General features: G+C 41.0%; 46 protein-coding genes (2 of these 46 running past the window's edge). 37 read left to right on the forward strand and 9 right to left on the reverse strand.

What is annotated here, in order from left to right; translation table 11 throughout:
- The 7 genes from BM176_RS22610 to BM176_RS22640 all read left to right on the forward strand — a co-directional run.
- Positions 1 to 166 carry the final stretch of a leucine-rich repeat domain-containing protein gene (locus BM176_RS22610; RefSeq protein WP_090106613.1) on the forward strand. Its footprint begins 1,610 nt before the window's first position, so 166 of the gene's 1,776 nt are visible here — the last part of the coding sequence; the start codon falls outside the window, past its left edge; its stop codon occupies positions 164 to 166.
- A gap of 1 nt (position 167) precedes the next feature.
- Positions 168 to 1,313 (forward strand): SMI1/KNR4 family protein, encoded by a 1,146-nt coding sequence (locus BM176_RS22615; RefSeq protein ID WP_090106614.1) that lies wholly within the window; start codon positions 168 to 170, stop codon positions 1,311 to 1,313.
- Positions 1,314 to 1,352: 39 nt separating this feature from the next.
- Positions 1,353 to 2,180, forward strand: a complete 828-nt coding sequence (locus tag BM176_RS22620; RefSeq protein ID WP_177230499.1) for a YwqG family protein — start codon at positions 1,353 to 1,355, stop codon at positions 2,178 to 2,180.
- Between the two features lie 51 nt (positions 2,181 to 2,231).
- Positions 2,232 to 2,936: a hypothetical protein gene (locus tag BM176_RS22625; RefSeq protein WP_090106616.1), complete on the forward strand. Its 705-nt coding sequence runs from the start codon at positions 2,232 to 2,234 to the stop codon at positions 2,934 to 2,936.
- A gap of 8 nt (positions 2,937 to 2,944) precedes the next feature.
- Positions 2,945 to 5,131, forward strand: a complete 2,187-nt coding sequence (locus BM176_RS22630) for a tetratricopeptide repeat protein (protein ID WP_090106617.1) — start codon at positions 2,945 to 2,947, stop codon at positions 5,129 to 5,131.
- A gap of 104 nt (positions 5,132 to 5,235) precedes the next feature.
- Positions 5,236 to 5,853: an SMI1/KNR4 family protein gene (locus BM176_RS22635; RefSeq protein ID WP_090106618.1), complete on the forward strand. Its 618-nt coding sequence runs from the start codon at positions 5,236 to 5,238 to the stop codon at positions 5,851 to 5,853.
- A gap of 19 nt (positions 5,854 to 5,872) precedes the next feature.
- Complete coding sequence (locus tag BM176_RS22640) at positions 5,873 to 6,274, forward strand: hypothetical protein (protein WP_143097883.1); 402 nt, start codon at positions 5,873 to 5,875, stop codon at positions 6,272 to 6,274.
- Positions 6,275 to 6,359: 85 nt separating this feature from the next.
- Here BM176_RS22640 and BM176_RS22645 read toward each other — a convergent pair whose 3' ends face one another.
- From BM176_RS22645 to BM176_RS22655, 3 genes are all read right to left on the reverse strand, one after another.
- Complete coding sequence (locus BM176_RS22645) at positions 6,360 to 7,034, reverse strand: hypothetical protein (protein WP_090106620.1); 675 nt, start codon at positions 7,032 to 7,034, stop codon at positions 6,360 to 6,362.
- A gap of 7 nt (positions 7,035 to 7,041) precedes the next feature.
- Positions 7,042 to 7,452 (reverse strand): radical SAM protein, encoded by a 411-nt coding sequence (locus BM176_RS22650; RefSeq protein WP_090106621.1) that lies wholly within the window; start codon positions 7,450 to 7,452, stop codon positions 7,042 to 7,044.
- 253 nt (positions 7,453 to 7,705) lie between these two features.
- Positions 7,706 to 8,116 (reverse strand): hypothetical protein, encoded by a 411-nt coding sequence (locus BM176_RS22655; protein WP_090106622.1) that lies wholly within the window; start codon positions 8,114 to 8,116, stop codon positions 7,706 to 7,708.
- A gap of 264 nt (positions 8,117 to 8,380) precedes the next feature.
- On the opposite strand from BM176_RS22655, the gene BM176_RS22660 reads away from it, so the two are divergent.
- The 16 genes from BM176_RS22660 (at position 8,381) to BM176_RS22735 (ending at position 27,661) form a co-directional block, all read left to right on the forward strand.
- The gene (locus BM176_RS22660) at positions 8,381 to 9,304 is read left to right on the forward strand and encodes a beta propeller repeat protein (RefSeq protein ID WP_090106623.1); all 924 of its coding nucleotides are present in this window, start codon (positions 8,381 to 8,383) and stop codon (positions 9,302 to 9,304) included.
- 14 nt (positions 9,305 to 9,318) lie between these two features.
- Complete coding sequence (locus BM176_RS22665; protein ID WP_090106624.1) at positions 9,319 to 9,888, forward strand: hypothetical protein; 570 nt, start codon at positions 9,319 to 9,321, stop codon at positions 9,886 to 9,888.
- A gap of 152 nt (positions 9,889 to 10,040) precedes the next feature.
- Positions 10,041 to 10,703, forward strand: coding sequence for a tetratricopeptide repeat protein (locus tag BM176_RS22670; RefSeq protein ID WP_090106625.1), 663 nt, complete (start codon positions 10,041 to 10,043; stop codon positions 10,701 to 10,703).
- Positions 10,690 to 11,457 carry a hypothetical protein gene (locus BM176_RS22675; protein ID WP_090106626.1) on the forward strand — a complete coding sequence of 256 codons (768 nt, stop codon included), beginning with the start codon at positions 10,690 to 10,692 and terminating at the stop codon, positions 11,455 to 11,457. Before BM176_RS22670 ends, BM176_RS22675 begins: the two co-directional genes overlap by 14 nt.
- A complete protein-coding gene (locus tag BM176_RS22680; RefSeq protein ID WP_090106752.1) occupies positions 11,444 to 12,322 on the forward strand; it encodes a DUF4349 domain-containing protein in 879 nt (292 codons plus the stop codon). Before BM176_RS22675 ends, BM176_RS22680 begins: the two co-directional genes overlap by 14 nt.
- A gap of 54 nt (positions 12,323 to 12,376) precedes the next feature.
- Positions 12,377 to 13,594: a hypothetical protein gene (locus BM176_RS22685; RefSeq protein WP_143097884.1), complete on the forward strand. Its 1,218-nt coding sequence runs from the start codon at positions 12,377 to 12,379 to the stop codon at positions 13,592 to 13,594.
- Positions 13,595 to 13,667: 73 nt separating this feature from the next.
- The gene (locus tag BM176_RS22690) at positions 13,668 to 14,558 is read left to right on the forward strand and encodes an AraC family transcriptional regulator (protein WP_090106628.1); all 891 of its coding nucleotides are present in this window, start codon (positions 13,668 to 13,670) and stop codon (positions 14,556 to 14,558) included.
- 145 nt (positions 14,559 to 14,703) lie between these two features.
- Positions 14,704 to 17,940: a SusC/RagA family TonB-linked outer membrane protein gene (locus BM176_RS22695; RefSeq protein WP_090106629.1), complete on the forward strand. Its 3,237-nt coding sequence runs from the start codon at positions 14,704 to 14,706 to the stop codon at positions 17,938 to 17,940.
- A 10-nt stretch (positions 17,941 to 17,950) separates the two neighbouring features.
- Positions 17,951 to 19,849, forward strand: coding sequence for a RagB/SusD family nutrient uptake outer membrane protein (locus BM176_RS22700; protein ID WP_090106753.1), 1,899 nt, complete (start codon positions 17,951 to 17,953; stop codon positions 19,847 to 19,849).
- Between the two features lie 18 nt (positions 19,850 to 19,867).
- On the forward strand, positions 19,868 to 21,076 hold the full coding sequence (locus BM176_RS22705) for a DUF5000 domain-containing lipoprotein (protein WP_090106630.1): 1,209 nt from the start codon (positions 19,868 to 19,870) through the stop codon (positions 21,074 to 21,076).
- An 11-nt stretch (positions 21,077 to 21,087) separates the two neighbouring features.
- A complete protein-coding gene (locus BM176_RS22710) occupies positions 21,088 to 22,284 on the forward strand; it encodes a DUF4998 domain-containing protein (protein ID WP_090106631.1) in 1,197 nt (398 codons plus the stop codon).
- A gap of 33 nt (positions 22,285 to 22,317) precedes the next feature.
- Positions 22,318 to 23,616 (forward strand): alpha-L-fucosidase, encoded by a 1,299-nt coding sequence (locus BM176_RS22715; RefSeq protein WP_090106632.1) that lies wholly within the window; start codon positions 22,318 to 22,320, stop codon positions 23,614 to 23,616.
- The gene (locus BM176_RS22720) at positions 23,613 to 24,836 is read left to right on the forward strand and encodes an enolase C-terminal domain-like protein (protein ID WP_090106633.1); all 1,224 of its coding nucleotides are present in this window, start codon (positions 23,613 to 23,615) and stop codon (positions 24,834 to 24,836) included. Before BM176_RS22715 ends, BM176_RS22720 begins: the two co-directional genes overlap by 4 nt.
- A 2-nt stretch (positions 24,837 to 24,838) precedes the next feature.
- Positions 24,839 to 26,476, forward strand: a complete 1,638-nt coding sequence (locus tag BM176_RS22725; RefSeq protein ID WP_090106634.1) for a sodium:solute symporter — start codon at positions 24,839 to 24,841, stop codon at positions 26,474 to 26,476.
- 10 nt (positions 26,477 to 26,486) lie between these two features.
- Complete coding sequence (locus BM176_RS22730) at positions 26,487 to 26,876, forward strand: L-rhamnose mutarotase (protein WP_090106754.1); 390 nt, start codon at positions 26,487 to 26,489, stop codon at positions 26,874 to 26,876.
- 14 nt (positions 26,877 to 26,890) lie between these two features.
- Positions 26,891 to 27,661 (forward strand): SDR family NAD(P)-dependent oxidoreductase, encoded by a 771-nt coding sequence (locus tag BM176_RS22735; RefSeq protein ID WP_090106635.1) that lies wholly within the window; start codon positions 26,891 to 26,893, stop codon positions 27,659 to 27,661.
- Here the strand turns inward: BM176_RS22735 and BM176_RS22740 are convergent.
- Positions 27,658 to 28,557 carry an AraC family transcriptional regulator gene (locus tag BM176_RS22740; RefSeq protein ID WP_090106636.1) on the reverse strand — a complete coding sequence of 300 codons (900 nt, stop codon included), beginning with the start codon at positions 28,555 to 28,557 and terminating at the stop codon, positions 27,658 to 27,660. The genes BM176_RS22735 and BM176_RS22740 overlap by 4 nt on opposite strands.
- Before the next feature lie 121 nt (positions 28,558 to 28,678).
- On the opposite strand from BM176_RS22740, the gene BM176_RS22745 reads away from it, so the two are divergent.
- From BM176_RS22745 to BM176_RS22775, 7 genes are read left to right on the forward strand one after another with little or no spacing between them, the layout of a single operon-like run.
- Positions 28,679 to 31,684, forward strand: coding sequence for a SusC/RagA family TonB-linked outer membrane protein (locus BM176_RS22745; RefSeq protein ID WP_177230500.1), 3,006 nt, complete (start codon positions 28,679 to 28,681; stop codon positions 31,682 to 31,684).
- An 18-nt stretch (positions 31,685 to 31,702) separates the two neighbouring features.
- Positions 31,703 to 33,187, forward strand: coding sequence for a RagB/SusD family nutrient uptake outer membrane protein (locus tag BM176_RS22750; protein ID WP_090106638.1), 1,485 nt, complete (start codon positions 31,703 to 31,705; stop codon positions 33,185 to 33,187).
- On the forward strand, positions 33,188 to 35,326 hold the full coding sequence (locus BM176_RS22755; RefSeq protein ID WP_143097885.1) for an alpha-amylase family protein: 2,139 nt from the start codon (positions 33,188 to 33,190) through the stop codon (positions 35,324 to 35,326).
- A gap of 32 nt (positions 35,327 to 35,358) precedes the next feature.
- Positions 35,359 to 38,625, forward strand: coding sequence for a DUF5107 domain-containing protein (locus BM176_RS22760; protein WP_090106640.1), 3,267 nt, complete (start codon positions 35,359 to 35,361; stop codon positions 38,623 to 38,625).
- 2 nt (positions 38,626 to 38,627) lie between these two features.
- Positions 38,628 to 39,656 carry an aldose epimerase family protein gene (locus tag BM176_RS22765; protein WP_090106641.1) on the forward strand — a complete coding sequence of 343 codons (1,029 nt, stop codon included), beginning with the start codon at positions 38,628 to 38,630 and terminating at the stop codon, positions 39,654 to 39,656.
- A 50-nt stretch (positions 39,657 to 39,706) separates the two neighbouring features.
- Positions 39,707 to 41,026, forward strand: a complete 1,320-nt coding sequence (locus BM176_RS22770) for a sugar porter family MFS transporter (RefSeq protein WP_090106642.1) — start codon at positions 39,707 to 39,709, stop codon at positions 41,024 to 41,026.
- A 45-nt stretch (positions 41,027 to 41,071) separates the two neighbouring features.
- Positions 41,072 to 41,692 carry an HAD family hydrolase gene (locus BM176_RS22775; protein ID WP_090106643.1) on the forward strand — a complete coding sequence of 207 codons (621 nt, stop codon included), beginning with the start codon at positions 41,072 to 41,074 and terminating at the stop codon, positions 41,690 to 41,692.
- A 210-nt stretch (positions 41,693 to 41,902) separates the two neighbouring features.
- On the opposite strand, the gene BM176_RS22780 is transcribed toward BM176_RS22775, so the two are convergent.
- Both BM176_RS22780 and BM176_RS22785 read right to left on the reverse strand, forming a co-directional pair.
- Positions 41,903 to 42,352, reverse strand: coding sequence for a ribonuclease H family protein (locus BM176_RS22780; protein WP_090106644.1), 450 nt, complete (start codon positions 42,350 to 42,352; stop codon positions 41,903 to 41,905).
- Positions 42,353 to 42,361: 9 nt separating this feature from the next.
- Entirely contained in the window at positions 42,362 to 42,808 is a 447-nt protein-coding gene (locus BM176_RS22785; RefSeq protein WP_090106645.1) for a KTSC domain-containing protein, read from the reverse strand.
- Between the two features lie 127 nt (positions 42,809 to 42,935).
- Between BM176_RS22785 and BM176_RS22790 the strand changes: the two genes are divergently transcribed.
- The 3 genes from BM176_RS22790 to BM176_RS22800 all read left to right on the forward strand — a co-directional run bounded on the left by BM176_RS22790 (position 42,936) and on the right by BM176_RS22800 (position 48,836).
- Complete coding sequence (locus BM176_RS22790; protein ID WP_090106646.1) at positions 42,936 to 44,270, forward strand: cytochrome ubiquinol oxidase subunit I; 1,335 nt, start codon at positions 42,936 to 42,938, stop codon at positions 44,268 to 44,270.
- On the forward strand, positions 44,267 to 45,277 hold the full coding sequence (locus BM176_RS22795; RefSeq protein ID WP_090106647.1) for a cytochrome d ubiquinol oxidase subunit II: 1,011 nt from the start codon (positions 44,267 to 44,269) through the stop codon (positions 45,275 to 45,277). Before BM176_RS22790 ends, BM176_RS22795 begins: the two co-directional genes overlap by 4 nt.
- Before the next feature lie 427 nt (positions 45,278 to 45,704).
- A complete protein-coding gene (locus BM176_RS22800; RefSeq protein ID WP_090106648.1) occupies positions 45,705 to 48,836 on the forward strand; it encodes a PQQ-dependent sugar dehydrogenase in 3,132 nt (1,043 codons plus the stop codon).
- Positions 48,837 to 49,057: 221 nt separating this feature from the next.
- Here BM176_RS22800 and BM176_RS22805 read toward each other — a convergent pair whose 3' ends face one another.
- On the reverse strand, positions 49,058 to 49,261 hold the full coding sequence (locus BM176_RS22805) for a cold-shock protein (RefSeq protein ID WP_090106649.1): 204 nt from the start codon (positions 49,259 to 49,261) through the stop codon (positions 49,058 to 49,060).
- Between the two features lie 472 nt (positions 49,262 to 49,733).
- Here BM176_RS22805 and BM176_RS22810 point away from each other — a divergent pair, with 472 nt between their 5' ends.
- The 4 genes from BM176_RS22810 to BM176_RS22825 all read left to right on the forward strand — a co-directional run bounded on the left by BM176_RS22810 (position 49,734) and on the right by BM176_RS22825 (position 56,325).
- Positions 49,734 to 50,639 carry a helix-turn-helix domain-containing protein gene (locus BM176_RS22810; RefSeq protein ID WP_090106650.1) on the forward strand — a complete coding sequence of 302 codons (906 nt, stop codon included), beginning with the start codon at positions 49,734 to 49,736 and terminating at the stop codon, positions 50,637 to 50,639.
- Between the two features lie 212 nt (positions 50,640 to 50,851).
- The gene (locus BM176_RS22815; RefSeq protein WP_090106651.1) at positions 50,852 to 51,880 is read left to right on the forward strand and encodes an efflux RND transporter periplasmic adaptor subunit; all 1,029 of its coding nucleotides are present in this window, start codon (positions 50,852 to 50,854) and stop codon (positions 51,878 to 51,880) included.
- A 34-nt stretch (positions 51,881 to 51,914) separates the two neighbouring features.
- Positions 51,915 to 55,037 (forward strand): efflux RND transporter permease subunit, encoded by a 3,123-nt coding sequence (locus tag BM176_RS22820; RefSeq protein ID WP_218162267.1) that lies wholly within the window; start codon positions 51,915 to 51,917, stop codon positions 55,035 to 55,037.
- Between the two features lie 10 nt (positions 55,038 to 55,047).
- On the forward strand, positions 55,048 to 56,325 hold the full coding sequence (locus tag BM176_RS22825; RefSeq protein ID WP_090106652.1) for a TolC family protein: 1,278 nt from the start codon (positions 55,048 to 55,050) through the stop codon (positions 56,323 to 56,325).
- 54 nt (positions 56,326 to 56,379) lie between these two features.
- On the opposite strand, the gene BM176_RS22830 is transcribed toward BM176_RS22825, so the two are convergent.
- On the reverse strand, positions 56,380 to 56,883 hold the full coding sequence (locus BM176_RS22830; RefSeq protein WP_090106653.1) for a 2'-5' RNA ligase family protein: 504 nt from the start codon (positions 56,881 to 56,883) through the stop codon (positions 56,380 to 56,382).
- Positions 56,880 to 57,671 carry the 3' portion of a ThuA domain-containing protein gene (locus BM176_RS22835; protein WP_090106654.1) on the reverse strand. It continues 21 nt past the right edge of the window, so only the last 792 of its 813 coding nucleotides appear in the window; its start codon lies off the right edge, out of view — the gene reads right to left on this strand; it ends in the stop codon at positions 56,880 to 56,882. Before BM176_RS22835 ends, BM176_RS22830 begins: the two co-directional genes overlap by 4 nt.

Here is a 57,671-nt window from a genome sequence, read left to right on the forward strand (position 1 = left end):
ATTTTTTCAACTTAAAAACCTGAAACATCTGGATTTGGGAGGCAATCAATTTCCGGAGGATGTACAGGCGAAGATCACTCAGGCATTCCCGGATACCCGGATAATTTGGATGAGTGAAATAGAAAGAAGAATGCAGGAATTACGTAATACTATTACTGAAGAATAAAATGGAGAAAATAATCGATATTATCCGCCGTCTGGAACCGGAAATCAACAACCAGGGTATCCTTATTGAATTTACAGATCCTATAGAAATGCAGGAAGTAAGGGACTTTGAAGCAGATTTTGGCTTTACATTTCCGGAGGACTATACCGAATTCATTACCACACATGGATTAATGGGTTTTAAGATTTTAAAATCAGATAAGCAAATGTGTGACATGTATGATCCGGTAATTATTGCTGAAGAACTGGAGGATGTGCGTGACCTTGAAGGCGAATGGAGTGGACAAATATTTATATTTCAGAAATTTTCCTCCCCTGATAGCTTCGACTTTTATGCTTTTCGAAGAACCGGGACAGTAATAGATGTAGTTTCCTATTTAGATGATGGAGGAGTCAGTTTTATTGCCGCAACGTTTACTGAGCATATTGAGTTACTGCTAAAGAGTATGACAGATGGATCGTATCGCAATAAGTACAACAATTATATCCAATATGATAAAGCAGCTTTTGACGCTAAAGAACAGGAAGTTGAATATCGGTATGCCATGCAGCGCACTTTCCAGGAAGCGGGCACCTACCTTAATAACACAAAGGATAAAGTAAGACTTCAGAAAGCACTGGAATTATACGACGAGGTAATTGAATATTTCCGCACAGGAAAAGTAGTAGATGATCATTTTTTATTGAGTGCTAATGAGCTGAAGGTATGGACGTACTCTTATTTGTTAGGCTATTGTCGGCAGGACTTTATAGCAGCAGAGATCTTTGCCTTGCAACAGGCAGTTATTGAGCAATCTCAGCATACCCTTACATTGATCCCGGCTAATTCAAATCATCATTACCATAAGAATGTAATGCGGGTAGTCTGTAACACCTTGGCCTGGTACATGGCAGAGAGTACGGAACAAAAAGAGGTGTTGGAGAATGCACTTGGGATTATACAACAAGGAATAGATCATATTGAAACAGAACAACATTATTTTCTTTATGATACACAGGTAAGGATTTTACTCAGACTTGAGAGAACAGAAGAAGCATATAAAATCGTGCATGACATATTAAACTTGTTACCAGGGTTTGCTGATTTTCAGGACTTTAAAACTGATGAAAGGTATAATGAATGGTTGAAAAAGAATGGGAATGTATAACGTAAGCAGCGCTTTTAAATGGATGATAAAAATATTCCAATGGAGAAAAATATTTTTCCTGAATCACTTCAGCAATATCAAAAGCGTATTGAATCAACAGTTATGCCGTCTGTACTTTTATCATTAAAGGAAGAAAAGACAGAATTGTATCAGAGTAAAATAGGGGGAGAACCTTATTTTCCTTACGATTATCCATCAGATATATTTTATCTTCCTTACCCTAATACTGTAAATCTTTCGCCCTGGCCTAAGCACAGGAAAACAGGAAGGGAACTCATGTTGCTCCTGCAGATCAATTTTGAAGAGATGCCATCCTTACCATCTTTCCCGGAAAAAGGAATATTACAGATCTTTGTGAATCATTATGATTGGCATAACCTGAACGTTGATTTGCAGGTTATTTATCATCCCGAAGTGTTCCATGATAAGGAACTCCTGTTTTCAGATTTTAATGCTCCATTGGAATCATTCAGAGTTAGGGAACATTCCCTTTCCTTTCGAAAAGAAACAGAATTTATCACTCCTTCTGATTTTCGTTTTGAAGAGGTACTGCCGTATGAGACTGTATTTAAAAACAATCATCACGTATGGGTGGATTACTTAAAACTTACCGACCATCGTTATTCCAAACAAGATATAGAATTGGGATATGGAAAGAACAAAATAGGTGGATATCATTATTCCCAGAATTGCCAGGACCCCAGGAGATTGCGCCCAGACTGGCAGGATAGTTTTTTATTAGTTCAGTTTCAGAATTATGAAGACCTGAGTTGGGGAGATGGAGGAAGTGCACAATTTTTTATCAGGAAAGAAGATCTGGAAAATCTTAATTTTCAAGACCTGCTTTTTCATTGGGACTCTACCTGAACCCGGATAATATATTGAGCAGAAATAATTGTCAGAAAAAAACAAAAACCTATGGAACTGAACTACATGCCTCCACCCCATATTGCCGCCGCTGATTTACCGCGCATTCCGGTTACCTATCGTTGGGATAACACGACAGAGGAGGAGATGATGTTCTTTCAGATGAACATCGCGCACCGTATGGCAGAGATGTCCGCCAGGGCTGCATTGGCGTTTTCGCTGGGTGCTTTGGAATGGACGTTATGGCGGCTGCGTCCTGAACTTCCGGGAGATGACGTGTTCCAGTTCCTTGACGCAGCCTGGGCTGGGCTCGTGGATTGGAGCTACCTCAAGTCTTTTGACCTGCCTGAATGGGAGCCGGCCTTTGAACGGCCAGTGGGGGGACCACTCTGGGAGTCGTTCAATGTGCTGCAGATGTCCTTCGTAGAGGCGCGCGACAGCAAGCCGTTTATGCATAATCCGGTGATCATCTCGAAGATTGCATTATACGTGTGTGGACGACCAGATGCTTTCAAGACCTGGCGGCGCTCAATCATCAAGCGTCTGATCACTATGTATCCGATGGACCTTACAGCACCTACTGGTTGTCCGGTACCACGCAACCTGCTCGATCCTGGCTATGTCCCCTCTCCGGAGATGAACAACAAACACATCGCTGATTATCTGGCTGGCCTCAACTGGCAAACCAACCGATTCCTCCATTCGCCTGATGAAATGCTGGAGAATGGCTTTGATGGCGTTCCTTACACCTTTTAACTAATTTTATGAATAGCTATTTTAAAACGCATGAAGAAATCAGCCATCTATTTCAGATCGCCTTTGAGGATTTGAATAGGAATGGATATGATACTGCTGCTGCCTTTTTTAAAGATGCTTTTCGTCATGACCCTTATCGACTGGAAGCTCATTATAAATTAGCTATTTATTTCGCTTCTATAAAAGATGTACATCGTTTTAGGAATCATTTCTTCAGGTGCTGGAATATTGATGTGGCATACAAAGAAAGAATAGCAACCGATGAAGTTGTAGTGAATGCATTGGGTGATGCATCTATTGCAGAAGTTATTGCAGCAAAAGATGAACCGGGTTTATTGATGGAAAAGGATTTTATAGCCATAGATCCGGCAGGATATGACGTCATTTTGAAATTTAGACCCACACATAAAAATGAGATAAAGAGAATTTATCACTCACTGGATTATAAAATTGCCAATTGGTTTATAATTGACCAGTCAGATAGCCTTACTCCTTTTGCGGAGTATCTCAATAGTGAAGAGGATTATGATTTTGATAAGATCGACTATTTCACGTTGTCTTCTAACAGGAAATACATGGAAGGTACACCCGAAGGATTGTTTGCTGCGTTGCAGCAAATAAGTCCTTATATAGAAGATGTACGTTTCCTTACAACATCGGAGTGGGATGAATATATGGAAGAAGTGGTAATTGAAGGGGGAAAGATACATATTTACCTTCATTCGCTGGGACTGGATAGTTATGATGAGCAGTTGAAATGTTTTCAGGGAGTTGTTGATTCGTATCCGGAAGATAGTATGTTATGGAGCTGGTTGTACATACAATGCCAGGATATGGTTGAGGTTGCACTCGCAAATGATTGGCTGGATAAAGCAGCAGAATCTTTGGATAGAGCCTTCGCAGTGTCTAAATCGGATGATCCCAGATTACTTTACCTGAAGGGGAAGTTAGTACTTGGCAGAGGAGATATTAACGCAGCAATCATTTGTTTCAAAGAAGCTGTAGCAAAAAACTATCGTGTATTTGAGATATACAGAGATTTAGGTGAGTTGCTGTTATTTAATACAGATGAGTACAGGGAAAGCGCTGCGCTTTTTTCAGCGGCACTGGAGATCCGTAAGAATATCCCTATTCGACTTAAAAGAGCACTGGCGTATTATAAAACAGGGGAGATAGAAAAAGCAAATATTGATATTGAGTGCTACATCCCCAATATAGAGACATATAATAACTCAATGCTTGTGTATGGAGGGTGGTTGTTTTCAAACGCCGGTTTTAGCATTCCCGCAAATATGTTTTTTGAAGCAGCGCTGGGGAAAAATAGGTTGTTTGAAGAGTATCTGACTGAAAAATTAAATGGATCTGCAACGCCAGATGATCCATTCTATATAAGGCTGCTGACCGAAAATACCCACCTTAAATTACGCGCCTATATTGGATTAATGCTAAATGCAGCATCACCTGCATCTGAACGGAAGTATGAGATGGAAGCGCTGGTGATTGCAGAAAAGGATGCAGAGCTTTTATTCAATATCGGTGTTTGGTTTCGGGATAAAAAGAAAGTAGAGGAGGAGGAGAAATATTATGACCTGTCCATTGCACAGGATCCGCATTTTATCAAATCCCTGAATAATAAAAGTATCATCCGGTTACGGAATGGGGATTATGAAACAGTATTGAAATTAGCGGAACAGATGGAAGCTGCAGATCCGAATTATCCAGGCACCTGTATCACGAAAGGGAATGCGCATTATCACCTGAAAGATTATGAAAATGCACTGATCGCCTATGAAAAACATATTGTACTGATGCCTGCATCAGAACTTGGTTATTTTGGTGTGGGATTTACTTATGTTCATATGAGACAAGATGAAAAGGCGATTCCTTATCTGCTGAAAGCTATTGAAATAGCTCCGGAAGGGGCGCAGGTAAATGAAATATATAGCAACCTGGCATGCTGTTATAACAACACCGGACGGTTAGAAGAAGGGATTGCAGCGGCGGAGACATCAATCGCTATCAACCCCCGTTTTTACCATCCGTATTATATGCTGGCGTGTATTTATGCAAAGCAGGATCATTTGGATGATGCTTTGAAAATGGTGCAACAGGCACTATCACTGGATGCATCCCAGCGGGATTTAATTTTATATGAAACTGATCTTTTGAAGCTGAATCTAAAGGATAGAATATAGGCCAATTATTTCGAAGTAAAAGAACGTATTGAAAAATGAAGCGGAAACAATGCCTTCCCCCGGCAGCGGCACTTTAAATTTAAGTATAAAGCAGAATAAAAAACATGAAACAGACGTGGAAAACAGTAGAAGATAAACTAAAAGAAATGGCTCCAATGGTATATGAAGATTTAAATGAAGGCGCAACACAGGAACAAATTGATGAATTGGAGCGTTTGATAGGTGTAAAATTGCCTATGGATTTTGTTGAATTCTATAAGATTCATAATGGACAAACCCCCATAAAGTTTGATCCGAATATTTCTTTGTTTGATCATACCAAATTAATGTCTATAGAGGAAATAATTGAAGTGTGGACAAGGTGGAAAGAACAAGTTGATGCGGGAGAATTTATTGATGATAAAAATATGCCCTGGAAAACAAATCCAGATACTGGCATTAAAAATGATTGGTGGAATCCATTATGGATACCCTTTTTTGATGATGCGGATTGTAATCATTATTGTATTGATTTAGACCCTGCCAAAGATGGAAACTATGGTCAGGTAATAAAAACATGGCATGATGATAAGGAAAGAAGGGTGGTTACGAAGTCATTTAAAGATTGGTTCATTCAATTTAAAGAAGATTTATTAAATGGAGAATTAGTGAAGGTGGAATTTAGTAGTGAGGGAAACCTGACTTATTTTGGGATTGACTACAAAAAATTATACGATAAATAAGATAAAGACTATAGATGATATGGCACTGAAGATACCATCTCATATTGCCAGCACCGGCTTTGCAGGGAAGCGGATCACTTATTCCTGGAACCTTAAGGTAGGACTCAGGCTTATTGAGTATGATGATACCCCTAAGGAGCTTCAGACGTATTTTGCTATTGATGAAGCTGATTTTCGCACTAAGATGGGCCTTGGTATTGCACTTACTGAATGGGTTGTCTGGCGTCTGTCTGGTTTGACTGACATAACAGATGCACTTCTCCGTATTGAAGCTGCCTGGGCCACTATTGTGCGGCCAGAACTAGCACCCGGATTGGATTACTTACTACCAGATGACCATAAGCTGGATCCGGTACTTCGACCACTTGAACACGCGATGCTGCATCATCGATATGGTACGGGAAAGAGACATCCCGGATAAGCAGAAACAGTATTTTATAAGATTTTACAGTTTGGACAAAGATTGTCCGGACTGGTATTCAGTTAATAAAAAATATAAGCTTAACTTATAATACGGACATAAGCAAATTGGTTAACTTTTCAGTAGAGATTTCAGCAGCCTCAATATTCTCAAATGGAAAATATATCTCTACCAAATCATTCACTCCCTTTACTTCAAGAGAATCATTATTGATAAAGGCTATCTTATTATAGCGAGCTTTCCAACCGCTAAGAGCATCCTCCTCTTTCAGCAGATCAATAATGACCTGTTGTATTTTTTGCGTAAGCTTTAATACCCTGTTTAATTGCAGACCATCTGTAGGAAGCTCCATAGCCGGTACTCCAACATTTATAGCATGCGCATTAAAAATAGCTTCTGAAAAAAGTTGAAAACCTCTTTGAACTGCTAACTTTCCTGAGATTTCGTAAGTCTCATTTTTTGTAAGCTTACCCAAAGACAGTATACTAAGCAGATCAGCAGGATTAATCAATTCAATGGACTCGATTTTCCCAACTGTAAGATGTAAAAACCTGGTTGTTAATGCATTTCTGTCATCGGCAACTTGTAATACCAGAAAGACTTCATCGTTTCTTACTTTACCAATCGTTACTATTACACCTGTATAGGAACGTCCGGCATCAGTAGTGAGGCATAATATTGTAGCAGGAAAATGTTCTGCTATATGAAATAAAAGTTCCTGCTTATTAATAGCAGGAACTGATTTTAGTAATTTGTTCATTGGATTTCTATAAATTTTTCATTAAAAGTTCTCCGAGTTCTGTAGCCCGTTCAGTAATATTATTTATATTATTGAATGGTTGATGATCTATTGTTAAAACACCGTCCTTGAATGAGTATGCGCCGGATGCATAATAGAAGCCCCCTTCATTTTTAATAACTACTTTTTTCAAGGCTTCCTGAAGTGCTTGTTTCCCCATATCATCGGCTGTAATTTCTTTTAATGCTTCGATTATAGGTGTGAAATATACCTTGGTAAAGCCTTCATCATACATCTCTGCATATTCATCTTCTGCTATACTATCCCAGTTTATCTCAAATTCGATTGTGTAACCGGCAAGTGCATTGATTTCATCTGTTAACTTTTTGTAGCTGCCATCCTGAAATGCTTTCAACGCTCTTTTTTCTAATAATCCCATGATTTTAATTTTAAGTTTTTTAAGAAATTTAGTAGAAGCCCGAAAGTAAGTGCAGGATGGAGTATGTAGAAATATTGGTCAACTACAAATACTCTACGCTTATTATATATATATACTACAAATGCTCTACAACTGTAGTGTGTTTTTTATAGTTAATTGATTTATATTGTGTTTGGTAAGCGAGGTCTGTTAAAATAAAAGTTCCTGCTTATCAATAGCAGGAACCGGGTTTAATAATTTGCTCATTGGATTTCTATAAATTTTTCATTAAAAGTGCTCCCAACTCAGTAGAACGCTCAGTAATATTGTCTACGTTACTAAATGGTACATGGTCTATTGTTAAAACACCATTACTGAATGAATAGGCATTGGATCCATAAACGAACCCTCCTTCATTTTTAATAACCACTTTCTTCAAAGCCTCCTTAAGTGCTTCTTTTCCCATATCATCAGCTGTTATTTCTTTTAAGGCTGCTATAAGAGGAGTAAAATATACCTTGGTAAAGGAATCATCATATATAGCTGCATATTCATCTAGTGCCAGGGTATCCCAGTTGATCTCAAATTCGATCGTGTAACCGGCAATTGCAGTGATTTCATCTGTTAAGGTTTTGTAGCTGCCGTCCTGAAATGCTTTCAATGCTCTTTTTTCTAATAATCCCATGATGTTAATTTTAAGGTTTTTAAGAAATTTAGTAGAAGACCAAAACTAAGTAGCGGGGGGAGTATGTACAAATATTGGTCGACTACAAATAGTCTACACCTATTCTACAGATGTTTTAAGATTATGATAATCAATTTATTGTAATTGATTATATAATTGACGATGTAGATGTTTTTAATGCATGTAGATCATTTGTAGTAGTACGATAGTTATGTAATCTCTTTCAGTAATGTATTTTTGACAGAACGATAAGAAGTTGATCAAATGAGTAAACTGCCACCAGAGATTGGATACATCACGGGGATAATTACAGAAACAGGTGTTATTGCCATTATAGCCGCATCTGAAGAACTGGAGAATAAAGACATACCCCATAGCTTACTGGCCATCTTAAAAGATAAAACCTGGAAGATATTCCAGGAAGATATGGACATTGTTTCATTAACATCCGGTAAAGGGAATTTCGCAAGACATGTAAGCTACATGGGAATCGATGGACAACTAACCATCAATGAACCCAGTGCTGTCCATAATGAACACGTCCACAAAGGCAAAAATGGCCCTAACAATCTGAGGACCATGAGTGAGGTCCGTGCCATTGGGGATTACTTCGTTGCTGTGGGTATGAGAAGGCAGGTTTACAGTAGAAAGATCATGAATGGGAAATGGGCGCGGCTGGATGCTGGTGTTATTCTGGAAGAAGATTCCCTGGAGATCGCAGGTTTTTTAAGCGTTGATGGGATATATGATAATGAAATCTACGCTGTTGGCTATCGCGGAGAAATCTGGATGCGTAAAACAAAACAATGGCAACAAATTGATAGCCCTGTAAAGACTCGCCTGGAATGTGTTCGCTGTGGGGCTGATGGTACCGTGTTAATCTGTGGCGAAAATGGGGTAGTGCTGAAAGGGAGAGGTACACAATGGAAGGTGATTCAGACAAATGAAACAGGGACATTCAAAAGCGCGACACAATTCAAGGGCCAATGGTATATAGCAGATGAAGAAGGGCATCTGTATATAGTCATGGACGATGGACTTCATCCTGAACCCGGTTTTGAGAAACTGGGCGCCACCAGTGGTACCATAGACTCAAATGAAAACACCCTACTCTCAGTTGGAGAAGAAGACATCGTGTTATTCGATGGCAAAAAATGGCAGCGACTGAAGCATCCACCTTTTAAATAAAAAATCTACAAATAATGAATGAACATACTAAGTCTGAAAAATTCGCCAGTAATTTTCATGGTAATAAACTCCCTGAAGAGTTATCAGCGCTGTTTGAATTCGAACAGGAATATGGTACTGAAAGCTATTCGCAATGTTTTTACCTTGATAGCGATGGTGAATCAGCCATTTCTTCCTGGTCAACAGATAAAGATTTTTTAAAGATGCTGATGCCATTTGCTGTTGCAAATGGTTCCGGTTCTATTTATGTATTTTGGGATGATGGGAAAGGCAAGTCTTTAAAAGAAATGCCCGTTGTTGTATTCGGTGATGAAGGTGGTGTTCATATTGTGGCAAAGAATATCCTTGAGTTAATGCAGTTGCTGACATTCGATCATGAAATATCGGTATATCACGATGAAGCCTATTTTTATAAAAGTGAAGATGATGATGAGGAAAGCGAGTACGCACAAGTCTATAAAGACTGGTTGAAGGAAACATTTAATATAGACGCTATAGATAAACCCGATGTAATAATAAAAACCGCACAGGATGAGTTTAAAGCTTCATTTGGTGCGTGGTTCGCACAATACTATAATGAATAATAAATGACCAACTCAGAGAAAATACCTGCATTTAAGCGCTGCTTATACATCGTTTAACATTACAGAAAAACTTATTTCAGAAAATAAACTGGATATAACATAGGCCTCCCCTCACGGGACACGCAAATATTAATATTCAAAAATAACAAAGGATGATGGATGAATGGTACAGAAACAAAACATGGAGTATTGAAATAAAGACCGCTTTTTTCGACAAGCTGCAGCAAGTTGAACATAACATGCGGGTAACAGCGTTACAGATTCAGGGAGATACTTTATCCAGAAGTAAAGATGAAGGAACGCAACAAGCAGGTATTGAATTGCTTCAAATGATAATGACCGGATATCCTGATGAAATATATATCATTGCTGTTGTACAGGGTATTCTGGGAGACTACTATTACCAGAGAAGTGATTTTGAAAGTGCAGAGACATATTTGCAATCAGTAGTTGATTTTCATAAAAAATTCAAGCGGGTTGGTGTTATTCGTAGAGAAGATCTGCTGCTTGCTGAAATCATCATACTGCGCAAACAGACAGACAGGTTAGAAGAAGCCTTGCAGTTGGTCATTAATTATCCGGATTCGGGAGGTAGCTTAAGTGAAGATCATGAACAACATCACTATTATGAACTGCTGGCACATTTATGCTACCAGTTGGATAGAAAAACCGAAGCCGCTGGCTACGCCATGAAAGCAATTGAAATAGCACAAAACATGGAGTTGGATTTCATGATCTCGAAAAGTGCTACGATGGAAAAATACTATCAGCAGTTGCCAGATTTGCAACAAATAGCGGATTATGAATCCATTTGAGAATATAGCTGTTGAGGATTGGTTCAGGCATAATCGGGATAGTCCCTGGTATGGCCGTTATTCGTTGGTCTTTCACCAGGTTGTTCCATTCCCGAAATTTAAGTATGACAGGATGGTCCTGAAGTTGAAAGATGATAAGGATGCACTTGAAATGGCATTATTCATCTATAACGAGCTTCCGGATCAGGTTCGTCAGCTCATCAGGCTTCAGAGACAAAAAGATGTTCGCGGGCAATATGACTTTCTTGAAGCGGATGAATATTTCTTTGATGTTTACATGGCAACTGATAAAGTTTATCTTCCCATTGAAAATATTTATTTTGCTGTTCAGGTGTTAGCGGATGTTATTGAAGATTGCCATTTCTTTATGTATTGTTCAGATGGTGATTGTAGTTGGATCGATGAATATAAAATAACAGATGGAAGATTTTCTTTTAACAGGGATATATATGAGGAAATACCTACGTATGCATGGTATTTGGATTATTATATAGCAAGAGCCAGGGAACATCCGGATGATGTTGTGTTCATGCGGTTTACACTATATCGGATCTATAAAACAATTCTTTACCTGATAAAGAAATATAAGACGGGGATGGAGATACTGGCGACAATTGATCTGGTACAAAAAACAGACATGACAGAGGAAGAAAAGAAATATTTTGTTAGCTTTTATAATTTAGACAGAGATTGTGGGGATTGGTATTTATTGAATGAAAAATACAAACTTGAGGAAAAATATGAAAACATTTAAACAACGATTCTGGAAATGCGCTAAATGGTTTGGCGGATTATTTATTTTAATGTTCTTATTCAGACTGATGTACGGTTACATTGGTAATGACGTTGCTTATGGAAGCGAATATTCAGATGACTTCTTTAGTAGTGTAGGTAGCTTAAGGAAGAACTACGCTTCTGAAAAATTGCAGATTAAACAGGGAAGTATGCAACCTGCTAATATGCCCGTTTCTCAGAAATATGAGAAAACGGCTACTGTTAAATCAAAGACTTCACAGTTTGAAAAAGACATCAACAATATTAAAAAAGAAGCGACTCTTTTTGAAGGAGTTATTCAATACGAACAAAATACAGGGAATAAAGGAAGCCGGCAGATTCACCTGCTGATTGGTATTAATCCTGAGAAATTCGATAGCTTCTACGCCACCATTCAGCACATCGGGCTGGTGAGATCCACGGAGATTACAAAGATTGATAAAACTAATGAATATCGCCAGCTGAATGCAAAGAAGGCGTCTCTTGAAAAGAACCTGACTTCATTAAATGAGTTGAAATCCAGAGGAGGTGCTATTGGCGATTATATTCAATTGCATGATAAGATACTGGAGATAGAAACACAAATGCAGGAATTGGGAGTTGAACTGGGTAATTTCGATACGGAGAATGAATTCTGTACCGTTAGATTCTCTCTGTATGAAGGTGCTCCTGAAAAGAAAGTAAGTGTTGCCAGAAGAGTTAAAGTAGCATTAGAATGGACAATAAAATATTATGCCGTTTTAACATTTACATTATTAGGACTGGTAGCCACCATATTTATTTTGTTATTAGTTATTGATAAGCTGAGAATAGTGAAATTAGTAACAGACAAAATGAAGAGTTGATTCGTAATTTCTCTGAAGAATGCTTGCAATATGACCGGGCAAAATCAGCATGTAATGGAATTAGCTTTCCCTATTGAATCTTTCCTTCAGATAAAGGAGGATGTAATTTCAAATCGCGAGAATCTTGAGAAAGAGAAATCTGTCTGGCTATCTGTAAGGAAACTTGCTACTGAAGAAGATTTAAATCTGCTTGACGAACAGTTTAAAACGGAATTCGAAAAACTGGGAAGTCTTTTCCTGAATCCTCCTTCAACCGAACTTCAGAATGTCCTGGTATCTCTTCAGGTACTTGTTCAAAAAGGAGCATCTGCTAAACGTTTGGGGAATGATGAATTAGGCAATTACAATCTTGCAATGGCAATTAAGAACATTCCTATAATAACAAGTAAAGCCAGTTTGGAAATAGCTTGTGAAATTATTAGAATAACTATAATAGCAGAGGCAGATCTAAACTCGCAAAAGGCTTACGCAGGTAATGGAGGATCTAACAGTATAGAATGGATTTGTTTGTACCTGGCAGCTGGGGTTGGAAACGAAAGCTATATTCATAATATGGATCATTATGAATATTGTTATAAAATATTTTGCTGGATAATTGAAAGCGAAATTCTAAAAAATACAAGTATCTATAAGTTTAACCCCTTTTCGATTTTTATTATAAACTTAAGAAATTCTCCCGAAGCTTTGGATTTACAGGAGAAGATAATATTAAGGATGATTTGTTTAGGAATCTCTCCATTTCCTCATGAAGAGATATATCAATCACTTTCATTTTTCAATCGTATTGCTCCTGTAAATTTAAAATGGATTGGTATTCTTTTTCCATATGAAAATGACTACATAAAGCCTTATTTAAAGGCTATGAAAATGAGTATTAATGAGGAAATTGTTACGGGTTTGATTAATAGTTGTACAAGTAGCAATACAGGCAGGAAGTATTTTAAAGTATTCTTTTCCCTTCATGCTCACTGGCTGCTGGAATTTATCATCGAATCTGTACCAGAAACAATTTTTAGCCTGGTAAGAAGAAATGAGAAAGATCTTCTGGTTCCGTTCCTGAAAAATTTCCAGCCTGCAATGAGAAATCTGAGAGATAAAAAAGGAAATACTCTATTGCATCAGGCAATGCTTTGCAGAGGTTTAATTGAGAACACAATTCAGCTTTTACTACAGGCAAAGTTTTCTTTTCATGTAATTAATAAAGATGGGATCACTCCATTAGAACTTGCATTGAAAAATAACAGAACAGATTTAACCCGGTTGTTAAAATAAATCCGTTATAGCCTCCACTGAAGTACTCGGATATCCGATACAGCCTTTTTTTCTTATATTTTCCGAAAAAAAGATGGTGAAAAACAAAAGGCGTGACGGATTTGAAGGTGAAAAACTTATCAGTTTGCCAGAGGCTGTCTGTACCAACCTGGTAAAGAACTACCCTGCTACCAGCCAGATCTACATTACGCATATCGGGTATTTCCCTAAGGCCACCTTCCACCACCGTCAGCGAAGAAATGGTTGCAGGGATAACATCCTGGTCTATTGCATGAGAGGCAAAGGATGGTATAAGATAGGCAGTAACCATTATGTGGTAGCCCCTAATCAGTTTGTAATCATACCTGCTACCAGCGAATACCTGCGTTATGGGGCTGATGAAGATGATCCCTGGACGATTTACTGGGTGCATTTCAGCGGAAAGGATATGAATGGGTTTAATAAATCATTTGGTATAGGAGTTAATGACGGTCCCCGTCAGATCCCTTTAAATGAAAAGGGACTGGAAATCTGGGATACTATGTACCAGAGTTTAGCAATGGGATATAGTACGGAGAATCTATGTAATGCCAATTTATGCCTGTATCATTTTCTGGCTACGTTTTTATATCCTGATAAATACCAGCATGTGCAGCAGTTGGAAGAGAACTGTATTACCCAGGCTATCTTACATATGCGTAGAGAGCTGCACGCTAAGCTAACGGTAGAAGAGATGGCCGCGAAGCATCATCTGTCTGCATCTTATTTTTCCACGTTATTCCGCAAGGCTACAGGCATGCCGCCAATAGATTATTTCATTCACCTTAAAATACAGAAAGCCTGTCAGTTATTATACAAGGATAATATAAAAGTAAAAGAGGTGGCAGAAGCGGTAGGTTATGATGATCCTTATTATTTCTCCCGGCTCTTTAAGAAATATATGAATGTATCGCCGGAGCAGTATAAGGCAATGAGAGAAAAATAATAGGATAATCCATTATAATGAAAGAATAGACCATTTTGAATATACCCACCTACACCTAATTTTATACCGTTATGAAGAAACAATTCCCGAACGGTTAGAACCAATCAAAATCTAATATTTTTTACTGATTCAAACTTCCACGAGTATGAGAAGCAGCAACCTATGTTGTAATGCGTTATGCATTACTATATTGCTCTTATTCACCTGTATCCGCATCTATGCACAAACACCATCCAAAATTACTGTTGTCGGTAGGGTTACTGATTCTATTGGTAATGTAATTCCGGGTGCCAGCGTTGTCGTTGAAAATAAACGGAATATAGGTGCTTCCACAAATGAAAACGGACAATTTATCTTAGACGTATCTCCCGGTACCAGGCTGGTAATAACAGCCATAGGGTTTCAATCTAACAGCGTATTGATAAAGTCCGCAGACACAAAGATCAGTGTTGTACTGAAAGAGAAAAACTCAAAGTTGGAAGAGGTGGTTATTACCGCTTATGGTAAAAAACAACGAAAGGAAGCCGTAGTAGGTTCCGTTACCAGCGTACAACCTGAGAATTTAAAGATCCCTTCCAGTAACCTGACCACCGCTCTTGCCGGACAGGTAGCCGGTATCGTTGCTTACCAGCGAAGCGGGCAACCCGGGCAGGACAATGCTACTTTCTTTATCAGGGGTGTGACTACATTTGGCTATAAGCAAGACCCGCTGATACTGGTCGATAACGTAGAACTGACCTCTAATGATCTGGCCCGCTTACAGGTAGATGATATCGCCAGTTTCTCTATTTTAAAAGATGCCAGCGCCACTTCATTGTATGGCGCCAGAGGCGCTAACGGTGTGATCCTCGTTACCACTAAAGAAGGAAAAGTAGGAAAAGCGAAAGTAAACGCCCGTATTGAAAACGGCATCTCCCAACCTACACAACGTTTGCAGATTGCAGACCCGATTACTTATATGAAACTGTACAATGAGGCGATTACTACAAGGAATCCGCTGCAAGCACCATTGTTCAGTCAGAATAAGATCTTAAATACAGAACAGACATTGAAAAATGCACCGGGTAGTAACCCTTACGTCTATCCGGCGGTAGACTGGATGAAACTGATGTTCAAAGACCGCACTACTACCCAGCGGGCTAACCTGAATGTGAGCGGTGGGGGCGGTGTAGCCCGTTATTATGTGGCGGGTTCTTATAACCTTGACAATGGAATTTTAAAAGAGAATAAGGCTAACAGCTTTAATAACAATGTGAAGTTTCAAAACTACCAGTTAAGGTCTAATGTGAATATCGATGTGACAACTACTACAGAACTGATAGTAAGACTGTCTGGTAACTTCAATGATTATAACGGGCCTATTACCAATGATGCATCTTTTGCTACTGACCTTTACAGTCAGGCCATGCATACCAGTCCGGTGTTATTCCCTGCAATGTATGCTCCGGATGAGGCAAACATCTATACAAAGCATATCCTGTTCGGCAACTCCAATGAAGGTGGCTCAGCAATAGGTGTGGGGTATACCAATCCGCTGGCTAATATGCTGAAAGGGTATAAGCGTTTTTCTGAATCGAGATTGTCTGCACAGTTTGAGGTAAATCAGAAATTAAGCTTCGTAGTTCCTGGGCTAAGTTTCCGGGGATTGTTCAGTACCAACAGGTATGCCTATTTTGATAATCAGATGGCCTACCAGCCGTTTTTTTACAATATTGGCACCTACGACCAGCTAACGGATAAGTATACATTAAAATGGCTTAATCCGCAAACTACAGGGGGTGGGGTAGCTACGGAGTACCTGGTGTATTATCCCGGATACAAAAACATGAACACCTTTTTGTACCTGCAGGGTGTTCTGGAATACAGCGGGGATTTCGGAAAGCATAATGTAAGCAGCTCCCTGGTGGCTACCCGTCAGCAAACGCTGTATGCCAATGCACTGGATCCCAATACACAACAACCGAGCTTACAGTATTCATTACCATACCGCAACCTGGGACTGGCAGGCCGTGCTACGTACTCGTACAACCGCCGTTATTTCCTGGAGTTCAGTTTTGGGTATAATGGGTCGGAACGCTTTTCGGCAAACCATCGTTATGGATTCTTTCCTACTGTAGGTGCTTCGTGGGTAATATCAAATGAATCATTCTGGAAAGGAATGACTGGTTTAGTGGACAGGTTAAAAATAAGAGGCAGTTATGGGCTTGCAGGCAATGATGCGATTGGTTCCCAACGCTTCTTTTATATGTCTGACGTAAACCTGAATGCAGGTTATCCTACTTACTTTGGAACAAATAATGGGTATATCCGTAACGGTGTGTATATAAATAATTACGCTAATCCCGATGTTACCTGGGAAACTTCCAAACAAACGAACCTCGGAGTGGAAGTTACACTGTTTAAAAACCTGAACATCATTGCGGAGATTTACAAACAGCATCGAGAAAATATCCTGATGAACAGAGCATCTATTCCTTCTACAATGGGACTGGAAGCCGGTATTGCAGCCAACCTTGGTTCTGCATCTTCAAAGGGGCTTGATCTGGAAATGAATTACAAACAGAATTTCGGTGAGCATCTGTGGATATCTGCAAGGGGGAATCTTACAGTTACAGAAAACAAGTATGAACATTATGAAGAACCGGTATATGCTGAGGCATGGCGGTACAGGGCAGGGAAACCTATCAATCAGAATTTCGGATACATTGCGGAAAGACTTTTTGTAGACGATAAAGAAGCAGCGGTTTCTCCCCGGCAGATCTTTTCTAACAATGGTATTGCTCCGATGGGGGGGGATATCAAATACAGGGATATTAATAAAGATGGGCAGATCACAGAAGCAGATAAAGTGCCGATAGGATTGCCTACCACACCACAGATCGTTTATGGATTCGGATTTTCTGCAGGGTACAGGAATTTTGATCTGTCTGCCTTTTTCCAGGGATTGGCACGAACTACCTTATTTATAGATCCCAGGTATGTTAGTCCGTTTGTTATACCACCATATGGATCTAACATCAATGGACAATCGCAGTTGATGAAAGCCTGGGCTGATGATCACTGGTCCGAAGAAAATCAGAACCTGTATGCGCAATATCCAAGGTTGGGTACCAGTGCTACGTTGATAGACAATAATCTGCAAACAAGCACCTGGTGGATGCGTGATGGAAGTTTTATCCGGCTGAAGTCCCTTGAATTTGGGTACACCTTACCAAAGAGTTTATTGAAGAGAGCATCTGTATCCAATTGCAGGATCTACTTCAGCGGGTTGAATCTGTTCACCTGGAGCCGCTTTAAACTGTGGGACCCTGAACTGGGCGGTAATGGATTTGCCTATCCTGTGCAGAAAGTTTTCAATGCAGGATTAAATGTTAACTTCTAAAACTACAACGATGAGAAGTATTTATTTCCTGATATTATTGTTATCTGCTGTTTCCTGTAAGAAATATCTGAATGTAACACCAGAAAATGTAGGCACACTGGAATATGCTTTCAGGAACAGGAACGAAGCAGAGAACTATCTCTTTACATGTTATTCCACTTTACAGTTTTTTGCCAATGTGACAATGAATGCAGGGTTTACCAGTTCTTCAGAAATTATATATCCAAATAACCTGAGCGAACATCCTGTATTTGAAGGAGGCTTTAATATGATACGCGGTACACAAAACGTTATTTCTCCTTCATTGAATTACTGGGATGGAGACAATGGTGGTGTGCCATTATATGTTGCTATTCGCAGGTGTAATACTTTCCTGGATAATATAGACCTGCCGGTAGATCTTTCCGTTGGGGAAAAAAAGAGATGGATTGCAGAGGCCAAATTCATGAAAGCCTATTATCATTTTTATTTAGCCAGGATGTATGGCTCCATTCCAGTGATCAGGAAGAACCTGCCGGTGAATGCTTCTACAGAAGCAGTGAGGTTGAAAAGAGAACCGGTCGATTCTGTGTTTAATTATATTGTACAACTACTGAATGAAGCGATTCCTGATCTGCCACCTTCTATTGAAAACCAGGTGAAAGAATTAGGACGTGTTACCAGTATAGCTGCAATGTCTGTAAAGGCAGAGGTGTTGGCTACGCAGGCTAGTCCGTTGTTTAATGGAAACGCCGATTATGCGGGGTTTAAGGACAAAGATGGAATAGCATTATTTTCATCCGGTTATGATGAGCAAAAATGGCAGCGGGCAGCGGATGCTTGTAAGGAGGCTATATTAGCCAGCGAAGCGCAGGGGCTTCATCTGTATACTTTTATTGTGCCTGCCAACATCAGTAAGTTATCTGATTCACTTAAGCAATTATTAACTATTCAAAATGCTGTTACAGAGAAATGGGATGTTAACCCTGAATTGATCTGGGCGTTAAACCCAACGTTTGGGTATCAGTCGTGCTGCATACCCCGGCTGACTTCCAAAGCTGTGGTAAATGTAACTTCTGCGTCTTCGAATTTTGCAGTACCGGAGTCTGAAACGGAGTTGTTTTATACCCGTAACGGGGTACCTATCAATGAGGATAAAACATGGGATTATGCAGGGCGTTATGATTTGCGCAGCGGAGATCTGGCGAATAAATATTATATCCGGGAAGGGTATGAAACAATCAAGGCTCACTTTAACCGGGAACCCCGCTTTTATGCCAGTATAGGTTTTGATGGAGGGATCTGGTTTGGAAATGGGGTGCTGGATCAGGAGAATGCATTGTCTGTACAGGCAAGAGGGAATACTTCTTTTGCAGGACCCAAAGACCTGATCAGGATTAATATTACCGGCAACTGGCCTAAGAAACTGGTGCATTACCAGACTGTTTTTGATGATGGCTTGCAGGAAGTTGCCTACCACCTGCCTATGATCAGACTGGCCGGCTTGTATTTGTTATATGCGGAAGCATTGAATGAAGTGAAGGGACCAAATGCAGAAGTGTTTCAGTATATAGACCGGGTACGGCAGAGAGCTGGCTTGCAGGGGATTCAGGATGCCTGGAGTAACTATTCCCGGTCGCCAGGCAAGCCGTCCACTAAAGATGGTTTACGGCAGATCATTCATCAGGAGCGGAGAATAGAATTGTGTTTTGAAGCGCAGAGCGGATGGGATTTACGCAGGTGGAAAGAATTGCAGGGTGTGTTAAGTAATCCGCTGCAGGGCTGGAGTATTTATGAAACCAGTCCGGCTAATTATTACCGCTTACAAACGCAGCTGGTACCTTCTTATGGAATCAGGGAATACCTGTGGCCTGTGAAGGATATAAACCTTACCATAAATCCCAATTTAGTACAGTCTTTATACTGGTAACTATCAAAAAATGCAATTATGAAGAAAATATATAGTTGTTTATGTCTGCTGTTATTTTTCTCCTGTTCTAAACTGGAGAATTATAATGGGGTGGTATCTACAGATAAATCAAAGCCAGGTATAGTGACGGATATTAAAGTGATCAATTTTAACGGTGGTGCATATATTACTTATAGCCTTCCATCATCTGCTAATATCCTATATGTGCTGGCGGATTATAAAATAAACGGGACGCTTAGCCGGCAAACGAAGTCCAGTTATTATTCGGATACTATTGTTGTAAATGGTTTTGCAGACAGCAAAGAGTATGAAGTTACACTGCGTGTGGTAAGCCGTGCGAATATAATGTCTGATGCGGTGACCGCGAAAGTATTTCCGGATACACCTGTATATAAAAAGATTTTTCCTACGGTGAGTGTAACACCTGATTTTGGAGGTGTGAATATAAAAGCGCTGAATAAATTCAAACAACCTGTGGGTGTGATCCTGGTAGAAACAGATCCTGTTACCAATAGATATGAGATCAAAGACCAGTATTATACAAAGTCGGATACAATTGATTATTCTGTGAGGGGGATGGATTCCCTGCCTAAGAACTTTGGAATTTATATCCAGGACCAGTGGGGAAATATTTCGGATACGCTGAAACAGGTGATCAGTCCTATTTTCGAAACACAATTAGACAAGAACAAGTTTTTTGTAGATAAGTTACCTACAGATGCCAAAATAGGATATGGCTGGGAACTGCCGTATATGTGGGATGGTAATACCGATGGGAGTAGTACCGGTTGGCATACCGTTACCGGAAATACTTTTCCTATCACGGCTACTTTTGGATTGGGCGTGTCTGCAAAGCTTAGCCGGTTTGCATTGTGGCAGCGTACGGGGCAGTATACTTATAGTCATGGGAACCCGCGGGACTTTACCATCTGGGGTTCTGATAAAAATAATCCGGCAGATGTGCAGTTACCGGTAATTTCTGCACAGGGGGATATTGTGGGCGACTGGATCAATATGGGTAACTATCATTATCCCGATCCGCCATCGGGTTCCAGACCGGGCGCTGTGACAGATGCAGATATTGCGTTTGCTGAAGCAGGGGTGAACTTCAATATTCCGCTGGCGAATCCCAGGGTGAAGTTTATCCGTTTTGCAGTAGCTGATACCTGGTCGGGTGGAGATTTTGCGCATGTAATAGAAATTACTTTCTGGGGTAACCCGTTTTAAAATATGCAACTATGAGATTATTCATTTTAGCAGGTCTTATTTGCATAATGGGATGCAGCAAAAAGGCTACAGATTACCGCTCTTTTTTAAACGGTGGTGAGATCGTATATCCCGGTACTGTCTCAAATATAAAAGTGTCTCCGGGTAACGGACGTTTGCAGATCCGCTGGCAACCAAGTCCTGATCCCAGTGTGAAGAAGTATATTGTTTTCTGGAATAATGGTATGGATTCTTCGATTATACCAGCTACTACAAACAAACCAGGTGATACGGTGAAATGTATAATCAGTAACCTTGGAGAATACACGTACAACTTTGTGATCTATTCTTATGATTCGGCAGGTAACCGGTCAATTGCTTCAGCAATTAATAACGTAAAGGTATATGGCAATAATTATTTAAGCAGTTTATATAACCGGCCTTATGATGTTGCTGATCCTGGTGTATATAATACGCCTACTGCTGTTACATTAAAATTTGGCACACCGGATACAATCAATGTGACGACTGAAATCCGTTATACCGATGCGAATGGGATATCGCAGCAGCAGTGGTTATCTCCGGATAGTACCGTTATCAGTATTGGCAGCTATCAACCAGGGGCTGCTATTTATTACAAGTCTGGTTATATTCCAGTGCGCGGTGCGATAGATACTTTCTTTGTGACTTATTATGATTCTCTTCCGCATATACCTGTGTTATGTAATAAATCATTGTTCAGTGCTTTGCAATTACCTAATGATGTAGGTACTTATGAAAGTCAGACCGGATTGGATAAGCTGTGGGATGGAAGTGTGGGCCCACAATCGTACCCTGATATTTTCCATAGTGACGGAGATCATTCTTTACCACATCATTTCACATTTGATATGGGACAGCTGTATAAGGAGTTAACACATGTAGAAATTACAGGCAGGAATTGCTGTAATAACCCGGATCATTTTGAAGTATGGGGAATTGCAGATACCACTAACGCTGCTACAACATTGCCGGGTAATGATGCTGGCTGGAAGGCAGAAGCAATGGCAAAGGGCTGGATATTGTTACAGGAAGTTACAAGAACTGATGATGGTATTGCACCATTTAAAATCAATCTGAAGGCAGATATTCCGGCAGTAAGGTATATCAGGATCAGAGTGCTGCATGTAACGAGTGGGGATGGAAATTATAGTAATATTAGTGAACTGTCTTTTTGGGCAAGGCCCTAAAATATATATTATCAGGTCTCAATTTTATAAATCATGAAACAATTAGTAATCGTATTCTTTTTATGCCTGTCACATGCAATGGCGCAACAAAAAATGGTAGATCCGTCTGTTAAAACACCGGCAAAGGTAATGGACGATTTTATGAGCAAACGCTTTGGAATGTTTATCCACTGGGGCCCAGTAACATTGCGGGGCACAGAAATAGGCTGGAGTAGAAACAATGAAGTGCCGGTAGCAGATTATGATAGTCTGTATCATGAGTTTAACCCTGTGTTATTTAATGCAGAAGCATGGGTGAAAACAGCAAAAGATGCAGGGATGAAATACCTTACCATCACCTCTAAACATCATGATGGTTTTTGTTTATGGCCAACTGCTTACTCCTCTTATAACATTATGAACACTCCTTTTAAAAGGGACGTAGTAGGAGAACTGGCAACAGCCTGTAAAAAATATGACATCAAATTCTGTATCTATTTCACTGTACTCGACTGGCATGATAAAGATTATCCGATTCATAATCCACACAAGCCCGTTATTGATCCTGATGCCGATATGAACAAGTTTGTAGCCAGGATGAAAAATGAGTTGAAAGAGATTATTACCAGATATCATCCCTATATGCTCTGGTTTGATGGTAACTGGGAAAGTCCATGGAAACAGGATTATGCAGTAGATGTGTATGGCTTTCTTAAAAAGTTAGATCCGAATGTGATTATCAACAACCGGTTAAGTACAAGCAAACTACAGGATACATTGATCTCCGTAAGGGCAGGAGATTACAATACACCCGAACAACGAATAGGAGAAATGGATATGACTCAGCCATGGGAAACATGTATGACAATTGCAAACCAGTGGGCATGGAAACCTAACGATGGTATGAAGTCTTTAAAAGAGTGTATACAAACGCTGGCAAAATCTTCCGGTGGAAATGGAAACCTGTTATTTAATGTAGGTCCTATGATGGACGGACGTATGGAAGCGCGGCAGGTGGCTCGTTTGAAGGAAATGGGGATATGGTTGAATAACTACGGAGAAAGTATCTATAATACCAAAGGTGGACCTTATAAACCCAATGCAGCATATGCCGCAACACGTAAAGGAAATAAAATTTACCTGCATGTATTTGAAGCAAAACATACACTTGAGTTACCTGCTATTCCTGGTCGTAAGATTGAGAAAGCATACTTTTTAAAAGGAGCTACGGTAATGTATAAACAGGATACAAATACAATAACTATTAATTTGCCTGATCAATTGGCAGATGCAAATGATACAGTAATTGTGTTGGAATTAAATGGCAGTACAGCAGATATTCCGGTAATATGATTAAAGAGATAAAAATAAAAGATGCGCGCTTTCCGCTTGATAAAGGAGCCGGCAGTGATGCGATTCACCGGGACCCGGTGTATTCTTATGCCGTTACACAATTACAGGATGATAGTGGTCTTACCGGTACTGGCCTGGCTTTTACACTGGGGGAAGGGAATGATCTTGTCTGTAAGGCAGCACAGTTTTATGCGGAGATGCTAAAGGGGATGGATATAGAAAATTTGATGGCTGATTTTGGCAGGGTATTAAACGGGCTGTCTAATGAACAGCAGTTCCGCTGGCTGGGGCCACATAAAGGAGTGGTTCATCTGGCACTGGCATCAGTTACGAATGCCTGTTATGATCTGTGGGCTAAGAAGAGAGGTGTGCCGCTCTGGAAGTTACTAATAGATCTTTCTCCGGAACAGATATTGAATACACTGGATCTTTCTTACCTGGAAGATGAACTGACAAGGGAACAGGCCTTACAACTGATGAAAGATAATAGTACCGGTCGTATAGCAAGGGAAAAGATTATCAGCAATGGGTATCCGGGCTATGATACTTCTATCGGATGGTTTAATTATTCAGACGAGAAGGTAAGAGAAAATACAAAGATCGCTGTTGCAAATGGGTTTAATGCGATGAAGCTGAAGGTAGGTTCTGCAGATGCAATGCGGGATATCCGCCGGGCGCATATTGTAAGAGAAGCTGCGGGAGATGATGTGAAAGTGATGCTGGATGCTAATCAGCAGTGGACCTTGCCGCAGGCGTTGAAGATCTGTAAACAATTGCAGCCGATGAATCCTTACTGGATAGAAGAGCCAACCCATCCTGATGATGTGCTGGCGCATAAAACGCTTGCAGATGCGATTGCTCCTACACGGCTTGCATTGGGAGAGCATGTACCTAACCGGATTATTTTCAAGAATTATCTGCAAACCGGGTGTGCTGGTTTTATACAGGTAGATGCTGTTCGGGTAGGTGGTGTGAGTGAGTTTATTACCATCAGTTTACTGTGCCGGAAGTTTGGTGTTCCTGTAGTACCACATGTAGGAGATATGGGACAGTTACATCAGCACCTGGTATTGTTTAATCATATCGCTTTAGGACATGACGCATTATTTTTAGAACATATTCCTCATTTGCAGAAACATTTTGTGAACCCTGTGAAGATAGATAATGGTGTTTATATAACACCACAGGAGGCAGGCAGTAGTTGCGATCTAAAATTATAATTATGATTAAATCACTGGATCTTACTGTTAGTATCCTCTATATAATTGGTATTGTAAGTATAGGCTTATGGTCTGGTATCAAACACCGTAGAAAGAATAAAGGGAATGCTGCCAGTGAATATTTCCTGGCAGGAAAAACGCTGCGCTGGCCTATGATAGGACTGGCATTGTTTGCTACCAATATCTCTTGTGTACATCTGGTAAGTCTTGCCCAAAGCGGATTTGATACTGGTTTGCTGAATGGTAATTTTGAATGGATGGCAGCTTTTACTTTAATTCTGCTGGCGTTGTTCTTTGCTCCTTTCTACATTAAGTCCGGTGTAGCAACCCTGCCTGATTTTCTGGAGAAAAGATATGACAGGGCCAGCCGGGATTGGCTGACTATTGTATCAATAGTATCTGCCATCATTATTCATATCGCATTTTCCCTGCTGGCAGGTGGTATTGTGCTGCATACATTATTTGGAGTGGATATGTACACAAGTGTAATTATTATCTCCTTATTAACAGCATTGTATACCATTGTTGGTGGATTGACAGCAGTTGTTGTTACCGAGTCTATCCAAACGGTTGTACTCTTAACAGGAGCTGTGGTGATCAGTATTGCAGCATATAATAAGATGGGTGGCTGGCAACCCATGATGAATGTATTAGAGCAGCATCAGGAAATGAATAAGCTGTCAATGATGCGTCCGCATGGGGATGAAAGTGGTATGCCCTGGTATGCTGTTTTTCTGGGTTATCCGGTATTGGGTATCTGGTACTGGTGTGCGGATCAGACTATTGTACAACGTGTGTTAGGCGCCAAAGATGAGAACCATGCAAGAGTAGGGCCATTGTTTTGTGGGTTTATTAAGATACTACCGGTATTCATTTTTGTAATGCCCGGATTGTTTGCCTACACATTATCACAAACAGGATTGCTGGATGTGAGTTCGTTAAGGACGGAAACAGGGCTGAATAGTAAAGGAATTTATACCCTGATGATTACGCAATTGTTACCCACCGGTTTAGTAGGAGTGCTGGTAGCAGCACTGTTATCCGGTCTTATGAGCCAGGTATCAGGTGCCTTGAATTCCATTTCAACGATGGCGGGTTATGATATTTATAAGCGGTATTATCCAAACACCACGGACAGGCAACTGGTAATAGCGGGCAAGGTAGCAGCTGGTATTGCGCTGGTATTATCCCTACTATTAATGCCTTTACTAAATAGCTATGAGAGTTTGTTCAATGGTCTGAATGATATTATTGCACATATCGCACCACCTATTACCTGTGTATTTCTGTTGGGTGTTTTCTGGAATAAGGCTTCAGCTGTATCTGCAAAATATACACTATGGATAGGTTCTGCACTGGGAGTAATAGTATTCGTTATTAATAAACTATATCCGGATACTATTATAGGGCATATCCCTTTTATGATCATGGCATTTTACCTGTTTTGTGTTTGCATTGTGATGCAGGTGATTTTTTCTTATGTATATCCGGTAGAGCATACCGCAGAGAGTAGTACGTTGTTCTGGAAAACTCCCTGGGAGCCTTTGCAAAGCCCTGGATGGAAGGGGCTGTTGAATTATAAGTTTTTGTCTGTATTACTATTGCTGATAATGGGCATATTATTTTGGTTGTTCCGTTAAAATGAAACGAATGAAAAAGCTACTGATCATCAGTTTATGTATAGCTGCCTGTAACAGCCAGCCTGTTAAGCGGTATGGTATGATAACGGGTTTAAAGCCTGAAAAGATTGTGGAGTATAAACAATTACATACAGCAGCATGGCCGGGTGTATTAAGAAAGATAAGCGAAGTGAATATCAGGAACTATTCTATCTATCTAAAAAAAATAGATGACAAATATTATCTGTTCAGCTACTTTGAATATACCGGGAATAACTTTGATGCGGATATGAAAAAGATGGCTGCCGACAGCACTACTCAAAGGTGGTGGAGCATTACCGCTCCTATGCAGATCCCGCTGCCGGAAGCGGTAGTGGAAAAGCAAACCTGGACCAGTATGGAAGAGGTATTTCATTATTAATGTAAAACGATTGTATGGGTCTCTTAAGTGATAAGATTATTATTCTTACGGGTGGTTCTATGGGTATTGGTTTTGAGTGTGCGAAGAAATATGCAGAAGCAGGCGCGGTAGTGGTTGTACTGTCTAATGACAGCGTTTCCCTTGCAGATGCGATGAAGGAATTAGGTATGAATCATTACGGCATTTTATGCGATGTATCTGTAGGTGAAGAAGTGGCTATGGCTATTGAAGAAACGCTGCAACGCTTTGGACGGATTGATGTTATTCATAACAATGCAGGAATTGCAGCACCATCTAAACCTGTGCATCTTACAGAAGAGGATGAGTGGAACAGATTGTTTGATGTGAATGTTAAAAGTATTTACCTGACAACAAAATATGGTCTGGAATCATTGAAATTAACGCAGGGATGTATATTGAATACAAGCAGCCTGGTGGCTGATATAGGGCAGGAGAATCATGCAGCTTATACCGCTACAAAGGGAGCACTGAATAGTTTGACGAGATCAATGGCACTGGATTATGCACGCTTTAATATAAGGGTGAACGCGCTTGCACCGGCAGCAGTATGGACGCCTTTATTGCGGGAGTGGAATAGTGAACAGAACAATGAATCAATGGAAGAGTATCTGGCACAAATTCATCCATTAGGGTATTGCCCGGAGGGCGATGTGATTGCAGATGCCGGCGTGTTTTTATTGTCTGATAAAGCACGGTTTATTACAGGCTGTATTTTACCTGTGAGTGGCGGAGCTGAGCTGGGATATAGACGGCTTCATCATTAAGCCTGTTTATTTCTGTTCCTGTATTCAGTAGGAGATATCCCCATTAAACGGGAGAACATCCTTGAGAAATAATACTGGTCTTCCACTCCGGAAAGAACGGCAATCTCTTTAACGGTCATGGTGGTGAACAACAGGTATTGACAGGATTTCTGGATCTTAAGATGATTGAAATATTCAATGGGAGAGTAACCTGTTTTTTCCCGGAAGATAGCGGAGAAATGTGATACAGAGAGATTGGCGAAATTAGCGAGTTCGTTCAGCGTTAGTACAGTATGGATCTTTTTCTGCATCTGTGCGATTGTGAGAGCAATCACATCATCATCCTGTTTATTCTCTACATAATTAAATTTATCCTCGTATAGCAAAGAAGATAAAAAGTGATAAAAGATCATGTTCACATACCGGAGGTTATCACCACTATATCCTTTTTCCAGGTTTGAATAAATATCTTCAAACAGCCGGATTCTGTTTTCGTTGTAGCTTAAGTGAGGTTTGTAATTTTTAGATTTCTGAAGGATGAGTTCCACGATGTAAGCCGCAATTTCTCCTTTGAAATGGATCCAGTAAATTGTCCATGGGTCTTTTTCATTGGCGGAATAACGGTGTGGGATATTTGCCGGAATAGTGATGAACTGCGAAGGAGAGATTTCAATACGTTTTTTGTCTATCTCAATCCAACCGCTTCCTTCCACACAATAGATAATGATATGCTGACCCACTCCTGCAGGACGCTGAATATAATGTCCTTTTGCTTTGGGATAGTAACCAATATCTGTAATGTAGATCTGTTTGGTGATCTTGTCTTTGGTGAGGAAGTCTGCCATGATTTTTTTGGGCAGTACAATCAATTGTTGTCCGTCAAAACCTTGCCGCTTTCTTAATACTTTATCTTTCATCCGTGGAAATACCTTTTGTTAAAGATCAGCAAATAATCCATCATTTTCATAAAAAACACTATTCCCTGTGTAAATGTTTAACACGAAATTTGAGCTAATTCCACGTATAAAAACAAACTTTATGAAAAGACTGGTATCCCTGTATATCATGTTACTGGTTATGTGTATTCAGCTGTCAGCGCAAAACAGACCGGTTAGTGGCAAGGTACTGGATGCATTGACTAAAAATCCGCTTCCGTTTGTTACAATCACCAACCTTACCAGCAAAAGCGCTTCTATGAAAGCCGATGGGGCCGGAAATTTCTCCATCAATATTAATGGGAAGACAACGCTGGTATTTAGTTTTGTAGGATACAAACCGCGCACCGTAACACTTACAACGGCCGATACAGCTTTAACAATAAACCTCGAGAAAGACATTTCCGGATTGAGTGAAGTAGTGGTGATTGGCTATGGACAGCAGAAAAAATCAGATATCACCAGTGCCGTTGCGAGCCTTTCAGGTAAAGAGTTGAGTGAATTACCTGTTACTTCAATTAACAGCGCATTACAAGCCCGGGTACCTGGAGTGCAGATCAGAAGTGCGGGGTATCAGCCGGGGGCAGGTACTTCCGTGAAGATCCGGGGTATCAACTCCATTATGCAGGGAGGTGGGCCTATCTATGTGGTTGATGGAGTAATTGTAACCGGCGATATCCGGGAGATCAATCCATATGATATTGAATCGGTAGATATCTTGAAAGATGCTTCAGCTGCGGCTATTTATGGTTCCCGGGCATCTGAAGGAGTGGTAATCATTACGACCAAAAAAGCGAAAAGTGGCAGGGCTTCTATCGACTATAACGGGTATTACGGTATTCAGAAAATTAACCGGAGTTATAGTTTTGTAGATGGGAAAACGTATGCCGACCTGCGAAGACTGGCATGGAGTGATGAAGATCCTGCTGCCTGGCCTATGAGTGATACCACCGACAAGAAAATATTCAGTCCGGTAGAACTGAAAAGCCTGAAAGAAGGGAAAACCTATAACTGGGCAGATGCGGTTACACAGATTGCACCAATGCAAAGCCATACATTGAGCATCTCTAACGGGATCGGCAGAAATAAGATTTACCTGAGTGGTAACTATCTGGATCAGAGCGGGATCATTAAAGGTTCTAATCTGAAACGGTATTCACTAAAAGCAAATGTTGAATCCTCTGTTACAGATAAAGTATCCATTGGTATCAATACGAATTTCTCCCACCTGGATAATAATATTGTGAGCAATGAGGCATATTACAATGCTATTAGTATGAGTCCGCTACGTCCTATTTATGATTCAACAGGCAAGCCAATAGTGGATATAGATCCCAATACTGGTACCATTACAGTTACGAATCCACTGGCTTTAACCAACGAAGCAATTAATCATAGAGTAGATGATCGTTTAATCGGAAACGTATACCTGGATTATAAGCTGATTCCTAATCTCAGCTTCCGGTCAAATGCGGGGACTGATATTTATAAAAATCAGCAGTTTGAATACTATCCCCGATCTACGGGGGCGGGATATTTGCAAAAGGGAGTTGCTAAAGTACAGAACTTCGGCTACCGCGACTGGCTCTGGGAAAATACGTTAACGTACGATTATAATCCGTCGGAAAGGCATTCCATCAATATACTTTCCGGATTTACTTTTCAAAAAAGAAGGCAGGAATGGAACTTTGAACAGGCATCTGGTTTCCCTACGGATGAACTGACATACAAAAATATGAGCCTGGCCAACAGGAGAGATCTGATCCAGAGTGATTATTTCAACTGGGCTACCAGCTCTGTTCTCGGCAGGGTAATTTATAAATTCAAACAACGGTATATCCTGAACCTGACAGCCCGTTATGATGGCTCTTCAAGATTTGGTGCACAAAACCGTTATGGGTTTTTCCCTTCTATAAGTGGTGCCTGGCGACTAATAGACGAACCTTTTATTGGGATTAAGTTTAAGTCAAGGGTGAATGATGCTAAAATCAGAATCAGCTATGGTGTGATTGGTAACCAGGATATCTCTTATGATAATGTATTTGCGCGCCTTAATGCGGCCAGTTATCCGTTTAATGGTAGTACTCAGTCAACCGGCTATCAACTGGGCAGCAATCAGGGTAATAATGCCTTAAAATGGGAAAGTCAGTATCAGTTCAATACCGGGTTTGACCTCGCGTTATTTAGTTCAAGGATTCAGCTGACAGTTGATTACTATAACAAGAACGTTCATAACCTGCTGTTACAGCGCAATCTGGCACTCTCCCAGGGGTTTGATACCAAGATGATCAATGTGGCTTCCCTGAACACAAAAGGGATCGATATCGGCATTAAATTATCTCCAGTTAAAACTCCCAGTTTCGACTGGCAGATAGATCTTAACTTCTCAAAGTATAGAAGTAAAGTAACTGCACTGCTGCCAGGACGTGATTCATTAAGTCCTTATCTCAAAGTGGGAGAGGCACCTAACAGTCTGATTGTAGATTATGTGTTTGACGGTATTTACAATCAGGGAGATGATTTTAAACTGAATCCTACTGGCAAACCCGGAGATGTACGGATCAAAGATCTGAACAACGATGGTGTGATAAATCAGTATGACAGGGCCATTGTAGGGCGTACTACACCTAAAGGCTGGGGAGGTATCTGGAACTATTTCAGGTACAAGAGGGTATCGCTTACAGTGTTTGCGAGTTATATGTATGGTCACGATATTTATAACAAAGCATATACAGATTACCTCTATTCAAATGGTCGTAATGTGATCCTGAAAGAAGGACTGAATTATTGGTCGCCCACCAATACGAATACAAATATTCCCCGGCCCAATGCATTTGGTAGTTCTACACGTACACTTCCTGGTGGCTCTTCCAGTTTTGCTGTACAGAAAGGAGACTTTATCAGGATCAGGAATATTACTGTGGCTTATGATTTTTCACCCACACTGTTAAGCAGGATTAAAGTGAAGTCGATGGGGGTATACGGGCAGGTGCTGGAGCCATTCCTGTTTACGAAATATAAGGGGATAGACCCGGAGATTGATGCAGGCAGTTATGATATCTATCCACGGTTCAGTACTATCCTGTTTGGGGTGAAAATTGGTCTATAATCTTAAAATTGCAACCACATGTTTTCTTATAAAATGCGCCTTGTCTGCCTTCTCCTTTTAATTTCCGGCTGCAGTAAGCAGCTGGAAATTAAACCGGAGGTATTTATTTCGCCGGAAGAATTATACAAAGATGAAGCCGGTGTGGTGGCCGGTGTAACGGGTGTCTACCGGCAATTGCTGGTGTTGAAGCGGTCCGACTATGCTATTGTGGGAATGGTAGGAACAGATGAAGGAAAGACGACTATCTTTGTGCCTACCTGGGGGCCTTACTGGCAGGGATTTTCTGCGGTGAATAGTTATTCGCTTTTGCTGACAGGGCAGAATGATGTGGTGCAGGGATTCTGGTCTGTATCGTACAAAGGGATTATCAATGCCAACGTAGCCATAAAATATATTCAGCAGGCCCCGGTAAATGAAGCGTTGAAGAACCGTTGCATTGGGGAAGCGAAATTCCTGAGAGCATTGTTTTACTTTTATCTTGTACAGTTGTTTGATGGCGTACCGCTCCCAACGGATGCAGATAATCCGGATGCAGACAGAGATGGATATCCAAGAAGTACAACAGCAGACGTATATAAACTGATTATTGAAGATTTGCAGTTTGCAGCGGTAAATCTGAACAGCAAAGGTGCAAATGGCCAGGATGCCGGAAGGGCCACTAAAGAGGCGGCTATTGCTTTGCTGGGCAAGGTGTATCTTACCCGGAAAGATTATGCCAATGCAAAGATGACACTGGCGCCGTTGTTAACCGTTTCCAATGTTAGCCTGTTACCTGAATATAAGGATCTGTATGTAGAGAAAAATGAGAATAATATAGAATCACTGTTTGAAATCCAGTTCTCCAATGAAACTGACAACACCAGCAATATGGCTGGTAATACAGGTTGCTGGCAGATCAAGTCCCCTTCTCTCCCCGGCGGAGGCGGGCATGTACTTATTCCTACAGATTATTTCTATAATAGTTTCGAAGATGGTGATCTGAGAAAAGATGCTACTTTCCGGAGTGTGTTCTACGATGAGAATGGAAACCTGGTAGATTATTCATGGTGGGCAGATGTAGGTAAGCCGCATGTAAAGAAATTTGATATTACTGCGGGTGTTTCAGTAAGTGGATCACTTTCTTCCCGTAACATGTATTACCTGCGTTATGCCGATGTGATCCTGATGTATGCAGAAGTAGAGAATGAATTGAATGAAAGTGCTATAGCGCTGGAGAACCTGAATAAGATCCGCCACAGAGCCGGACTTGCAGACTGGCAGGGAACGCCGGACCAGGAACATCTGCGTGCAGAAATCATGCTGGAAAGGATGCGTGAACTGGGGTTTGAAGGATGGCGCTGGTTCGATTTGAAAAGAACAGGCACTTTGCTGACAGAAACGAAGGCGCACAATATTGATGCAGCTCCTAATATGCTGCCAAAACATTTGCTGTACCCGATTCCTGCCAAAGAGTTTGAAAACAATCCTGCGCTGAAACCCGCAGATCAAAATCCAGGATACTAAATGTTACGATTATCGTTTTTCTTTTTCTTTTTGCTTCTGTGTTCATATGTGCAGGCACAGGATAGCCTGGTAAATGGCCATGTTCGCATAATCGTTCATAATGGCAAAGTAAGTTACTATTTTTCCAACGGGGCAAAACTGGAGAATACAATTGCTTCTATTGAAGAGCGTACTGCCGGGTATATTACAAGTGCCGGTTTTGGAAAACACCTGACAAGTGTAGAACATGTGACTGATAGTTTTGGTATTGGCACCCGGTTGAATATTACTCATGAAGATGAGAAGATTCCGTTCTGTTTTGTGCAACATATTACTATGTATGCGTCTTTCCTGCTCATCGATGCTGTAGCAGAAGGAGGAGATCTGGAAACAGGGAATATTTCTCCATTATCGGTATTACCTGTACAACAGGGTAGTTTGTCCATAACCGGTAGTGATCCGCGTATCCTGGATGTGCCGTTTGATAATGATAACTGGGTGAAAGTTCTGACACCAAAATGGCCCAACGCAAATGGAATCAGTTATGAGTTCTCTGCGGTGTACGATAAATATATGTTGTCAGGGTTGGTAATGGGTAGCCTTACACACGACTTCTGGAAAACGGGTATTGTGTACAGAGCGTCTGCTACAACAGGTTTTATCGATTCACTGAAAATATATGGAGGAGCTGCTACTGAAGATAACGAAAGTCTGCCGCCGGCTTATGGAGGTCTTGATGGTACGCATGATCATGCACCTCATGGCATTATGAAAGGAAATGTTGTAAGTTCCCCGCTAATCTATTTGTCAGGCAGCAGGGATATCCGTAAAACTTTTGAGGATTATGGAAAAGCAAATACAATAGTAGCAGGTAAATTAACCTGGAAAGGATATGCACCGGTTTATTGGAACAGCTTTGGTGTAGAGGGTGTATTGGGTTATTCAAAGGTGATGATGCCAGCAGGGGTGATTAAGATCTCTGATTTTATTCATTCCCTGGATAACTTTAATAAGTATGCCAAACCTGTATTAAGTATTGATTCTTATGATCAGGGAATTTATACTACGGATCTGCTGGCCTCTTTGGGTAAGTATGGCAAGAAAAGAAATCAGCAGATGGGATTCTATTTCATCCCTTTTGCCCTGTGGACCTGGAAAAATTCTATAGATCAGCAAACATTGAACGGTACCACTACTTTATTGCAAGATGTGGTGCTGCGCGATAAAGACCGTAATCCCATTCTGTACAAGAAAGGCGACTGGGCCGCTTATCCTCTTGATCCTACACATCCCGCTACCCGACAGTATATAATCACGCAGTTACAGAAAGCAAAAGCCATCAAAGCAACTTTTATTAAGATTGACTTTTTAACGGCGGGATCACTTGAGTCAAGTGTACGTTTTGATAAGTCTGTAAGATCTGGTATGCAGGCATATAACATGGGTATGAAGATGCTGAAGGCATTGGTAGATTCTATCATGGGGCCGGATATTTTTATAACGATGGCTATCTCTCCGATGTTCCCTCACCAGTATGCACATACCCGTTTTGTTTCAACAGATGTGTATTCGCATCTGCGGGATGATCAGCCAGGGTTTCCTCACTGGGGTAGTACTGAGGCGTCTTTGTCTGCCGGTTCACATTTGTGGTGGGTGCAGGGTACATTATGGCCTTATACCAACCTGGATGTAGCGGTGATGCAGCGTTTTCAACAAAACCAGGAGTTGACAGAACAGGAAGTGAAAGTAAGAATTTATGCAATGATGACGATGGGCAGTATTCTGGGAGACGGTTCTGATTTCAGGGAGAAGCTGGCTACGGAACGTGCAAAAAAGTATCTGGATAATGCAGATGTATGTAAGTTTTTTAGTCAGCCGAAAGTATTTACTCCCTTGCGTATGTCTGATGGGGAGAGCATGGATCAACAAATGTCTTTTTATTTAAAGGGAGATACGACGATGGTAGCACTGTTCAACTTTTCAAAAGAGCAGCAGTTTAAAGAGACGTTGTTTTTAAAAGATCTGGGGCTGGATCATGGGAAATATTTGATGAAAGAATTTTTATCAGGTGAATTACTGGGCAAAATAGAGAACGATTCTTTTACACTGATAGTGCCTGTGAAGGATGCTATAATGGTGAAACTAATACCTGAATTCTAATTTCAGAGGAGTAAAAACATAAACGATATTATATGGAAGTAACAGCCTGGGTAGAAAGGGTGTCAATACCTACTTATAAAGCAGGACAGCCAGAAAAGAATCCGATGTTCCTGGAAAAGAGAGTGTACCAGGGAAGCAGTGGTGTGGTGTATCCTCATCCGGTGATAGAAAAGATAGCCGATGAAAAAACAGATCAGGAATATACAGCTGTGTTCCTGGAAAATGAATACCTGAAAATTATGATCCTTCCTGAAATAGGAGGACGGATTCAAAGGGCATATGATAAGATCCGGAAACGTGATTTTGTGTATTATAACCAGGTGATCAAGCCTGCATTGGTAGGTTTGGCCGGGCCCTGGATTTCTGGAGGAATAGAATTTAACTGGCCACAGCATCATCGTCCCAGTACTTTTGAAGCGGTTGATTATACCATAGAAGAAAATGCAGATGGAAGTAAAACGGTTTGGGTGAATGAGATAGAAGTTATGTTCCGTACCAAGGGAATGGCCGGTTTTACTTTATATCCCGGGAAGGCTTATCTGGAAATTAAAGGGAAACTCTTTAATCGCACACCTTTTCCGCAAACATTCCTTTGGTGGGCTAATCCGGCGGTAAAGGTGAATGAATTTTACCAGTCTGTTTTTCCACCGGATGTATATGCTGTTTTTGATCATGGCAAAAGAGATGTATCTGACTTTCCCATCGCTACCGGTACTTATTACAAAGTGAACTATGCCCCTGGTACTGATATTTCCCGGTATGATACTATTCCTGTTCCTACATCGTATATGGCTATCCGCTCTAAATACAATTTCATAGGTTGTTATGAACATGATACGCAGGCAGGTATGCTGCACGTGGCAGATCATCATGTGTCGCCCGGGAAAAAGCAGTGGACCTGGGGGAATGGCGACTTTGGATATGCCTGGGATAGAAACCTTACAGATGAAGATGGTCCTTATATAGAACTGATGACCGGGGTATTTACCGATAATCAGCCGGACTTCTCCTGGTTGCAGCCCAATGAAGGCAAAAGTTTTGAGCAGTATTTTATGCCTTATGCTCAGATAGGGGTGGTAAAGAATGCTACTAAGGAAGCTATGCTGAATCTCGACTGGCAGAATAGAGAATTACTGATTAAGGTTTACGCTACTGCTACTTACAAAGATGCCAGAATACAGGTATGGGAAGAAGGGCAGTTGCTGAAGGAATACAGGGTAGATTTATCTCCTTCAGAGATTTTCGAAACAGTATTCGGCGCAGTAAAAAATGAAGAATACCAGGTGTTTGTTACAGACGAAAATGGACATGAACTGGTATCATGGAAACCCGAAAAGGAAGAAAAAAAAGAGATACCTCCGGCTGCTACAGCGGCTAAACTACCAGCTGAAATAGAACAGGTGGAAGAGTTATACTTAAATGGTTTACACCTGGAACAATACCGGCACGCTACATTTAATCCAATTGATTATTACGAAGAGGGACTAAGAAGAAGCCCGGGAGATGTGCGGTGTAATAATGCGATGGGCTTATTGTATTTGCGGCGTGGACAGTTTAAGCAATCCATTCCTTATTTTGAAACAGCCATCCGTACATTAACCAGCAGGAATCCGAACCCTTACGACGGGGAAGTGTATTATAACCTTGGACTTTCATTACAGTTTCAGGGGCAGCTGGACGAAGCATACGATTATTTTTATAAGGCTACCTGGAATGATGCCTGGCAACACAGCGGATTCCTGATGCTGGCAAGGATTGCAGCTGCTAAAGGTAAGTGGAGTGAGGCGCTGATGCTGGTGGATAAATCGTTAATCAGGAATTATCACAGTCATACTGCCCGTCATTTAAAAGCTGCGTTGTTAAGAAAACATAAGCAGGATAATATTTCTTTTATAACTGAATCACTACAAATAGATCCTTTCAATTATGGTTGTTTGTATGAATGGTACCTTGCTTCTCAGGATGCTGCTGTATTAGATAAATTGAATACATTGATGAGAGGTGCGGTGAATAATTATCTTGAATTGTCGCTGGAATATGCACATGCAGGTATGTATGACACTGCTATCGAAGTGTTGAAATACTGTAACGGAAAATCGCCATTGGTATACTATTACAGCGGATGGTTTGCCATGAAAGCAGGGCATGCACCGGAAGCATTGGCATATTATCAGCAGGCTGCTGCACAAAGTCCGGACAGATGTTTTCCAAATAAAACAGAAGAATTAACAATTCTGGAAAGCGCAGTGTTGGTAAATCCTTCTGATGCGAAGGCATACTATTACCTGGGCAATTTCTGGTATGATAAAAGACAGTATGCGGAAGCGATTAAAAACTGGGAGGCATCCATTCAGTTGGATAATACTTTCCCCACGCCTTACCGTAATCTCTCCTTAGCTTATTATAACAAACTGCATAAAAAACAGGAGGCTATTGTATGTATGGAAAAGGCTTTTGCACTGGATACAAAGGATGCCCGTATCCTGATGGAATTGGATCAGTTATATAAAATCACCGGAAAAAACTTTGCTGAAAGATTAGCCATCCTGGAGAGAAATAATGCGTTAGTGGATGAACGTGATGATTTGTACCTGGAGAGAATAACGTTGTGTAATAATCTGGGCTGGTTTAACGAGGCTCAGACCATGTTAGCTACCAGAAAATTCCACCCCTGGGAAGGAGGTGAGGGAAAAGTAGTAGGGCAGTATATCTTATGTCATATAGAATTGGCCAGGCGTGCCATTCAGGAAAAAGCATTTACATATGCGCTGGAATTACTGACAGCCCTTTCAGAATATCCGGATAATCTCGGAGAAGGGAAATTATATGGTGCACAGGAAAATGATGTGCATTACCTTTTGGGCTGCGTATATGAAGGATTAGGAAAGCCTGAAAAAGCGGGTGAATTATTTATAGCTGCTACACGTGGTATTAGTGAACCTGTACAGGCTATATATTACAATGATCCGCAACCGGATAAGATCGTATATCAGGCGCTGGCCTGGCAGAAATTGGGTGAGCCGGAGAAGGCAAAGGAGATCTTTAAGCGGTTCATCCGGTTTGGGGAACAACATATGAATGATACCGTAAGCATTGATTATTTCGCAGTGTCTTTGCCAGATATGCTGGTGTTTGATCTGGACATCAACCTGCGGAACACGATTCATTGTAAATATCTTATAGGCCTTGGTTATCTGGGACTCGGCTACGAGATACAGGGCCGTATATACCTGGATGAAGTCATACAGCTGGATGTTAATCACCAGGGTGCTGTTTTTAACCCATTGATAAAGGAGTAAGTATGTTATCCGTTTCGAGTAAGTATTATGGTCAGCTGAAAGGATCCGATTTATATCTGATCACATTGAAGAATGAACAGATGAGTGTTACTATCACAAACCTGGGTTGTTCAATTACTGCTATTTATACACCGGATCGCAATGGTGTGATGAAGAATGTGGTTGCCGGGTTTTCGGATTTGCAGCAATACGAACGCAATGAAGCCTATTTTGGTTGTGTTGTGGGGCGGTATGCAAACAGGATAGCTTACGGACGGTTTCTTTTAGATGGCCAACCGGTGCAACTTTCAGTGAATGATGCTGGGAATCATCTGCATGGCGGGTTTGAAGGCTTTCATAAAAAGGTATGGGAGATTGTGGAAGTGACAGATACAGGGGTTGTAATGGAATACCTAAGCCGGGACAGGGAGGAAGGTTATCCTGGAAACCTGCGGGTAAAAGTGCAATATACATTGGACAATGAAGGCAGATTCAGTATCCAATATACAGGGATGACAGATCAGTGCACCCCGGTGAACCTTACTAATCACTCTTATTTTAATCTTAGTGGTTTTGAACAACCACTGATAACAGATCATCTTTTGTATATTAACGCGTACTACTACACGGGTAAGAATGAACTGAATGTACCTGATGGTAAGATTTTAAAGGTGGAAGGAACACCATTAAGTTTTCTGCAACCTAAAAGAATAGGGGCAGATATTGACCGGTTTCCGGCCGATCAGGGCTTTGATCATAATTATGTGCTGAATGGTAAGCGGGAAGATGGGATCGTGCCGGCAGCCACCTTATATGATCCGCTAACGGGAAGGCAGCTACGGGTATTTACAGACCAGCCAGGCTTGCAGTTATATACCGCCAACCTATGGGATGGTAGTTTGTATGAAAAACACGGGGCAGTGGCATTGGAGACACAGGCATTCCCGGACAGTCCCAATCACCCGCAGTTTCCCGGTACTATTTTAGAGCCGGGGAGTACTTATGAAACCTGCACGATTTATGAATTCAGTGTTTTAAAATCCGGTGTATAATTGCAGTTATATTCCTGGCATCTATGAATTCAGTATTATAAAATCCAGTTATGAAACAAACCTATAATAGCAGCTATATTCTTGGTATCTCATTTATTTCCGCATTGGGAGGTTATCTTTTCGGATTTGATTTTGCTGTTATCTCGGGTGCTTTACCCTTTTTACAGCAGCAGTTTGGCCTTGATGCCTATTGGGAGGGATTTGCTACTGGTAGTCTTGCATTGGGAGCTATTATTGGTTGCCTGGTAGCAGGCAAGATAGCAGATAAATATGGGCGTAGATGGGGATTACTTGTAGCATCCGCTATTTTCGGTGTTTCCTCACTGGCGATGGCGCTGGCACCCGGCAGGGACTTCTTTATCGGTTTTCGTCTGGTGGCAGGAATAGGAGTGGGGATGGCATCAATGTTGTCTCCAATGTACATTGCAGAGGTTTCTCCTGCGCATTTGCGGGGCCGCATGGTGGCCATTAATCAGCTGACGGTGGTGACGGGCATACTGGTTACTAACCTTGTGAACTATACGTTGCGGAATAATGGTCCGGATGCCTGGCGCTGGATGTTTGGACTTGGAGTGATCCCTTCTGTATTGTTTTTTGTGGGGGCATTGTGGCTGCCTGAAAGTCCGCGCTGGTTGGTAAAGGCAGGGAGATCCAAAGAAGCAGGGGTGATCCTGGAAAGGATAGGGAATGCTTCGTTTGCCCGTGAATCACTGGTTACTATTGAACGATCCAATCAATTGAGTACCGGAGGTGTTGCTTTTAACAAGGCTGTATTGCCAGCTGTTGTAACCGGAGTAATTCTTGCCATTTTTCAGCAGTTATGCGGCATTAATGTGGTGTTTAATTATACGCCCCGGATCTTTCATAGTATAGGCGTATCCCAGGATGGGCAGTTATTACAGACCGTTTTTATTGGTGGCGTGAACCTGGTGTTTACATTGCTGGCCATGCTGCTGGTAGATAAGTTAGGCCGTAAACCTTTGATGCTGGCAGGTGCCGGCGGACTGGCAATACTTTATATAGTAGTCGTAAGGATGCTGGCAGCAGGCTCCGCTGATGTGTCCTGGTTTCTGCTGGCAGCCATCGGTACCTATGCAATGTCGTTAGCGCCAGTTACCTGGGTACTGATCTCAGAAATATTTCCAAATAAGATCCGTAGTGCCGCTACATCTATAGCTGTATTATCCCTATGGGCCGCCTACTTTATATTGGTGTTCACGTTCCCTATATTGTTTGACAGGCTGAAGGATAGTACATTTTATATTTATGCCGGGATCTGTTTACTGGGCTTTGTATTTATCTGGCGGAATGTAAAGGAAACTAAAGGGAAAACGCTGGAAGAACTTGAAGATGTAATTGTAGGGCATTAACATTAACTACATTATGCTTAAATTAGTGTTCTATTTTAAAAAACTATGCAGCAGACATCCTCAATTACCACATTGTTCATAGACATTGGCGGCGTTCTTCTCACAAATGGCTGGGACCGCGCGGCACGTAAACTGGCAGCGAGTACTTTTTCTCTGGATCTGATAGAACTGGAAGAAAGGCATCATCTTACTTTCGATACATATGAGGTAGGTAAGCTGACGCTGGATGAATACCTCAGCAGGATCGTGTTTTACGAAGACCGGAACTTTACCCGGGAAACATTTAAGGAGTTTATGTTCTCACGAACTGAGCCTTATAATGACATGATTGAGATGATCTGCCAGTTGAAAGAAAAACATGGTTTAAAGATCGCTATTGTGAATAATGAAGGCCGTGAGTTGAATGAATATAGGATCAGGAAGTTTGGGATTAACAAGTTCGTAGACTTTTTTATCTCTTCCTGTTTTGTTCATTTCCGTAAGCCGGATGCGGATATTTTCCGGATTGCATTGGACATTGCTTTGGTAAATCCGGCAGAAGTATTATATATAGAAGACCGTGCGATGTTTGTATCAGTAGCAGAAGGATTGGGTATCAATGGTCTGTTGCACGCAGACTATGCATCTACAAAAGAAAAGCTGAAGAGCTTCGGACTGGGCTTATAAAAATATAAAAGTTCCTGCAATACTTTGATTGGTGCCAATGCTGCCAATCAAAGTATTGCAGGAACTTTTTAGTTTCCACCCTGGGATTGGCCTTTCACTTTTCACCCATTACATTTCACGCTTAACATTATATAGTTCCACAGCAATTAATGTGTGGCAGTATTTTTCTAATAGATTGTATAAGTGTACAAAAGTGTCTGAAGAGATGTATCAGGGCTTTCTAACGATATTGCGGGAGAGTTTGTCTACTTCTATATTGAAATTGAGTTCGTTGTCTTTTTTCTGATGTGCTTTTACTTTCGTAAATGTAAGTGGGAGTTCTGCAATATAAGTTAGCAGGGTTTTAACCAGATCTGCATTCCTTATTTCAGTACCTTTTTTAGTGGTAAAATGCTGGGCGGTGAGTTTTTCTCTGCGATCTGCCAATCCCACAACATACTGGCTGTCTGAGATAATATCCATAGCAGTAATAGAGGAATATTTATCCTGCACATAACTGATGGCTTTTATAACAGCCATCAGTTCCATCCTGTTATGTGTAGTATTGAATGCTTCTCCGGTAAGTACAACTTTCTCATCATCAACAAAAATTATCGCAGCCCAACCTCCTTTGAGGCTTTGGGTATGACAACTTCCATCAGTATAGATTGTTGCGGTCACCGTTTGCGTTTATACTTCCACTGCTCTGCTCACCTTGCGGTAAACGAATTCATGGTAGATATGCCTGCGGCAGAATCTTCCCGGTGAATCGGAGTTGATCAGTTTAATGTAGAGGGCTTTGGGCACATCAAAGTACTCATAACTACTACTATCCTGGAAGGTGAGTGTTAAAGTTGTCTTTGTATAAGAGAAGTCCTGAATTGTTGAGGCAGAAATCGTTTCCGTGTATTCAGGAAGCGCTTTTGCAATTGTTTCAGGGGCTACGCTTGCCAGAAAGTTATAAGCCTCAATGAATTGCTTGCTTTTTTCTTCCGCTTCGTGCTTTTTCTCATCGCTCTCCTGGAATTTATCAGGATGCCATTCTTTCATTAAATTCCTGTAGATGGTCTTTAATTCCTGTAATTCTGTTGTCTTGCTTACACCGAGTAGCTTACGGTAGTCTGTTATTTTACTCATAAAATATGCAAAGGTAACCCGTTTTAGCCGCCAACCAAGCATTTTTACCTAAACTAACCAAAATATGATCTTTATCAGGGACGCGGTGCTTAGTATTTAGTAGTTTTGACTTATACAAAATATATATATGAACGATTTTATAGCTGCCAGGTCGCAGATGGGACTTTCGCTGGGCTTTCATATTGTTTTTTCATGTATTGGGATGGTGATGCCATTTTTTATGGCGGTGGCGCATTTTTACTGGTTGAGGACTAACAACATTGTTTACAAAAATATAACAAAGGCGTGGAGCAAGGGAGTGGCTATCTTTTTTGCCACCGGAGCTGTATCTGGTACAGTACTTTCCTTTGAACTGGGGCTGTTATGGCCGGAGTTTATGAAACATGCAGGCCCTATTTTCGGGATGCCTTTTTCTCTGGAAGGAACAGCCTTTTTTATAGAGGCCATTGCACTCGGCTTTTTCCTGTATGGGTGGGACCGTTTCAATAAATGGTTTCATTGGGTAACCGGGGTGGTAGTAGGGGTGAGTGGATTGATTTCCGGGATCCTGGTAGTAGCAGCAAATGCCTGGATGAATAGTCCGGCGGGTTTCGATTTTATAGATGGACAATACCTGAACATTGATCCAATAAAGGCGATGTTCAATGATGCCTGGTTTTCGCAGGCGCTGCACATGTGTATTGCTGCATTTTCTGCCACAGGGTTTGCCGTAGCAGGTATCCATGCCCTTATGATCCTGAAAAAGAAGAATGTTTATTTTCATATGCAGTCATTCAGGATTGCAGCCGTTTTCGCCTGTGTAGCAGCGGTTCTGCAGCCACTAAGCGGGGATATCTCTGCAAAGGATGTAGGGAAGCGACAGCCGGCAAAGCTGGCAGCTATGGAAGCACATTTCCATACAGAAGCCGCTGCTCCGTTAATTATTGGTGGTATTCCGGATGAAAAGACCCGGGAAGTAAAATATGCCCTGAAGATTCCCGGCTTGCTGAGTTTTATGTTACATGAAGATTTTACTACTCCTGTAGACGGACTGGATAAGATTCCCCTGGAAAATCAGCCACCCGTTGCCATTACACATTACGCTTTCCAGATAATGGTAGGATTGGGAATGATTATGTTACTGATAGCAGTCTGCTACTTTATAGCCATCCTGAAAAAGAAAAGCTGGTTACGTAGTCAATGGTTGTTAAGACTGTTTGTGATTGCCACCCCTATGGGATTTATTGCTGTAGAAGCAGGATGGACGGTTACTGAAGTAGGGCGGCAACCCTGGATCATCAATGGCATTATGCGTACAGCAGATGCCGTGACTCCGATGCCGGGCATTGTTTATTCTTTTTACATCTTTACAGCCATGTATATTTCTCTGTCACTGATTGTTACTTTCTTATTATACAGACAAATAAAAATGGTAGGTAATATCTACGATGTTTCTCCATCTTCTAAAAACCAGGCCATATGATTTATGTAGTGATTGTTTATTTATGGGCTGCCATTTTATTATACATCTTAATGGGAGGTGCGGACTTTGGCGCTGGCATTATAGAACTGTTCACCTCCAAACGGAATAAACAGCATACACGAAATACGATGTACCGGGCCATAGCCCCGATATGGGAAGCTAATCATATGTGGCTGATCATTGCTATTGTAGTACTGTTTGTTGGTTTTCCCGATATCTATACTACAATCTCTACACATCTTCATATTCCATTGGTCATTATGCTGTTTGGGATTATAGCCAGAGGAACAGCTTTTACGTTCCGGAACTATGATGCAGTGGTGGATAATATGCAGAAGGTATATAACAAGATCTTTGTGTATTCCAGTTTCATTACGCCATTTTTCCTGGGAGTGATAGCTGCCAGTGCTGTTTCGGGCAAGATTGATCCGGATGCGCACGACTTTTTATCTGCTTATATTTTCAGCTGGTTGAACTGGTTCTCCGTGGCAGTTGGTTTTTTCACAGTTGCCATCTGTGGATTTCTTGCGGCGATATTTATTATCGGGGAAACAGACGATGAATTGAACAGAAAACGGTTTATCCGCAAGGCTAAGCAAATGAATCTGGCAGCGGTAGTTTTTGGTGCATTGGTTTTTATAGCAGCACACTCTGAAGGCATCCCGCTGGATACCTGGTTATTCGGTAATGCGGTGGGTATTATTGCCATTACTGCAGCCACCCTGTCATTGATCCTGCTTTGGTTCCTGCTGCTTAAAAAGGGCAAGCTAATCATCATCAGGGTATTGGCAGGATTCCAGGTAACAATGATCTTACTGGCTATTACACTCCGGCATTATCCCAATATCGTGATTATGAAAGGAGGAAGATATCTGTCATTGATGGAGCATGCAGGGCAGGAGCGGGCTATTTATTCTCTCGGAATGGCCTTATTGCTGGGTAGTATTTTTATCTTACCTGCATTGTTTTACCTGTTGTATAGTTTTAACAAGAATTATAATAAATAAACTCAATGATCCATTTAGGCCAAAAGTTATAATAAGTAAACCCCTATTGCCTATTTTGGACATATTTAATCAGGGAGATTAAATATACTATCGGTAAATGTGAAAATAGTATCCTTATTTTTGCAAACGATTGCATAACTTCGGAAGAGTAGCTAAAAGTATAACCTATATTATTCGGAAACGCCATGTAGCAGAGTGTTGTAACATACTTTGTTTCCATATTCTGTACATATAATAACCCTATCATTCATCCTTAAAAACAACTTTATGAAAACCTGATAATTAATTACGCCCGTTAAAAGGTTGTCCGCACCTGCATGTGACAATACTACTGTGTATAACTTAAAAGATTATACGTAAACAGGAAAAGTATGTCTGAACTCACCAATATCTAAACCCTCAAAGTTCCTCGTTAAAGAAACCTATTATGGAAAAAAAATACGCTATTACAAGCTTATTACTGCCCTTATTTTTACTTTTTTTATCGCTGTTTGCCAGAGCTCAATCACTACCTGCTAATTTTCAGCGGGTGCAGGTGGTTAGTGGTATCAGCAGTCCTACCGCTCTGGCCTTTCTTCCAGACGGTCGTATTCTTGTATGCCAGGAAACAGGTCAGTTACGCGTTATTAAAAATGGTAGCCTGTTATCCACACCTGCTATTACACTTTCCGTTAGTTCCAGTGGGGAACGTGGCCTGATCGGCATTGCTGTAGACCCTAACTTCGCTACCAACCACTATATTTATCTGTATTATACCAGTACTTCCGGACCACATAACCGTGTGAGCCGGTTTACTATAACCGGAGATACAGCAGGTTCTGAAACAGTATTGCTGGACTTGCCTACATTAAGTGCTATCTATCATAATGGAGGTGGATTATCTTTTGGTACTGATGGTAAGTTGTACATTTCTGTAGGAGATAATAAGGTAGGCGACAATGCTAAAAACCTCGATAGCTACATGGGGAAATTGTTACGCATTAATACTGATGGTACTGTTCCTTCCGGAAATCCCTTTAGCGGTGGAGCCGCCCGTAGTCGTGTTTGGGCATATGGTTTGCGAAATCCGTTTACGAATTCCATTGATCCTGTAAGCGGCAAGATCTTTATCAATGATGTTGGCGAATCTACCTGGGAAGAAATCAACGACGCTTCTGTTAGCGGCCGTAACTTTGGATGGCCGGACCAGGAAGGAACCTGTACATCCGGTTGTACCGGTTTAACCAACCCTATTTACAGGTATAGCACCAACAGGGATGATTCTCCTCCTGACGGACAAGGTTGTGCCATCAACGGTGCTACTTTTTTCAATGGGGCAATCAGCAATTATCCGGCTACCTACAATGGAAAATATTTTTTCCTGGACTATTGTGGAGGATGGATCAACTATCTAAATCCTGCCTCTCCTTCACGGACAGCCTTTGGTACCAATTTAGGCGGCGGACTTGTTTATATCAAACAGGGTATTGATGGAAATCTATATTTCCTTAGCCGGGATAATGGTGCTCTTTACAAACTTATTTATACGGGTACACAGGCTCCTGTGATAACTACACAGCCGCAATCTCTTAGTGTACCACAAGGACAAACCGCAACTTTTAGTATAGTGGCTACTGCCAATCCTGCTCCCACTTACCAGTGGAGAAAGAATGCGGTTAATATCAGCGGTGCAACGGCTGTTAGTTATTCCATTGCTAATGTACAACCGGCAGATTCTGGTCTTTACAGTGTAGTGGTAACAAATACTGCGGGTAGTGCTACCAGCAGTAATGCAAAACTTACTGTCGCTAAGCCCAACACTTTACCTGTTGCCACTATTACTACCCCTGTAAACAATTCCAAATTCCGCGCCGGAGATACAGTTTTATTTGCGGGTACTGGTACGGATGCAGAAGATGGTACCCTTTCTGCCAATGCATTTCATTGGTGGGTGGATTTTCATCATGCTAATCATATCCATCCTGGTCCGCAATTGTCAGACAGTGTTAAAAATGGTGTTTTTGTTATTTCAGATGGAGGACATACAGAAACGGATATCTGGTATCGTATTCTTCTTTCTGTGAAAGATAGCAGGGGAGAACTGGATACTACCTATGTGGAAATGTTCCCTGTTACTTCCAATATAACGTTGAATACTCAGCCCGCTGGTTTGCAGATCCGCCTTAATAATATTCCTTTTACCACACCATATTCTTCAGCTACTTTATCTGGTATGGTAAGACCAATGGATGCTCCTTCTCCGCAAACGCTTAACGGGGTCACCTATATTTTTGATCATTGGGCGCATGGCGGAGCCAGGGTGCAGAATATCAGGATTACTGATAATGATACTGCCTTTACTGCAATATTTAAAGCAGCTCCTCCTGCAATCACGCTGCTTCCGGTGCAGGATGCATATGTAAGGGATGGAACAAATGCAGCCATCACGTATGGTACTACGGATTCTACATTCCTTCTTGTTAAAGTATCGCCGGCCGGACAGTTGAATAATGGCCGCGAAACCTATCTCACTTTTGATCTTGCTAATACTGTGTCCGTATCATCTGTGGTGCTGAAATTATATGGTAATGTTGAGGGCACTACTGCCATCAGTGTACCTGTGGGAGTATATCCGGTAAGCAGCACTACCTGGGCAGAAAAAACGATTACATTTAATAATAAACCTGTATCAGACACTACACTTTTATCGTCTGCGATAATTACCAATGATGCTGCCAGATATTATACCTGGGATGTGACCAGCTATGTGCAGCGTGAACTGGCAGCAGGAAGGAAAAAAATATCATTGGTGCTGAAAAGTCAGCAGTCACACGATCCACGTATATTCCTGAATTCGAAAGAGGCAGGAGTTAATACTCCGCAACTTGCTGTGATTGCAGATTCTACAGGAGGTCCGGATTGCACACCGGTTATTGCGAGCAGCGACGATGGAAATGTAGCAGCCAATGCAGTTGATAATGATCTGAATACCCGGTGGTCTGCAACCGGAAACGGACAGTGGATACAATTCTGCCTGGGCAGCACGGCTACTGTTACGGGTGTGGATATTGCATTTTATAAAGGTGATACCCGCCGTTCTCTATTTGATGTATTGGTAAGTACAGATGGTACTACCTGGACCAATGCCGCTACCGGCCTGCAGGGCAGTGGTACATCCCTCAATTTTGAGAGCTTCACTTTTACCGGTAAAACGGCGAAGTATGTACGTATTCTGGGTCATGGTAACAACTTAAATGAGTGGAACAGCTATACTGAAGTGAAAATTAAAACAACTACGAGTCTGGCTGCTACCAAAACATTAAAAGTATCGGCGTTATCCGTATACCCTAATCCTGCATCTACATCCTTTACAGTGAAATTCAGTCTGCCAACAAATGGTTACACTATGTTAGCTGTATATGATATGACGGGTAAACAACTGTTAGTTCCTGTAAGTGGAAAGCTTACATCCGGAGCATATACAAAAATGGTTCTTGTGGCTTCACTGCCAGCGGGTATTTATCTGATAAAACTGATTCATAACGGCAAAGTGAACAGTCTGAAATTTATCAAAGAGTAAATAATTATAAGAGGATAGCCATAAAATAGAATTGCCTCCAAAAGTCTGACTTTTGGAGGCAATTCTATTTTATGGCTATCCTTACTTATAGCTAAATCTTATCAATAATAAATTTCTACAATACTATTGGGTGATAGAAGAAGAGTAACGGGGTATGTAAATAAAAAATCAGGGCTAACTTTTAAGTTAGCCCTGCGAACATTGTATAAAGATAAGCAAGCTTAATCTATACGTTTAACGTTAACGGCGTTCATACCTTTCTTGCCTTCCTGCAATTCAAACTCAACGCGGTCGTCGGCCTGGATCTCGTGAACGAGACCATTTACGTGTACAAAAGTTTCTTTTGTGGATTCATCATGTTTGATAAAACCAAATCCTTTTGTCTCGTTGAAGAACTTTACAGTTCCGGTTAATTTTGTGCTCATTTAAAATTGTATTGTTATGTCCTCCGAAGGTACCCTTAATAAATACAGCCACCAAATATAATTAAGAATCAATCATTTATTCTTTCTCCTGTTTCTGATATAATGGAAATAGCCAAACATCACATAAACCCTGTTACAATCCTGTGTATTATCATCTTAGCCCCGATATACAAACAATCATCTTACCCTGGTCATCCTGAATACTGTTATACAATTGCACAGGCTGTTACATAACTCTACATGCATCTAAATACAAAATATGGCGCTGTTATTCAACTATATATGCAGCTGTTTTGTAAGAAAATGGGGGCAATTATGATTAAAAACCGACTTTTAGACCAATGTTGCCGACTTATCAACCTTTGAATACAGCTAAGATCGGCACACCTTTGCGTTGTCATATAATAAGTTATGCTATCTGAATATTCCAATGCCAAAAGTAATGTCTTACATTTCCTAAAATCTTTTTGACATGGCGACTAAAAAAGATGGGGGAGAGATGTATAAACATGATGAGTTTATAGCAGATAATAAATCGTTTACAGGATCCTCCTTCAAAGGATTTTTTGTATCCAGTAATATTAGGCAGGCAGATTTTGATATTACAAAGGCAAGTTTCAGATCTGATTTTATGGCAATCATGCTTGTCATTTCTGGCGAGGTGAAAGTAAAATTAAACCTGGAAGCATATACTTTAACTAAAAACAGTCTGTTAGCGGCTTCTCCGTTTGCGATTAAACAGGTCATATCGGCGAATGATGACTGCTTAATATCTGTCGTTAGTTTTACTTCGGATTTTTTAAGTAAAATGGGGCTGCCGGATAAAAGGATAGATCTGATAGACTATTTCACTTCCAAATATTCACCGCACTGGCAACTTGAACAGGAAGATGCATCAATTCTGTCCGATATTATAAGTCAGCTTGAACAACGAACTAAAAATCTGAACAGCCATCCTTTTGGAGAGGAATTGATGCGATATGCATTCTACCTCTTTCTGTATGAATTGGCAGGAATGAGCAAAAAATACGCTAAAACAAATAACCCTGATTTTACAAGGAAAGAAGGGCTTGTAATGGGTTTTATAAACATGGTACAGTTACAGTTTAAAGAACAACGTAACGTACAACAATATGCCGCGCAGTTACATGTAACGGCAAAATACCTCACGGAAACAGTGAAAGAACAGACAAGCAAAACCGCCGGTGAGATCATTGACGATTTTGTGATGCTGGAAGCAAAGCTATTGTTAGATGATCATGATCTAAGTATTTACCAGGTAGCAGAGATGCTGAACTTTAGTGATCAATCTTTTTTTGGAAAATTCTTCAAAAGACATTCAGGTCTTTCCCCCACGGAATACCGTTCAATTAATTAAGATTTCATTTTGTTACGCAGTGTAACAGTTGTAGGTTTAATGCAATGGCCGCGATAATCATATCATGGCCATTTTTTTTGTGCCCTCTTTATTCGCTACAGAACCGACTTTCAGACCAATTTTGCCGATTTATCAACCTTCTCTTACCGTGGTGATACGAGTAATTTTGCGCTATTAATTTTTGCATTCAATAATTGAAATAAAATAAGTGTATGTCAATGTTCTTCAAACCAATTCCCTTTCTTTTTATAGTGATATTGTTCACTGCCTGTGGTAATAAAGAAGAAAAAAAGTCACAACAAACACCGGTAAAAGTGGGCATTCTTACAATTCAAAGGAGTAACCTACCGGAAGAACTGACCTATTCAGGTACAATAGAACCAGACAATACTGCACAAATAGGTTTTGCAGTTTCCGGTGTGATAAATAATGTAGCTGTAGAAGAAGGGCAGGTAGTTAAACAAGGACAGTTACTGGCAAGCATTGATGCAACAGAATATAATAATGCACTGGCAATTGCAAGCGCAGGTTTAGAACAGGCAGAAGATATGTATAACCGCCTTAATGAACTGTACAATAAAGGAAGCCTTCCTGCAAGAGATTATATAGATGTTAAGACAAAACTGGCACAGGCTAAGGCCAATAAGAGCATTAATGTAAAACATATTTCCGATAGCCGCCTGTATTCACCAATATCCGGTATCATCACTGAAAAGAAAATTGAAAAGGGAAGTACTGCTGCTCCTGGCATACCGGCCTTCACCATCATAAAAACGGATATTGTATACGCTAAAATATCTGTACCGGAAAGTGAAGTAGGCGCATTAAAACATGGAACTGAAGCTGGTGTTTTTATTCGTACTCTGAATGATAGCATTACTGGTAAAATAACTATCATCAATCCCCAGGCGGATGCGATTTCCAGAACTTACTCTGTAAAGATACAGCTCAATAATAATGATGGGAAACTGTTACCCGGTATGATAGCAGACGTAAGCATAAATACAGGAAGGAGTATAAATACCATTACCATTCCTGCTACTGCAGTAGTAAGAGATGCAGATAACATTACTTATGTTTTCATTGCCAATGAGCAGCGCAAAGCTGTACGCAAACGTATTACTGCGGGTATGCTGACTGGGAAAAATGACATAGTGGTGCTTGAAGGGTTAAAGGATGGAGAACAGGTAATTACAGCCGGACAATCCACATTGAAAGATGGGAGTGTTTTAAGTTTCTGATATCATATTTATTACGTCTGCTAACATTGGAATAATGAAAAAAAGAAAGATAAGCTTCATTGAGGCTGCAATGAAGTATAAACAGGTTACCATTGTAATAACAACAATGCTAATCCTGCTGGGACTGTATTCACTCCTCAATATGCCCCGTTCTGAAAATCCAAAGATAGATATGCCTGTAGCCATGGTATATGCTTTTTACCCGGGTGCAGATGAAGCGCAAATGGAAGAACAGGTAACTAAGAAAATAGAGCAATACCTGTTTTCATTCGAAGAAGTAGAAAAGAAAAAAACGAAATCACAAACCAAAGACGGACAGGTTTTTATTACTGTTCAATTGTATACATCTGTAAGGGACCGGAAAAAATTCTGGGCAACCTTACAGCACGGATTAAATACTGTGTTACGTCCAAGCCTGCCACAAGGGGTAACAGGCCCTGTGGTAAATAGTAATTTCGGCGACGTAACTGCACAGATCATCACAGTTTCTTCAGCACAACGTAGTTATGCAGAGATCGAAAAGTATCTCGATAAAATAGAAGATGGGCTCAAAATCATACCGGAAGTATCCAAAATTAACAGGTCGGGCGGACAAAAGCAACAGATATATGTTACAGTAGATGATCAGAAGATGGAACAGTATGGTTTTGACCTTTCTACTATTGTACGCACACTTCAGATGCAGAATGTAACCGGTTATTCGGGAGAAATGACGGTGAGTTCCAATACCATTCCGGTGTTCACTAATAGTCAGTATAAAACCGAAGCAGACATCGCATCACAGATTATCTATACCACACCGCAGGGAACAGTAGTGAGATTGAAAGATGTGGCTAAGATAGAGCGCAGATATGAAGAACCATCTTCGTTTATCCGTATTGGCGATGATAAAGTGATGATGCTGGCCATTGAAATGCAGCCGGGTAATAACATTGTACAGTTTGGTCATATTGTAGAAGAAAGGCTGAAAGAAATAAAAAATGAGTTTCCGGATGATATAAAGATAAATACGATCGTAAATCAGCCGGAAGTAGTGGACGAAAGTATCCGGCACTTTATGAAAGAATTCGGTCTTGCTATAGCATCCGTTATTCTTGTGGTAATGCTATTACTTCCTTTTCGTGTAGCCGCAGTAGCTTCAGTGGCCGCGCCTATTTCCATTCTGATCACATTTGGTTTGATTAATATTATGGGCATAGAACTCCACCAGGTAACGCTGGCCGCACTGATCATCGTGCTGGGTATGGTTGTAGATAATGCGATTGTGGTGGTGGATAATTATATCGAAAAACTGGATGAAGATATTACACCGTGGACGGCTGCATGGCAGGCGGCAAAACAACTGTCACTTCCCATTTTTACTGCCACATTGGCTATTATATTCGCCTTTGCGCCACTGGCGTTATTCATGAGCGGAACGGCTAAAGATTTCATTACAGCATTGCCGATAACGGTTGCGGTAGCATTGTCAACTTCTATGGCGGTGGCGCTGCTGTTAACTCCATATACCTGTTATGTTTTCATCAAAAAAGGATTGAAACATTCGGTTAGTAAAACCAAAAAAGGCAAGAGTTTACTGGATCATTTACAGGACACATTTAATAAAGGTATTGAACTGGCATTTCGCTTCCCGAAAATTACTATCGGAATGGCAGTGGGAGCTATTATTGTGGCAATTGTTCTTGCAGGAAAAGTGAGCCAGGAATTTTTTCCTATGAGTGAAAGTAAACAATTCAATGCTGAAATATGGATGGCGAATGGTACATCACTGGAGGAAACAGAAAAGGTAGTAAAACGTGTGGAAGCCGAGTTGAAAAAAGATAAACGTGTAGTGAGCATCGCCAGTTTTGTAGGCACAAGTTCTCCACGATTTAATGTTACTTATGCGCCCGAGATACCGCGTCGTAATTTTGCCCAGGTATTTATTACTACTACCAGTAACGATGCCACGAATGATCTTGTAAAAGAATACCTGCCCAAATTTGAGGGTTTTGTTCCGGATGGATATGTTCGTTTGCGTCAATTGAGCCTGCAGGAAGGGTCGGCGATAGGTATACGTATCATTGGCGAAAATATGAATGATCAGAAGCGGGTAGCAGAACAGGTGAAAAACATATTACAAAATGCAGAAGGTGCCAACTGGGTACGTAGTGATTACGAAGACGATTATTTAGGTATCAACCTGAAAGTGAAGGAAGATGTTGCAGCAAGACTGGGTGTTTCTAATCAGGCTATTACCCAAACGATGGGCGCGGGTCTCAAAGGTTTTGCAGTATCCCAGTTGTGGGAAGGCGACAAGCCCGTTGATATTTTCCTTCGGCTGGATGCAGACAACAGGAATCATTTCAGTGACCTCGGAAATCTGCACCTGAGCAGTGTATATGGAAGTAAAGTGGCCCTGAAGGAAGTGGCAGAACTAGCGCCCTCCTGGCATACTGGTGTAATTGCACACAGGAATGGTATCCGTACGCTTACTGTATTATCTGAAGCACAATTAGGTATCAGGGCTTCGGAGATATTGAAGAAAGTACAGCCACAAATTGAAAAAATAAAATTACCTGAGGGTATTAGCATTCAATATGGCGGTGACGCAGAATCTTCTGCAGAAAATGCTCCGGGTATGGGAATAGCATTAGGAACAAGCCTGATATTGATTTTAATAACATTATTGATCCAGTTTAAAACTTTTGGTAAAACCCTTATTATACTTGCCACTTTCCCTCTTAGTTTGTTGGGCGCATTCCTTGGGTTGTATCTCACAGGAAACCCGATGGGGATGACTGCCTTCATGGGTATTATCAGCCTGATTGGGATTGTAGTGCGTAATGGTATTATACTGGTGGACTATGCAGATGAATTGGTACGTGATCATGGTTATACTATTAAAGCGGCAGCACTGGGAGCAGCCAAACGTCGTATGCGTCCCATATTTCTTACATCTGCAGCAGCTGCAATAGGTGTAGTGCCAATGATCGTGGGTAAGTCTCCGTTATGGGCACCACTTGGTAGTGTGCTTGCATCGGGATTAATTGTTTCAATGATACTTACGCTGTTTGTAATTCCTGTACTCTATTACCTGTTTGTGCGGCCGGAAGTGGAACCAGCAGATGCTCCTGATGCGGAAGTGAAGATACAGTACAAACCGGCACATAATTAAAACAACGAAAATGAATTTGAGATCAGTATTTATAATAGTTGCCTTGTTGACGGGTGATCATTTAATGGCGCAAACACAAGTATTATCCATCGCTGAATGTCATCGTTTGGCATTGGAACAGAATAAAAAAGTGAAGGCAGCGCAATACCAGGTAGAAGCGGCTAAAGCATCACTGAAATCAGTATCAGCCAATGCATATCCTTCAATTGATGGCTCTGCAATGGGAGTGTATCTTGGTAAGCCGCTGGCAGGCGCATTCAATGGCGCTGTTCCTGAATATTTTGGAAGCGGTACCATTACTGCATCCCAGGCTATTTATGCAGGCGGCAAAATACGGTTGGGTAAAGAAGCTGCCGGTAAGGGAATTGAAATACGGGAAGAACAGAAAGCGCTGACAGTATCGGAGGTGTTACTAAATGTTGAAAGTGCATACTGGCAGGTAGTGCAGGTGAATGAAAAGATTGTATTGGCCAATAGGTATAAAGAGATGCTGGAGTCATTACAACAGGAGTTGCAAAACTCTTATGATGCGGGATTGAGTTATAAGAATGATTTGTTGCGGGTAGAAGTGAACCTGAATGAAGCGAAACTGAACATTATCCGGGCTAATGATGGATTGGTTTTGGCGAAGCTCAATCTTGCACAATTAACAGGCATGGCCGGTAACACTGCTTATGTGGTAGCGGATTCTATCACAGGTGATTTTAATGCAAAAGACAGCATAGTGCTGGTGGCAGATAATCGTCCGGAGATACGGTTGTTGAAAAAGTCGCTGGAAGCAGAAGCACTGCAAAAGAAAATACTCAGGAGTGAGATGTTGCCCACTATAGGTGTAAGTGCAAGCGGACTTGCGGCAGTCGGCAAAGGAGTAAATCTTAGTAATGGTAATAATTTTATGGGATCGTATTATGGAATAGCCAATATCAGCATCCCGATTTTTGATTGGGGAAAGAGGGCTGGCAAAATAAAAGAACAGACATTTAAAATTGCCGCGCAACAGCAACAATTTGAAGATACCAGGGAACTGATTAATATAGAAGTACAGCAGGCTTACCTGGCATTGAATCAATCTGTAAAGGAAATTGATATGTCCAGATTGTCTTTGACACAGGCAGATGAAAATCTGAAACTGGCCAATGATCGTTTTAAAGCAGGTACTATTACAGGTAAAGATGTGCAGGAAGCGCAAACGATCTGGCAACAGGCCTACAGCAGTATCATTGATGCTAAAGTAAGATACAGGATTAATGAAGCGGCGTATAAAAAAGCAATAGGGGAGCTGAAATAGAACGGTGAAATGCTCCGGGAGCCAATTGGTTTCCGGGGCATTGTTCATAAAAAATTACTCGTTCTCAAATGGAAGTGTATCCATTAATTTCCAGGGACCTTTTAAATACAGCCACGTATTAATTCCGGTGGCTTTAATTTCAAATTGTGTGAAATCTTCTTTTAGTTTTTCAAACAGCATTTGTGCTTTAAAGGCAGTGACTTTATTCTGGATGGTGATATGTGGCCACAGTTTTTGCTGGTCTCTTTTCTTCAGCCAGGGCATAAATGCTTCTTGCATAGTGAGGTGCAGTTGTTGCAATTCTTCTGATACAAGACTATAGGCAACCCCATTGCGGAAACAACTTATATCCTGCACCAGCAGGGATATTGGCTGGTGTTTAGAGAATTTCAGCAGTTGCTCCCTGATAAGTGGTTCATTGGAAGGCAGGTGATGAAACAAAGTAATATGTGCCTGCAGGTAATTGGCATGCGCTGGGAAATGTGCATCCCGTAACTTATCGAAGAATAGCTGATGCTCAGGATGCAGATGTAGTGTGGCGATAAGAGAAGGCATCATTTCTTTTTTTTACCCAGCCATAACAGTGCATCAATAATAAATCTGTCCTGGATCTTATTGGCAAATGTAAAGGATAGTTCTTTGTTTGTATGATTTTCGTAGTCGATATCATTATGTCCCATATTCACATAGAGCATCCTGTATTTCTTATTAGTCCATACTACAGGATAATAACCGCTATGCCATATTTCATGTGGCTTAGGACCTGTTCCTAATGGAAAACTGCTGGAATCAATCGATAGTAATATTTTGATATCCGGGTTTTTTGTGAGATCATCAGACCACCTGTACCATTCATTAGGCGCAGATTTAAATGTAACGGGCAGGTTCTTTGTAGCAGGATGTTTCCTGTCTTCCACCCTTAATATAGCTGATGTGGGGCGCCAGGTATTACTCCTGTACGAGCCTGATCCCAGAAATTCATTGTGGTACCAGTCCCAGTTCTGTGGATAATCGGAAGGGGTAAGGGCAAATCCTGCAAAATGGAATCCCATCCAGGCACCACCGTTTTCCATATATGTTTTAAATGCTTCCCGCTGGGTAGAATCTTCCGGACGGGTATCTAAAAATAATACCACCTGATATTGAGATAGAAATTTAGTGTTAAGGTTGTTCCAGTTATTTGTAGAATCATAAGTAAAGTGATATTTCTTCGCCATAGCGGGAAACCATTTATTGGCTTCATGGACATAACTGATATGTGCCTGGTCGTTTTTTGCTGTGAAGAAGGCAATTACTTTGAAGGAGGATTGGGCGTGGGTAGTCCCGAATAATAGGATGTATATTGT

Origin of the sequence: Chitinophaga sp. CF118, assembly GCF_900112615.1 — a bacterium.
Lineage (GTDB): Bacteria > Bacteroidota > Bacteroidia > Chitinophagales > Chitinophagaceae > Chitinophaga.

Bases quoted from the DNA above. Each gene is read 5' to 3' on its own strand.
- BM176_RS22615 (WP_090106614.1), top strand. From the start codon at position 168: ATGGAGAAAATAATCGATATTATCCGCCGTCTGGAACCGGAAATCAAC.
- BM176_RS22620 (WP_177230499.1), top strand. From the start codon at position 1,353: ATGGAGAAAAATATTTTTCCTGAATCACTTCAGCAATATCAAAAGCGT.
- BM176_RS22625 (WP_090106616.1), top strand. From the start codon at position 2,232: ATGGAACTGAACTACATGCCTCCACCCCATATTGCCGCCGCTGATTTA.
- BM176_RS22630 (WP_090106617.1), top strand. From the start codon at position 2,945: ATGAATAGCTATTTTAAAACGCATGAAGAAATCAGCCATCTATTTCAG.
- BM176_RS22635 (WP_090106618.1), top strand. From the start codon at position 5,236: ATGAAACAGACGTGGAAAACAGTAGAAGATAAACTAAAAGAAATGGCT.
- BM176_RS22640 (WP_143097883.1), top strand. From the start codon at position 5,873: ATGGCACTGAAGATACCATCTCATATTGCCAGCACCGGCTTTGCAGGG.
- BM176_RS22645 (WP_090106620.1), bottom strand. From the start codon at position 7,034: ATGAACAAATTACTAAAATCAGTTCCTGCTATTAATAAGCAGGAACTT.
- BM176_RS22650 (WP_090106621.1), bottom strand. From the start codon at position 7,452: ATGGGATTATTAGAAAAAAGAGCGTTGAAAGCATTTCAGGATGGCAGC.
- BM176_RS22655 (WP_090106622.1), bottom strand. From the start codon at position 8,116: ATGGGATTATTAGAAAAAAGAGCATTGAAAGCATTTCAGGACGGCAGC.
- BM176_RS22660 (WP_090106623.1), top strand. From the start codon at position 8,381: ATGAGTAAACTGCCACCAGAGATTGGATACATCACGGGGATAATTACA.
- BM176_RS22665 (WP_090106624.1), top strand. From the start codon at position 9,319: ATGAATGAACATACTAAGTCTGAAAAATTCGCCAGTAATTTTCATGGT.
- BM176_RS22670 (WP_090106625.1), top strand. From the start codon at position 10,041: ATGATGGATGAATGGTACAGAAACAAAACATGGAGTATTGAAATAAAG.
- BM176_RS22675 (WP_090106626.1), top strand. From the start codon at position 10,690: ATGAATCCATTTGAGAATATAGCTGTTGAGGATTGGTTCAGGCATAAT.
- BM176_RS22680 (WP_090106752.1), top strand. From the start codon at position 11,444: ATGAAAACATTTAAACAACGATTCTGGAAATGCGCTAAATGGTTTGGC.
- BM176_RS22685 (WP_143097884.1), top strand. From the start codon at position 12,377: ATGGAATTAGCTTTCCCTATTGAATCTTTCCTTCAGATAAAGGAGGAT.
- BM176_RS22690 (WP_090106628.1), top strand. From the start codon at position 13,668: ATGGTGAAAAACAAAAGGCGTGACGGATTTGAAGGTGAAAAACTTATC.
- BM176_RS22695 (WP_090106629.1), top strand. From the start codon at position 14,704: ATGAGAAGCAGCAACCTATGTTGTAATGCGTTATGCATTACTATATTG.
- BM176_RS22700 (WP_090106753.1), top strand. From the start codon at position 17,951: ATGAGAAGTATTTATTTCCTGATATTATTGTTATCTGCTGTTTCCTGT.
- BM176_RS22705 (WP_090106630.1), top strand. From the start codon at position 19,868: ATGAAGAAAATATATAGTTGTTTATGTCTGCTGTTATTTTTCTCCTGT.
- BM176_RS22710 (WP_090106631.1), top strand. From the start codon at position 21,088: ATGAGATTATTCATTTTAGCAGGTCTTATTTGCATAATGGGATGCAGC.
- BM176_RS22715 (WP_090106632.1), top strand. From the start codon at position 22,318: ATGAAACAATTAGTAATCGTATTCTTTTTATGCCTGTCACATGCAATG.
- BM176_RS22720 (WP_090106633.1), top strand. From the start codon at position 23,613: ATGATTAAAGAGATAAAAATAAAAGATGCGCGCTTTCCGCTTGATAAA.
- BM176_RS22725 (WP_090106634.1), top strand. From the start codon at position 24,839: ATGATTAAATCACTGGATCTTACTGTTAGTATCCTCTATATAATTGGT.
- BM176_RS22730 (WP_090106754.1), top strand. From the start codon at position 26,487: ATGAAAAAGCTACTGATCATCAGTTTATGTATAGCTGCCTGTAACAGC.
- BM176_RS22735 (WP_090106635.1), top strand. From the start codon at position 26,891: ATGGGTCTCTTAAGTGATAAGATTATTATTCTTACGGGTGGTTCTATG.
- BM176_RS22740 (WP_090106636.1), bottom strand. From the start codon at position 28,557: ATGAAAGATAAAGTATTAAGAAAGCGGCAAGGTTTTGACGGACAACAA.
- BM176_RS22745 (WP_177230500.1), top strand. From the start codon at position 28,679: ATGAAAAGACTGGTATCCCTGTATATCATGTTACTGGTTATGTGTATT.
- BM176_RS22750 (WP_090106638.1), top strand. From the start codon at position 31,703: ATGTTTTCTTATAAAATGCGCCTTGTCTGCCTTCTCCTTTTAATTTCC.
- BM176_RS22755 (WP_143097885.1), top strand. From the start codon at position 33,188: ATGTTACGATTATCGTTTTTCTTTTTCTTTTTGCTTCTGTGTTCATAT.
- BM176_RS22760 (WP_090106640.1), top strand. From the start codon at position 35,359: ATGGAAGTAACAGCCTGGGTAGAAAGGGTGTCAATACCTACTTATAAA.
- BM176_RS22765 (WP_090106641.1), top strand. From the start codon at position 38,628: ATGTTATCCGTTTCGAGTAAGTATTATGGTCAGCTGAAAGGATCCGAT.
- BM176_RS22770 (WP_090106642.1), top strand. From the start codon at position 39,707: ATGAAACAAACCTATAATAGCAGCTATATTCTTGGTATCTCATTTATT.
- BM176_RS22775 (WP_090106643.1), top strand. From the start codon at position 41,072: ATGCAGCAGACATCCTCAATTACCACATTGTTCATAGACATTGGCGGC.
- BM176_RS22785 (WP_090106645.1), bottom strand. From the start codon at position 42,808: ATGAGTAAAATAACAGACTACCGTAAGCTACTCGGTGTAAGCAAGACA.
- BM176_RS22790 (WP_090106646.1), top strand. From the start codon at position 42,936: ATGAACGATTTTATAGCTGCCAGGTCGCAGATGGGACTTTCGCTGGGC.
- BM176_RS22795 (WP_090106647.1), top strand. From the start codon at position 44,267: ATGATTTATGTAGTGATTGTTTATTTATGGGCTGCCATTTTATTATAC.
- BM176_RS22800 (WP_090106648.1), top strand. From the start codon at position 45,705: ATGGAAAAAAAATACGCTATTACAAGCTTATTACTGCCCTTATTTTTA.
- BM176_RS22805 (WP_090106649.1), bottom strand. From the start codon at position 49,261: ATGAGCACAAAATTAACCGGAACTGTAAAGTTCTTCAACGAGACAAAA.
- BM176_RS22810 (WP_090106650.1), top strand. From the start codon at position 49,734: ATGGCGACTAAAAAAGATGGGGGAGAGATGTATAAACATGATGAGTTT.
- BM176_RS22815 (WP_090106651.1), top strand. From the start codon at position 50,852: ATGTCAATGTTCTTCAAACCAATTCCCTTTCTTTTTATAGTGATATTG.
- BM176_RS22820 (WP_218162267.1), top strand. From the start codon at position 51,915: ATGAAAAAAAGAAAGATAAGCTTCATTGAGGCTGCAATGAAGTATAAA.
- BM176_RS22825 (WP_090106652.1), top strand. From the start codon at position 55,048: ATGAATTTGAGATCAGTATTTATAATAGTTGCCTTGTTGACGGGTGAT.
- BM176_RS22830 (WP_090106653.1), bottom strand. From the start codon at position 56,883: ATGATGCCTTCTCTTATCGCCACACTACATCTGCATCCTGAGCATCAG.